Source organism: Enterobacter cloacae complex sp. P38RS (genome assembly GCF_014930775.1).
Classification (GTDB): Bacteria; Pseudomonadota; Gammaproteobacteria; order Enterobacterales; family Enterobacteriaceae; genus Enterobacter; species Enterobacter bugandensis.
In genome coordinates this window covers 1-57,671 of sequence record NZ_JADBRS010000020.1, presented here as the reverse complement: position 1 = coordinate 57,671, position 57,671 = coordinate 1, and the positions used below count along the sequence as shown (strand labels likewise).

Sequence of the window (57,671 nt, the reverse complement as noted above, 5' to 3'; positions counted from 1 at the left end):
GGCATTCAGTTTCTGCCGTTTAACACGCTCTACCAGCTGCGCGCGCTGGTGGAGCAACAGCCAGAACTGGTTGAAAAGGTGGCGCATGCGCTGCTGATCCCGGATTACTTAAGCTATCGTCTGACCGGCAACATGAACTGGGAATACACCAACGCCACCACCACGCAGCTGGTCAATATCAACACCGATAACTGGGATGAACACCTGCTGGCATGGACGGGCGCCTCGCCGTCCTGGTTCGGCGCGCCAACCCATCCAGGCAATGTCATCGGCCAGTGGATTTGCCCGCAGGGGAATGAAATTCCCGTTGTCGCCGTCGCCAGTCACGACACCGCAAGCGCGGTCATTGCCTCGCCGCTCGCCAGCAAAGACGCGGCCTATCTCTCCTCCGGTACCTGGTCGCTGATGGGTTTTGAGAGCAAAACGCCTTACACCAGCGACGCCGCGCTGGCCGCCAATATCACCAACGAAGGCGGTGCCGAAGGACGCTACCGCGTGCTGAAGAACATCATGGGCCTGTGGCTGCTCCAGCGGGTGCTGAAAGAGCAGAACGTCACCGACCTGCCCACGCTTATCGCGGAAACCGAAAAGCTGAAGGCCTGCACCTTCCTGATTAACCCGAACGACGACCGCTTTATTAACCCGGTGCACATGAGCGCTGAGATCCAGGCCGCCTGTTTTGACGCGGGGCAGCCGGTACCTTCCCGCCCCGCCGAGCTTTCGCGCTGTATTTTTGACAGCCTCGCCCTGCTCTATGCCGACATCCTGAGCGAGCTGGCGAGCCTTCGCGGTAAACCGTTCAGCCAGCTGCACATCGTGGGCGGCGGCTGCCAGAACCAGCTGCTGAACCAGCTCTGCGCCGATGCCTGCGGCATTACCGTGGTGGCAGGTCCCGTAGAGGCTTCCACGCTCGGCAACATTGGCATTCAGTTGATGACGCTGGACGAACTATCAAACGTCGACGATTTCCGTTCGGTGGTGACGGCGAATAACAGCCTGACCACCTTCACCCCCAATCCCTGCCATGACATTGCCCGCTACCGGGCGCAGTTTCAGCAAAAACGACTGACTAAGGAGCTTTGCGCATGACCACTCAACTTGAACAAGCCTGGGACCTGGCTAAACAGCGTTTCGCCGCCGTCGGCGTGGATGTCGAAGAGGCGCTGCGCCAGCTCGACCGTCTGCCCGTCTCCATGCACTGCTGGCAGGGTGATGACGTCGCCGGTTTCGAGAATCCGGGCGGTTCCCTGACGGGTGGCATTCAGGCAACGGGTAACTACCCGGGCAAAGCGCGCAACGCCACCGAACTGCGTGCGGATCTGGAGCTGGCGCTGAGCCTCATCCCAGGTCCAAAACGCCTGAACCTGCACGCGATTTATCTCGAATCGGACTCGCCGGTCGCGCGTAACGAAATCAAACCGGAACACTTTAAGAACTGGGTGGAGTGGGCAAAGGCCAACCGGCTGGGACTGGATTTTAACCCGTCCTGCTTCTCGCACCCGCTGAGCGCGGACGGGTTTACCCTTGCACACGCCAACGACGAAATCCGGCAGTTCTGGATCGACCACGTGAAGGCCAGCCGCCGCGTCTCGGCGTTTTTCGGCGAACAGCTTGGCACGCCTTCGGTGATGAATATCTGGATCCCGGACGGCATGAAGGACATCACCGTAGACCGTCTGGCGCCACGCCAGCGCCTGCTGGCCGCGCTGGATGAAGCCATCAGCGAGAAGCTGGACCCGGCGCACCACATCGACGCCGTCGAGAGCAAGCTGTTCGGCATTGGCGCAGAGAGCTACACCGTGGGCTCAAACGAGTTCTACATGGGCTACGCCACCAGCCGCCAGACCGCGCTGTGCCTGGATGCTGGCCACTTCCACCCAACGGAAGTCATCTCCGACAAAATTTCCGCCGCCATGCTCTACGTGCCGCGCCTGCTACTGCACGTCAGCCGTCCGGTGCGCTGGGACAGCGACCACGTGGTCCTGCTGGACGACGAAACCCAGGCGATTGCCAGCGAGATCGTCCGTCACGATCTGTTTGACCGCGTGCACATCGGCCTCGACTTCTTTGACGCCTCCATCAACCGCATCGCGGCGTGGGTAATCGGCACCCGCAACATGAAGAAAGCGCTGCTGCGCGCCCTGCTGGAGCCGACTGCTGCGCTGAAACAGCTTGAAGAAAACGGCGACTACACCGCGCGTCTGGCGCTGCTGGAGGAGCAAAAATCCCTGCCGTGGCAGGCGGTATGGGAGATGTACTGCCAGCGTCACGATGCGCCTGCGGGCAGCCAGTGGCTGGACAACGTGCGGGCGTATGAAAAAGACGTGCTCGCCGCTCGTCAGTAAAAAATATCGCCCGGCGGCGCGTTGCTTGCCGGGCCTACAGGTAAAAGCAGGCCGGGTAAGCGTAACGCCACCCGGCATTTTCAAAGGAAACACTGTATGCAGACCATCACCACCTCCTGGTTCGTCCAGGGCATGATCAAAGCCACCTCCGACGCCTGGCTGAAGGGCTGGGACGAGCGCAACGGCGGCAACCTCACGCTGCGCCTGGACGATGCGGACATCGAGCCGTACGCCGCCGATTTTCACCAGAAGCCACGCTATATTGCCCTGAGCCAGCCGATGCCGCTGCTCGCCAACACGCCGTTTATCGTTACCGGTTCCGGCAAGTTCTTCCGCAACGTTCAGCTGGACCCGGAAGCCAACCTCGGCGTGGTGAAGGTGGACAGCGACGGCGCGGGCTACCACATTCTGTGGGGGCTAACGGACGACGCGGTGCCGACCTCTGAGCTGCCAGCGCACTTCCTCTCCCACTGCGAACGCATCAAGGCGACTGACGGCAAAGACCGCGTGATCATGCACTGCCACGCCACTAACCTGATCGCCCTGACCTACGTGCTGGAAAATAATTCTGATTTCTTTACCCGCAAGCTGTGGGAAGGCAGTACCGAGTGCCTGGTGGTCTTCCCGGACGGTGTCGGTATTCTGCCGTGGATGGTGCCGGGTACGGACGAGATCGGCCAGGCGACCGCGACGGATATGCAAAAGCACGCCCTGGTGCTGTGGCCGTTCCACGGCGTCTTCGGCAGCGGCCCGACGCTGGATGAAACCTTCGGCCTGATCGACACCGCCGAGAAATCCGCGGAGGTGCTGGTGAAGGTCTACTCCATGGGCGGCATGAAGCAGACCATCACCCGGGAAGAGCTGATCGCGCTGGGCAAACGTTTTGGCGTTACCCCGATGCAGTCGGCCCTGGATTTATACGCGTAACGCCACAGGCGATAGTTAAGGAGAATTATCATGAGCTTTATGTTGGCACTTCCCAAAATTAGCCTGCATGGCGCGGGTGCAATCGGCGATATGGTCAACCTGGTAGCGACCAGGCAGTGGGGCAAAGCGCTGGTTGTCACCGACGGCCAACTGGTGAAACTGGGCCTGCTCGACAGCCTGTTTACCGCGCTGGACGCCCATCAAATGTCATATCAACTGTTCGATGAGGTGTTTCCGAACCCGACGGAAGCGCTGGTGCAAAAAGGATTTGCGGCTTACCGGGACGCGGAGTGTGATTACATCATCGCCTTTGGCGGCGGCAGCCCGATTGATACCGCCAAGGCGATTAAAATCCTCACCGCTAATCCAGGCCCGTCTACCGATTACTCCGGCGTCGGCAAGGTGAAAAACGCGGGCGTGCCGCTGGTGGCCATCAACACTACCGCAGGCACCGCGGCAGAGATGACCAGCAACGCGGTGATCATCGACTCCGCGCGTCAGGTGAAAGAGGTGATTATCGACCCGAACATCATCCCGGATATTGCCGTGGACGATGCCAGCGTGATGCTTGATATTCCGGCCTCCGTGACCGCCGCAACCGGTATGGATGCGTTAACGCACGCCATTGAAGCCTATGTGTCCGTTGGCGCGCACCCGCTGACCGATGCCAACGCGCTGGAAGCGATTCGCCTGATTAACCTCTGGCTGCCGAAAGCGGTCGACGACGGTCATAACCTGGAAGCGCGCGAGCAGATGGCGTTTGGTCAGTACCTGGCAGGTATGGCGTTTAACAGCGCCGGGCTGGGGCTGGTACATGCTCTGGCGCACCAGCCGGGCGCAACGCACAACCTGCCGCATGGCGTGTGCAACGCCATCCTGCTGCCGATCATCGAAAACTTTAACCGCCCGAACGCGGTCGCGCGTTTTGCCCGCGTGGCGCAGGCGATGGGCGTCGATACCCGCGGGATGAGCGATGAAGCCGCAAGCATGTCCGCCATTCAGGCGATTCGCGACCTGAGCGCCCGCGTCGGCATTCCGTCCGGCTTCAGCCAGCTCGGCGTCACCAAAGCCGATATCGAAGGCTGGCTGGATAAAGCCCTCGCCGATCCGTGCGCGCCGTGCAACCCACGCACCGCCAGCCGCGACGAGGTCCGCGAGCTGTACCTGGAGGCATTATGATCCGCAAAGCGTTTGTGATGCAGGTAAACCCGGACGCGCACGAGGAGTACGCGCGTCGCCACAATCCGATCTGGCCCGAGCTTGCAGCGGTGCTGAAAGCCCACGGCGCACACCACTACGCCATTTATCTCGACAGAGAACGCAACCTGCTGTTTGCGACGGTGGAGATTGAGTCGGAGGAGCGCTGGAACGCGGTGGCGAATACCGACGTGTGCCAGCGCTGGTGGAAATATATGGCTGACGTCATGCCGTCGAACCCAGATAACAGCCCGGTGAGTTCGGAACTGAAAGAGGTGTTTTACTTAGCGTAACGGCAAAGCAGGTGATGCAACGCACGCGTCACCTGCTTTTAGCGCAAGGTTCTCAATCCATAAACTACCGTATCATGCTCCCAGATGATGGTTTCGTTCCTCTCTTTCGCATCGTGACAGTACTGTTCAATAACGGCAATCTGCTCGGGCGATAACGCACAAAACGGTTTCGTATAACGATAGATATTGAGCTCGTCTAGTGAGCAAACGCGTCTGGCATTCTCAAACAGCCCTACCTTTTTCATCACCTTAAGCAGATTAATATCAAGAGCTTCGATGATAAGTTCAATTTTGTTTATCTTGACTCTTATCGTATCAATCGCCGTTCTTGCGTCATTCACGTTTGGCGCTTTAACCCAGATAGGTTCGTGATGGGAAATACGGTTGCGATACTCTCTCAGTTCAAAGATGAGATCGATCAGCGTTTTTCTGACTTTTTGCGGGTTCGTGTTGATTCTGGCGTAATTTTTAAAGACTTTACTCAATGATTTTGGCCATAAATACCCGTGGTTATCTCGCGGCGCGGGAGCGTTAAACTCATTATTCAAAACATAATGCCAGGTACTAAAATCCGTTGAGGCAATAATACGATCGTGACTCCATTCCGGGACCGGTTGCACCTGAGCATAAGCTCCTCGCCTGCGTCTCATCTCTTTTTTGCGCCATTCCCGGGTAAGGCACTCTTGAGCCTTTTCGATGTTTTTATAGAAATGACACTCATCCCGGTCTTTTGTGCAGTGAATCGTTTCCCACCACATATCGCCAAATCTCACCCTGGCTTCTCTGTCGACGGCGTTTCTTAAAGAGATCTCAAGGTTTTGGAGGAGAGGATAAATGGACGCTGCTGCATGCTGAGACCAGATGTATATGCCGTATAATTCGCATTCATTATTCGGACGAAACGTTGTGCGATATCCGTCCAGACGTATTGATGAGATCAATGAAATAATCGGTTTATAATTAGTAGCTTGCGGCATTTATTCGTGCTCCCAGAACGATGTGCCGAAGCATACCATAGACCTGTAGATACAGTTGACGGTGGATCCTTCAACCGTTAGAATTTGGTCCTGAAAGCCTGTACTGTCTACTTCCCCTTTTTATAGGTTCTGGTTGCGTACACCATAGGCAAAGCGATTTATGAAACCCACCTCTGGTGGGTTTCGTCGTTTTACAGCGCCTATGCCTGGTTCGCCTCCACCGTGTTACTTCGTGCAGCAATCTCCCGCCTGCTGCTCAGCGTAAACGCCGATACCACCGTAATCGCCAGCACGAAACAGCCCAGCATCAGATACGTCTCCTGAAAGCCGATCCGGTCATACATATTCCCGGCAAAGGCGGAGAGGAAAATCGCTGCCGACTGTTTGGCAAACTGAAAACCAATCAGGTAGATGGTGGCCGACAGGCGCGTATCAAACACTCCGGTAATGTATTTGAATGCCCCCACCAGCAGGAACGGGACTTCCAGGGCGTGCAACATCTTGAGGGCGATGACCTCCACGGCGGTGGTGGCAAACGACGAGCCGATAATGCGCGTCGCCATAATCACCCCGGCGATCAGCAGCGTGTTCTTCGCGCCGATGCGGTTAATGATCCACGGCGAGCAGAACATGATGATGGCGTTACAAATCTCCCCCGCCGTGGTGGCAAAACCAAAGGCGCGGGTCCCTTCCTGCGGCGTGGCGAAGAAGGTTTTAAAGAAGGTGGCAAACTGCTGGTCGAAAACGTCATACACGCAGGCCACGCCAATCACGTACAGGATGAACATCCACATTCTGCGCTGGCGGAACAGGTTGAACACGGTTTTAGCGGTGATCTGCGGCTGGTTCGCGCCCAGGGCGTTCATCACCTGCGCCGTCTGGTTGGGCTTCGGTTTCGCGACCACCAGCAACAGCATCAGCAAAAGCGCCGCCGCCGATCCCATCCAGAAAACATACGACGGATCGATGCCGAACAGGATGCCGCCCGTTGAGGCGCACAGCCCCCAGCCGAGGCAGCCAAACATGCGCGCCTTACCATATTCAAAGAGGCTGTTGCGGCTCACGCGTTCAATGTAGGCCTCAATGGCCCCGGATCCGGCTGAAAAAACAAAGCCGATATACAGCCCGCCGCTCAGCGCGCCCAGCCAGATATTGGTTTTCAACAGTGGCGCGAAGACGTACAGGAAAAACGGCGCGAACAGAAACAGCAGCACCGAGATGATCCACAGTAGGTGTTTTTTCAGCCCCAGCTTGTCCGAAATGACGCCCAGCACCGGCTGGAACGCGATGGCCGACAGCGAGATGCAGGAGAAGACAATCCCGGTATGGGTTTTATTCAGGCCAATGATGTCCGACAGCCAAATCGGCAGGAACGGAAAGCAGGTGGCCATGATGAAGAAGTAGAGAAAGAAGAACAGCCCGAAGATCCAGAAATTGGGGTTGTCTTTGTGGGTACAGGTTGTTGTGTTCATTATTTTTATCCTCAACGGAGGGCCGGTTGCCCGGCCCGTCACCTTTACACGCGTTCTACGCCAATCAGAATGGCGGTTTCCGGATCCAGAATCGGCAGCGCAATACCCGCCCGCATCAGCCATTCGCCGCTTGCCGTTTGCGGGGCTTCCATCCACGCTGGCAGCTTGCGCATGGTGTGTCCGCCCTCGCCCGTGATCTGAATGTTCGGGTGATCCTGCAGCGTGATGCGGTACTGTGCGCTGGCGTCTAGCCCCGGCATGCGCAGCGGCATCATCAGGGTGTAATCCGGCATCGCGAGCTGGCTGACCATAAACAGCCCCTGCGCTTTGTCTTCACTCACTATACCCTGCGCCAGCGTGGTGGCATCCGGCATGTCCACGCGCCATTGGGTACCGCGATGAATCACCTCACGCCACCGCTTATACAGTGCGGCATAATGGCGATAGCCCTCACGCTCCTGCGCATCGACGGTGAGCGGATCCAGCTCCAGCCCCATATGCCCAAACAGCGCCGTCAGCCCACGGAAAGCGATGCTGTGCTGGCGGAAGGTGGCGTGACATTTATGATGACCGATATGCGCCCCCATCACCTCCGGCGGGAAGAAATAGCTCATGCCGCGCTGGATCGTGTTGCGCTCCAGCGCGTCGTTGTTGTCGGAAGCCCAGAAGCGGTGGCTGCGGGTCAGCACTTCATAATCGATTCGCCCCCCGCCGGAGGAGCAGGATTCAAATTCAATGTGCGGAAAACGCTCGCCCAGCACGTCCAGCAGGCGGTAAAACTGGCGAGTCTGCGCGTCGGCGGCGGCTTTACCGTTGTGCCCGGGCTGCACCAGTTCGCGGTTCATGTCCCATTTCACGTAATCAACCGCATGCTCGCCCAGCAGCCAGCTCATGCGCTCCACCAGGTAATCAAAGGCCTGCGGGATGTTGAGATTGAGCACCAGCTGGTGCCGCCCGGTCGCCTGGGGATAGCCCGGCAGCGCCAGCACCCAGTCAGGATGCGCGCGATACAGATCGGAATCCGGGTTAATCATCTCCGGCTCGATCCAGATGCCAAACTCCATGCCGAGCCGTTTAACGTGACTGATTACCGGCGTCAGGCCGTTCGGGTATTTTTTCTCATCCAGGTACCAGTCGCCCAGCGCGGCATGGTCGTCGTTGCGGCCTTTGAACCAGCCGTCGTCAATGATAAAGCGCTCCACGCCCAGCGCGGCGGCCTCGTCGGCCATGCGCATGATGTACTCCGGATCGTGGCTGAAGTAGATCCCCTCCCAGGTATTGAGGTGTAACGGGCGCGGTTTGTTTTCCGGGAAGCGGATGATGCTGTCGCGCAGATAGCGGTGGTACTGCTGGCTCATGCCGTTCAGCCCGTGCGGGGAATAACTGGCATACAGGCGCGGCGTCCAGAGCGTTTCGCCCTCTTCAATCGCCATTTCACCCGGCAGGTAGAGCGCTTCGGCCTGTATATAACGGCGACCATCGGTTTTCGCTTCGGCGCGCAGGCGGTGGTTGCCGCTCCAGCCCAGATGCACGCCCCAGACGTCGCCCTGCATTTCGCTGAACGATGGCGTACCGGCGATCAGCGCCGGGAAATGTTCGTGGGACGTTTTACCCCGACGGTTTTCAATGATAAAGCTGTCGTGTTCAAGCGTGACGCGGTGCGGCTGAAATTCTCTGATCCAGCGTCCGTGAAAGGCCATTACCTCCCGCGCGCGCTCGGCCACCGGCAGCGTGACGGCGAATCGGTCCACCTGCCACGCCAGCGCTTTCAGGTTGGTTAACCCATGGCGCACCACCAGCACGCCGCTAGCCTCCAGCGTCAGCTCGCTGGTCAGACGCAGCCCCGCGCATTCATCTTCGGCGGTTATCGTCAGGGTGTTTACGTCCTGCTGCACCTGCGTGGTTTTAAACACCGGGGAACCGTCCAGCCCCTGGCGATGCCCCTCAATACCGGGCGAGCCAAACAGCCCGTGCCCCAGCTCGGCCATCAGCGTCACCGGGGAGTCCACATCCAGCCTGCCGTTTGCCACCGGCCGCGCCAGCGTAGCGACATTCTGCGGCGAAAAGTGCTGAAGGTGCGGCCCCCAGTAGAGAATTTCGGCGAACGGTTGGGTTTTTATCACCACGTCAACCGTGGTGCTTTCGAGTCGTAAAATGGCATCTTGCATCAGACATCTCCTGTCGTCGGGATGCCTTGAGTGTTGATCCGAAACGTTTCGGATACAAACCAAAACGTTTCGGATCTGTGATCGGGTTTGGAAATTTACGCGGTTTAGGCCGTCTGGCCCGGGAAGAATTCGGGCTGCCAGAGCACCTGGAGCCGTTCGACGTCGTCGCCGTTAATCAGCTGGCGCACCATATCGGCAATCTGTTTCCCGACGCCCTGACGAGTGGACTGGATCACTGCCGCCACGTCAGCATCAACGATGCTGTCCTGCGGAAGTCCGTCATAAACCACCAGCGCAACGGCGTTCTCGCCTGTCAGGCGGCCCAGTTCCGCCAGCGCCATCGCCGCGCCGTCGCCGTGGGTGTTGCAGTCGGTAATGATGGCCGTGGGGGGCTGCGGCAGGGAGAGAAGTTCTTTCGTGGTGGCATACCCCACGCGGCGCGAAGGGGGCATAGCGCGCAGCCATTCGCTGGAGAGCCCGGCTTCCCGCAGCGCGTCCAGGTAGCCCTGTCGCCGCTGGGTGATAAATGCCTGATTATTGCTTTCGCCCAGCAGGGCGATGCGCTGATGGCCTTTCTCAATCAGCCAGCGGGTGGCCTGGTGCGTGCCAGCATAGTTGTCGAAGTCGAACCACGCGTACGGCTGCGGCAGCTGACTGCGGCCAAGCGCCAGAAAAGGGAATCCGACGGCCTGCAGCTGTTCAAGTCGCGGATCGTGATCCAGCGTGTGGGCCACAATCAGCGCATCCACGCGGCGGCTTTGCACCATGCGCATATAGCTGTGCTTATCCGCCAGATCATCGTCGGCGATGAGCAGCAGGTCGATCTCATGTCGCGCCAGTTCGTGGCTAATTTCGCCGACCATGTCCATAAAAACGCTGTTATTGAGCGGAACAGGATGCACGGGAAAAACGAGGCCGACGGCATCAATTTTGCCCATCTTCAGGCGGCGCGCAAACGTATTAGGTCGGTAACCACGGCGCTGGGCCTCCGCCTCCACGCGGGCGCGCGTCTCAGCAGAAACATCGTCATACCCGTTGAGGGCGCGGCTGACGGTAGTGACGGACAGCCCCAGTTCTTTAGCAATGGCTTTGAGCGACATGATTTTCCGTATCTTCGTTAATTTTGTTCCGCCACCAGAAGGGCGTGGGTGTCTGGCTCCAGCGCCTTAAAGATATGCGGCTGGTCGGCAGGGTAGCAAATGTAATCGCCCGGGCCGAGTTCTTCCGCCGCGTCGATCAGGCCGACCATCGCCCGCCCCTGGGTCACGATAATATGCTCAACCGACCCCGGCGGATGCGGCTGGGAAATACGGTCTGCGCCCGGCTGCGTCAGCAGCAGATAGATATCACGACGCGCGCCCGGCGGACACGCCGCCAGCAAAATCGCCTCGTAGTTTGCCTGCCCGGCAACCACCTTGGTGCCCTCGCCGCGGCGGATCACCTGCGTGACGGGCTGCTGCGGCTCCAGTAACCGGGCAAACGGGATATCCAGCGCCACGCAAAGCGACCAGAGCGTTTCCAGGCTAGGATTGCCGTTGCCAGACTCCAGCTGAGAAAGCGTAGATTTGGCGATCCCGGCACGGCGGGCAATTTCCGCCAGTGACAGCCCGGTTCGCAGGCGTTCCCGCACCAGACTTTTGGCGATCACGCTGATTGGCTGCGTCATAAAAACGGCCTCTGTCTCTCTATAACGAACGATTCGTTCATCTTGTAAAACGATTTTGATGCGTTCATTATAATGGAAATGCGTTCGATATGGCTAAAATGATATGAAGAATCCCCTCTCTTGCCTGAAAGGCGACACGATAAAAGCGATAATTTTGGTCTGCCTCGCGGTAGGCGTGGTCGGCATGTCTTACGGCTCCCTGGCGATGGCCTACGGTTTTCCGCTGTGGGTGCCGTTTGTGCTTTCCCTCACGGTGCTGGCGGGCGCATCCGAGTTTATGTTTATCGGCATTGTGGCAAGCGGAGGTAACCCGCTGGCGGCAGCGGCCGCCGGTTTGCTGGTCAACGCGCGCCATGTGCCGTTTGGCGTGACGGTGCGTGAACTGGTGGGCAAACGGGGTTTGAGCTATCTCGGCTGTCACATCATGAACGATGAAAGCGTGGTGTTTGGCCTGTCGCAAAAAACGCCCGAGCAGCGTAAAGCGGCCTACTGGCTGTGCGGTTTAGGCGTGGCGATTATCTGGCCGGTGGGGGCGCTGCTGGGTGCCATGGTCGGTAAACTGCTGCCGGACCCGGAGACCATCGGGCTGGACGCGGTGTTTCCGGCGATCCTGCTGGCGTTAGTGGTTCCCGCGTTTAAAAACCGTACCACGCTGATCCGCGCCTGCAGCGGTGCCGCGCTATCACTGGCTGCCGTGCCGTTTGCCCCGGTGGGTTTACCGGTTCTGCTTTCGTTACTCGGTCTCGCTGCGAGGAAAAAATAATGGGAAATATGACGTTTTTTATTCTCGGCATCGCCATTCTTTCTGCCGGAACCTACCTGATGCGTCTCGGCGGGGCAAAGCTGGGCAACCGGCTGGCGCTTTCTGAACGATCGCAGGCGCTGCTTTCCGATGCGGCTACCGTTTTGCTGTTCTCCGTCGCGCTGGCGACCACGTTTTATGAAGGGGAACATTTTGCGGGCATGGCGCGCGTGCTGGGCGTGGGGTTCGCGGTGTTCCTGGCATGGCGAAAAATGCCGTTAATTGTGGTGATCGTCGCGGCGGCGGTGGTGACGGCGCTGCTGCGTCTGGCGGGTATAAACTAAAAAAGCGCCCCAGGGGCGCTCTTTCGACGGTATGGCGAAATTATTTGTTCAGTTCAGCGGTCATGTGTACGCGGTTACCGGTGAACGCCTGGGTAATTTTGTAGGATGACGCGCCCGCTTCCTGAGCCTGAGCCGCGATTTTCGCTTCTGCGCTATCAATGGTGGAAGCAGAGGCGGTCACTGTCTGTGCAGCGAAAGAACCGAAAGAAGTAGCCAGAGCGATTACAGCGACAAAAGTTTTGATGCTTTTCATGATATAAACCCTTTCATTAAGTTGTTTAGGTAAGGCACCGTGCCTTGATGAGATAAATACTAGCCCTCATCCTGAACAACTAAAAGCGGAAGGATTTGCTATTATCGTTCAAAATTACTGATCAACCATTAACCGCTGCGGATGGGTATAAATTGTCGCCCTGCCCGGCTTGCAGAACCCCACCAGCGTCAGATTGCAGCGCTCCGCCACCTCCACCGCCAGCGTGGTTGCCGCCGACACCGCAAACAGAATTTCCACGCCGCACATCGCGGACTTCTGCACCATCTCATAGCTGGCGCGGCTGGAAACAAGCGCCGCGCCCTGCTGCCAGAGATCGCTCTCCCCCGCACGACGGCCTAATAGCTTGTCGAGCGCGACGTGGCGGCCCACGTCCTCATGCCCTCCAGCAATATCTCCTGACGGCAATACCCACGCCGCCGCGTGCGTGCAGCCGCTCAGTTGGCCGATGGGCTGAACATCGTTGAGATTTTCCAGCGCACGGTCGAGATGCGCCAGATTGAAGGTCTGGGTAAACGGCAGTGGCGCAACGGGCTTGCCAATATCATTAAGCTGCTCAACACCACAGACACCGCACCCGGTACGCCCGGCCAGCGCGCGGCGGCGCTCTTTCAGCCCCATAAAGCGGCGGCTGGAGAGTTCGATTTGCACTTCAAGACCGTTACACGCCTGAACCACGTCCATGCCGTAGATCTCCTGCGGGTGCGAAATGATGCCTTCTGAGAGGGAAAAACCGATGGCGAAAAGTTCGAGATCTTTGGGTGAGGCCATCATCACCACGTGCGAAATACCGTTGTAAACGAGGGCAACGGGCACTTCTTCAGCCAGAAAATCGGGTGTGGCATGGGTAATGTGGGGCGGTCTGCGTACCGACATTTCCACAATGCCCGCAGGCAGTGGCGATAAGCGGGTAGCACGGTTTTGTTTAGACACAGCGGTATTCCTGAACAACCACGGAAGTAAGCCTGCTATTGCAGCATAAACCGCAGGCCTTACGCATAGTATGGATCAACTTTTCGACACTCATTGTCCTACTCATTAAGAAGAGGTGCAACCCGACCCCCGCTACACCCCTTTAACATGCAGAGCTTATAGTGTGATCAGTGTCACACTTTATAATCAACACAGTGATAATACGTTCACTTTGTATTAACGCCGTTGGAACAGGTATACCGACATTGTGGTATTCTGATGATATCCCTCGGAGAAATGAGGGATTAACGCAAATTTTTCTCCTTTGCGGTCAATTCTCAACCGCGAAGTTAAAACTACATATATAAGCAATGTCGAACAAGGAGTGACCCATGCAGGTCAGCAGAAGGCAGTTCTTTAAGATCTGCGCTGGCGGTATGGCAGGCACCACGGCGGCGGCACTGGGCTTTGCGCCCGGCGTAGCGCTGGCGGAAACGCGGCAGTACAAACTGCTGCGCACCCGCGAAACCCGTAACACCTGTACGTACTGCTCCGTCGGCTGTGGGCTGTTGATGTATAGCCTCGGCGACGGTGCGAAAAACGCCAAAGCGTCTATTTTCCATATCGAAGGCGACCCGGACCATCCGGTCAACCGCGGCGCGCTGTGCCCGAAAGGGGCCGGTCTGGTGGACTTTATCCACTCCGAAAGCCGTCTGAAATTCCCGGAATATCGCGCGCCTGGCTCCGATAAATGGCAGCAAATCAGCTGGGAAGAGGCGTTTGACCGCATCGCAAAACATATTAAAGAAGACCGCGATGCCAACTTTATTGAGAAGAACGCCGACGGCGTCACGGTCAACCGCTGGCTCTCCACCGGGATGCTGTGTGCTTCTGCCTCCAGCAACGAAACCGGCTATTTAACCCAGAAATTCACGCGCGCACTCGGTATGCTCGCGGTCGACAACCAGGCGCGTGTCTGACACGGACCAACGGTAGCAAGTCTTGCTCCAACATTTGGTCGCGGTGCGATGACCAACCACTGGGTCGACATCAAGAACGCCAACCTCATTGTGGTGATGGGCGGTAACGCCGCTGAAGCGCACCCGGTCGGGTTCCGCTGGGCGATGGAAGCCAAAATCCACAACGGTGCGAAACTGATTGTGATCGATCCCCGCTTCACGCGTACTGCGTCAGTGGCGGATTTCTACACCCCTATTCGTTCAGGTACTGACATTACTTTCCTGTCAGGCGTACTGCTGTACCTGATGACCCACGAAAAATACAACCGCGAATACACCGAAGCCTATACCAACGCCAGCCTGATCGTGCGTGAGGATTACCACTTCGAAGATGGCCTGTTTAGCGGTTACGACGCTGAAAAACGCAAGTACGACAAAACCAGCTGGAACTACGAGCTGGATGAGAAAGGCTTTGCGAAGCGCGACACCACTCTTCAACACCCGCGCTGCGTATGGAACCTGCTGAAAGAGCACGTTTCCCGCTACACGCCGGACGTTGTTGAGAACATCTGCGGCACGCCGAAGGCGGACTTCCTGAAGGTCTGCGAGCTGATCGCGGAGACCAGCGCGAAGGACAAAACCGCGTCGTTCCTGTATGCACTCGGCTGGACGCAGCACTCCATCGGCGCGCAGAACATCCGTACGATGGCAATGGTGCAGCTGCTGCTCGGCAACATGGGGATGGCAGGCGGCGGCGTGAATGCCCTGCGCGGTCACTCTAACATCCAGGGTTTGACCGACCTCGGCCTGCTGTCTCAGAGCCTGACGGGTTACATGAACCTGCCAAGCGAGAAACAGACTGACCTGCAGACCTACCTGACGGCCAGCACGCCAAAACCGCTGCTCGAAGGCCAGGTGAACTACTGGGGCAACTATCCGAAGTTCTTCGTCTCGCTGATGAAAGCCTTCTACGGCGACAAAGCGACGGCGGAAAACAGCTGGGGCTTTGACTGGCTGCCGAAGTGGGACAAAGGTTACGACGTTCTCCAGTACTTCGAAATGATGCACCAGGGCCAGGTCAACGGCTATATCTGCCAGGGCTTTAACCCGGTGGCGTCGTTCCCGAACAAGAATAAAGTTGTTGAATCCCTCTCGAAGCTGAAGTTCCTGGTGACGATTGACCCGCTCAACACCGAGACCTCGACCTTCTGGCAGAACCACGGCGAATCAAACGACGTCGATCCGTCGAAGATTCAGACCGAAGTGTTCCGCCTGCCGTCCACCTGCTTCGCGGAAGAGAACGGTTCTATCGTCAACTCCGGCCGCTGGCTGCAGTGGCACTGGAAAGGCGCGGACGCCCCGGGCATCGCCATGAACGACGGCGAGATCCTGGCCGGTATCTTCTTACGCCTGCGTAAGATGTATGCGGCAGAAGGCGGCGCGAACCCTGAGCCGGTGCTGAACATGACCTGGAACTACTCGACGCCGGAAAATCCTGCGCCGGAAGAAGTGGCTATGGAGAGCAACGGTAAGGCGCTGGCGGACGTTATCGACCCGGCCACCGGCGCGGTTCTGGCGAAGAAAGGCGACCAGCTCAGCACCTTCGCCCACCTGCGCGATGACGGTACCACCTCCAGCGGCTGCTGGATCTTTGCCGGTAGCTGGACGCCGAAAGGCAACCAGATGGCCAACCGCGACAACGCCGACCCGTCGGGCCTCGGCAATACGCTGGGCTGGGCATGGGCATGGCCGCTGAACCGCCGCATCCTCTATAACCGTGCCTCCGCTGACCCGCAGGGTAACCCGTGGGATCCGAAGCGTCAGCTTCTGAAGTGGGACGGCGCGAAATGGGGCGGCGTGGATATTCCGGACTACAGCACTGCCGCACCAGGCAGCGACGTTGGGCCGTTTATCATGCAGCCTGAAGGGATGGGCCGTCTGTTTGCTATCGATAAGATGGCGGAAGGGCCGTTCCCGGAACACTACGAGCCGTTTGAGACGCCGCTGGGCACCAACCCGCTGCACCCGAACGTGGTCTCTAACCCGGCAGCGCGTATCTTCAAGGGCGACTTTGAAGCGCTGGGTAAAAAAGACAAGTTCCCGTACGTGGGCACCACTTACCGTCTGACCGAACACTTCCACTACTGGACCAAGCACGCGCTGCTTAACGCCATCGCGCAGCCGGAACAGTTTGTGGAGATCGGCGAGAAGCTGGCGAACAAGCTCGGCATTGCCCATGGCGATACCGTGAAGGTCTCCTCTAACCGCGGCTACATCAAGGCCAAGGCGGTGGTGACCAAGCGTATTCGCACGCTGAACGTTCACGGTCAGCAGGTGGATACCATTGGCATCCCAATTCACTGGGGTTATGAGGGCGTGGCGAAGAAAGGGTTCATTGCGAACACCCTGACGCCGTTCGTCGGTGATGCGAACACGCAGACGCCGGAGTTTAAGGCCTTCCTCGTGAACGTGGAAAAGGTGTAACGGAGACGACTTATGGCTTATCAATCTCAAGACATTATCCGTCGTTCCGCGACTAACGGTTTCACGCCCGCGCCTCAGGCGCGGGACCACCAGCAGGAAGTGGCGAAGCTGATCGACGTGACCACCTGTATCGGCTGTAAAGCCTGTCAGGTGGCCTGCTCTGAGTGGAACGACATCCGTGACGAAGTGGGTCACAACGTCGGGGTGTACGACAACCCGGCAGACCTGACCGCCAAGTCCTGGACGGTAATGCGTTTCTCGGAAGTGGAGCAGAACGACAAACTGGAATGGCTTATCCGCAAAGACGGCTGTATGCACTGCGCGGATCCGGGCTGCCTGAAGGCGTGTCCGTCAGAAGGGGCTATCATTCAGTATGCCAACGGCATCGTCGACTTCCAGTCCGAGCAGTGCATTGGCTGCGGCTACTGCATCGCGGGCTGTCCGTTCGACGTGCCGCGCATGAACCCGGAAGACAACCGCGTCTACAAATGTACCCTGTGCGTTGACCGCGTTAACGTGGGCCAAGAGCCTGCATGCGTGAAGACCTGCCCAACCGGCGCTATCCACTTTGGCTCCAAAGAGGATATGAAAACGCTGGCGGCAGAGCGCGTGGGCGAGTTGAAAACCCGTGGTTATGACAACGCGGGCCTGTACGATCCGGCCGGGGTTGGCGGTACGCACGTGATGTACGTGCTGCACCACGCCGACAAGCCGAACCTGTATCACGGCCTGCCGGAGAACCCGGAAATCAGCGCCACCGTGAAGTTCTGGAAAGGCATCTGGAAACCGCTGGCCGCGGTGGGCTTTGCTGCCACCTTCGCAGCGAGCATCTTCCACTACGTCGGCGTCGGTCCGAACCGTGCGGAAGAGGAAGACGACAACCTGCATGAAGAGAAAGACGAGGTGCGCAAATGAGAAAACGTGACACCATCGTGCGCTACACCGCGCCGGAACGCATCAACCACTGGGTCACCGCCTTCTGCTTCATGCTGGCGGCGATAAGCGGGCTGGGGTTCTTCTTCCCCTCCTTCAACTGGCTGATGCAGATCCTGGGCACGCCGCAGCTGGCGCGCATCCTTCACCCGTTCGTGGGTGTGGTGATGTTTGCCTCGTTTATCATCATGTTTTTCCGCTACTGGCACCATAACCTAATCAATCGGGATGATATCTTTTGGGCGAAGAATATTCGTAAGATCGTCGTCAACGAGGAAGTGGGTGATACCGGGCGTTATAACTTCGGCCAGAAATGCGTATTCTGGGCGGCGATTATCTTCCTGGTCCTGTTGCTGGTGAGCGGCGTGATCATCTGGCGTCCGTACTTTGCGCCTGCTTTCTCAATCCCGGTGATCCGATTTGCGCTAATGCTGCATTCATTTGCCGCAGTGGCGTTAATTGTGGTTATCATGGTGCATATTTACGCCGCCCTCTGGGTGAAAGGCACCATTACCGCGATGGTGGAAGGATGGGTAACCAAAACGTGGGCGAAGAAACATCACCCGCGCTGGTACCGTGAAGTCCGCCAGAAACAGGAAAAGTCATCTGAATGAGTATTCGCATAATCCCGCAAGATGAGCTGGGGTCGAGCGAGAAACGTACGGCGGAGTATATTCCGCCGTTGTTATTCCCCAGACTCAAGAACCTCTACAACCGCCGCGCAGAGCGTCTGCGCGAGCTGGCAGAGAACAACCCGCTGGGCGATTTTCTGCGTTTTGCCGCGCTGGTCGCCCATGCGCAGGAGGTGGTGCTGTACGATCACCCGCTGCAAATGGACCTGACCGCGCGCATCAAAGAAGCTAACGAGCAGGGCAAGCCGCCGCTGGATATTCACGTCCTGCCGCGCGACAAGCACTGGCATAAGCTGCTGCATTCGCTGATTGCCGAGCTGAAGCCGGAGATGAGCGGCACGGCGCTGGCTGTCATTGAGAACCTGGAAAAAGCCTCTGACCTGGAGCTGGAAGAGATGGCGAGCGCGCTGTTTGCCTCCGACTTCTCGCTGGTCAGCAGCGATAAAGCGCCGTTTATCTGGGCCGCGCTGTCGCTCTACTGGGCGCAAATGGCGAGCCTGATCCCGGGCAAAGCCCGCGCCGAATACGGCGAAGCGCGCCAGTTCTGCCCGGTGTGCGGCTCAATGCCGGTCTCCAGCATGGTGCAGATTGGGACCACGCAGGGGCTGCGCTACCTGCACTGCAACCTGTGTGAAACCGAGTGGCACGTGGTGCGCGTGAAGTGCAGCAACTGCGAGCAGACTCGCGATCTCAACTACTGGTCGCTGGAAAATGAAGACGCGGCGGTGAAAGCCGAAAGCTGCGGCGACTGCGGAACCTACCTGAAGATCCTGTATCAGGAAAAAGACCCGAAAGTCGAAGCGGTGGCGGACGATCTCGCCTCGCTGATTCTGGATGCGAAGATGGAGCAAGAGGGCTTTGCCCGTAGCTCGATCAACCCGTTCCTGTTCCCGGGTGAAGGGGAGTAATCTCCTGTGAGAGTGCCGGGCGGCGCGAGCTTGCCCGGCCTACACCTGGTAAGGCGTAAGGACCTCGTCAATACCCGCAAAATCTTTCGTGTTGCGAGAAATCAACGGACATTTTCTGCTCTGCGCTGTAGCCAGGATGATAGCATCAGGCAGTTTCATTCCATGCTTCTCACGTAGTAAAACGCTTCTTTCCGCGATATCCCGAGACACATCAATAATTTCAAAAGCGCCCATCACGGCTGCCGTTTTCGCTTCATGACCATGCCTGCGAGCGCCCACCATCACTTCCATCCAGGTAATTAAGCTGATGGCACGATGCGACGCGGTATGCTCAATCGCATCCGCAGCTTCAACACGGTTGTTGAAGAGATCAATGAGAATATTGGTATCAAACACTGCCATGTGCTCCATGATTACCACTCCTCACGCAGCTTGCGTTCATACTCAAGCCCGTCCTCTTTTCTGTCTCCCCACAGACCAAGCGCATTTCGGATAACAGAAGAACTCTGCTGGTCGAGATACAGCTCAATCGCTTCGCGAAGCAGTTCAGCACGTGGTTGATTTCGCAATTGCTTGAGGTTATCCAAACGTTGAATCACGTCATCAGACAAATCGATAAGTATTCTGCCCATATCAAGTTCCGCCAAAACGCTCATATATCACCTTAGTATATCATCTTTGGTTAATTTTCAGGCAAAATACTCTTTATCAATTTAGGGTGAAAGGACGTTTTTTAGGGAATGATCGATTTTGCGAGCCGCTTTCCACAATATGCACCTCTCAACATTTCTCTGTTTTCATCTGCTGTAAACCAGGCTATAAACTGTATAAACACACAGTAAAAGGACGTAACCATGGCTCTGGAGAAGGGTATTGATAAGCTGGTACAGGAGTTTATTGCCGCAGGACGACCTTCCTCGCGAAAGCAGAGTATTGATGACCGGAGAAGCGGATATGTCGCCAGCACAGCGCTGGCCGGGGAAAAAGAAACTCGTGTCCAGGTTGAAACGCTTGTTCTTGAGGATTTGACCTTTCGGGTATTTTCGCCTGTCAATGCCCCTGAAACGTTACCTTGTGCCCTCTACTATCATGGCGGTTGTTTTGTCAGCGGTGGGTTTGAAACCCATGATAATCAGCTTCGCCAACTGGCGTTTTACGGTAACTGTCGGGTCATTGCGGTTCAGTACAGACTCGCACCCGAGCATACCTTCCCCGCTGCGCATGACGATGCAGAGAGAGCGGCAGATCTTGTCTGGCAAAATGCAGAACAATTAGGTGTGGATAAAAACCGGATTACACTTTGTGGAGACAGCGCGGGAGGCCATCTTGCGCTGGTAACATCATTGCGGCTTAAGGCCAAAGGTCTCTGGGATCCCGCACAACTCATTCTTATCTACCCCATGCTCGACGCTACGGCCAGTTTTGAAAGCTATACCCTCAATGGCATGGATTACGTGATTACTCGCGATACCCTTTTGAGCGGCTATGAAATGTATCTGGCTGGAGCCGACCGTCAGCATCCTGAAGTCAGCCCGCTGTGGCGCAACGACTTTAGCGGTCTGCCAAAGGTCCACATTGTTACCGCTGAGTATGATCCGTTACGCGACGAAGGCGAGGCGCTTTGTCAGCGCCTCACGGAGCAAGGCGTGAAGTGTACCGCTCAACGATGGCGGGGTGTAATACACGGCTTCTTTCAGTTGAGTGGAATTAGCCAGTCAGCGCGAGACGTTATGCGAGATATTGCCTGGCGCATTAACCATGCCGGACGAGAGTGAGAAGGAGACTACTCCTCCTCGTTCCCGCCCTCTTCATAAGCGCCATACGGCTTCGCAGGAAGAACGATATAGGTGCCTTCAAACACCGCGCCCGGCGTTTCATCGCCGAACAGCTCAACCTGCATCTGCACGCGCGCTTTGCGGCCACGTGCCAGACGATCAAGATCGCCGCCCAGCGCGCCAAGGTCCGCCACCGCGCTCGGCTTGCCGCTGATCGGCGCACTGTAGCGAATGTGGGCATCGGCCAGAATAATGGTGCCGCCAAGATGCCGCTCGCGCAGCATTAGCCAGATCAGCCCCCAGCCGGTGAGCGTCGCCAGGGAAAACAGGCTGCCGGCAAACAGGGTGTGGTGAGGGTTCTGATTGCCGGTTTCCGGCATGGTGGTAATGAATTTTTGCCCGGTGTACTGCTGAATGCGCACGCCCATCTTTTCACTCAGAGGGATGTGTTCATACCAGGCCTGCTGCAGCTGCCCGCACCAGTCCGCGCGATGAAGAATATCGTCCAGCGTGGCGATGGGTTTGATCATCAAAAAGTGGCGAATCGGCGTGGTTTGCGGGGCGGTGATTTCACCCTGGTTAACAAAACCGAGTTTGGCAAAAAACTCCACGGCATCTTCCCGGGCGCTACAGGTGACGCGCTTAACGCCTTCCTGACGGGCGACGGACTCCAGCGTCATCGCCATTAGCGTCCCCAGCCCTTTATCCTGCACGGAAGGGTGAACCGCCATAAAACGAATCGACGCTTCGTTATCAGCGTTGATATACAGTCGCCCGACGGCGACGAGGTTGCCCTCTTCGTCCATCACCATCTGATGATGGGCCATCGCATCCCAGGCGTCGCGTTCAGATCCTTTTGGCTGATGCAGTGGCTTGCGCAGCATTTCCCAGCGGAACTGGTAATACGCTTCTAACTCTTCTTCCGTTTGCGGTACTCGAAGGTGATACATAGCTGTACTCTCTCTTGTTACCCGCGGCCACGCCGCCAGTTGGCTCATACCTGGAGCCAGAATGTGACGGGGCCATCGTTCACCAGCGAGACCTGCATATCTGCAGCGAATCGTCCGGTTTGCGTATTCATTTCCTGTTGGCGACAACGCTCAACAAAGTATTCGTAAAGTGCTTCTGCACGATCCGGCGCGGCGCCTTTAGAGAAACTTGGGCGCATGCCGCGCTCGGTATCCGCTGCCAGCGTAAACTGGGAAACCACCAGCACGCTGCCGCCCGCCTGCTGGACGTTCAGATTCATCTTGCCTTCCGCATCGCTGAATATGCGGTAGCCCAGCACGCGCTCGCATAAGCGGTTCGCTTTTTGTTCGTCATCATCCTTTTCGACACCTAACAACACCAAAAGTCCTGGGCCAATTTCACCCGTCACCTCTCCCTCCACGGTGACGCTGGCACGGGTTACGCGCTGTATCAATGCAATCATGGTTGGTCTGCTTCTAATTGTTTTTCAGCTTCTGCTGCTTTTTTAAGTTCGCGGTATACGCCGAGAGTGACAGTTATTTCGGCACCAAGCAAGACGATACACCAGGTCCAGTAAACCCAGACAAATAAAATGGGGATCACCGCCAGCACGCCGTAAATCAGCTGATAAGACGGGAACATGGTGATGTAAAGGGCAAACCCTTTTTTACCCAGTTCAAAAAGCACTGCCGCCACCAGCGCCCCAACTACCGCATCGCGGTTAGGCACGCGCGTGGTCGGTACAACGCTATAGAGCAGCCAGAACGAGAGCCAGGACAGGATCAGCGGAAAAATACGCAGCACGTTATCAATCACGCTGTTTAAATCACTCGCCCAGCGCAAGGAGAGAAGATACGAACTGATTGCCAGACTCGCCCCAGCCAGCAACGGCCCCAGCGTTAAAATCATCCAGTAGACGGCAAAGGAATAGACCTTAGGACGGATTTTTTTGCTTCGCCAGATGGTGTTAAGCGCGCTGTCGATAGAGTACATCAGCAGCAGCGCGGTAACGATAAGGCCGCACGCCCCCACCGCCGTCATTTTGCTGGAGTTGGCAACAAACTGCTCGATGTAGTTCTGGATAACATCCCCGGTGGCCGGGATGAAGTTCGCGAAGACGAAATGGCGAAGCTGCAGGCTAACGTCCGCGAACATCGGGAATGCGGAAAAGAGCGCAAAGATCACCGCCACCAGCGGCACTAATGAGAGCAACGACACGTAGGCGAGGTTACCCGCCAGCGTGGTCATGTTGTCCTCATCAATGCGGTGCCAGAGCAACTTCAGCCAGGCCCTCAGCGGGCGAGTATGATGCGTGGCTTTTTGATGAACGGTTTTTAGCATAACTGCTTCGCAAAGTAGTTCGGTATCGTCTCTTTTCCGGTCACCAGAATTGACGTGATACCCAACTGGTTAGCTCCCTCTATATTATCGGCGTTGTCATCGAAAAAGACCGCATCGGCCGCGGTGAATCCCTCTGCCTGCAAAACAGCCTGATAAATTCGCGCTTCAGGCTTACGCATACCCATCTCTTGCGAAAGATAGATCTTATCTGCCGCCGCCTTAACTTCGGGGTATTCCTCTGGCCAGAAGGTCGTGTGCAGACGGTTGGTGTTAGACAGCACGACCACCCGGTGCCCCTGCTCGCGCAATTTGTGCATAATGTCGATCACTTCCGGACGGATCGCGACGAATACCGCCTGCCAGCCGTGAGAAAATTGTTCATAGCTTAACGAAAGCCCCATCTCCTGGCAGAAGCGTTCAGCAAACTCTTCATCGCTAATCTCGCCGCGTTCATGCTGATGGAAGGTCTCACCCATCGCGAAATCCTGCTTTAACGTCGCCAGCGGCACACGGCTAAAGTCGCTCCAGGCACCCAGCACCCGGTTAAAATCGATATCGACGATTACGTTTCCTAAGTCAAAGATATAAAGCATGTTTATCTCCTTTCGCCGTGGAGAGATAACTGTAGCGGGAATCACGAGATTTGACTATGCGTGCCGTCTAAGGTGTGCGATTGATTTTTACGGTGCGTTTTTACGGCAGTACAGCGAAGGGACGTTTGACGCGGCAAAAAGCCACGCTCCACGGTACTCATCAATCATCAGGCTCAGATCTCTTCCCGGCGTGCGATAAAAACCCGGTAGCGTTGCATTGATATCAGCCTCATCCGCACTATCGGCGAAGGTTTTAATAATACGATCGTTATTCAATACGCGCGCGTTCTGGTGATCGCTGTAGTGGAAATAGATGGTGCGGTTGACTTCAGAAACCACGTGACCAAACAGTTTACCGTTAATGACAGCGGTCCCTTCCCGATGCTGCATTCGCCATGAAACCGTTCCTACAAATCGGTTTTTACCAATCGTCCATTCCACATCACCTGTACAGCGTATCGGCGCACTCGAAAAATGCGAATACGCTAACCAGCCGCTGGTAATAGCAGCCCCCAGCAACGCCGCCAGCAAAATAATACGATTCCCGAGTGTCATCATTGCTCATGCGCCCAAAAATAATGCGTGGTACATAACGCTGCCGCGTCATGTCGCGCATCGTTATTACAGACAAACGCCGCGATTCGCTCCGTTTTACTATAGCCGATGAGAAAAACGTATCGGTTTCCGGCACACAGGCTGGGATAATTTTTTAACAAGCGAAGGTAATGGTCCTGCATATGTTCATTAGGTGCATAAAAGAGTTGGCAGGCGTTGGTCGTGCTGCCCATTGAAAGTGGAATGTAGTGACTAAACGGCATGTTCTGGTGATGTTTATATAATATGACCCCGTTAATAAGCGCGATCAGAAAAAGCGTAGCGGTGGCTATTATTAACCACGCCGGCTTCTTCATCGCGGTGCCTTCGGCTATTGCCACGTCTTCACTGGCAATTATCGGCTCGGCGGTTGGGGTAAATACTTCAACCTGGGTGGCTTCGGAAAGCGTCAGCCCGCGACGCGAAATCGTTTTTACCGTATCGCGCGGCAACCCCACTTCAGCCAGCGCATTGCGCAATGTCAAAATGGCCTGGTAAAAGGTATTCGGTGTGGTGACATCGTTACGCTCACCCCATCCCACCACCATTAACTGATTTTGCGAAATTATTTCGCCAGGATGGGTAACGAGATAAAGAAAGCAGAGATTGGCAGGAAGCTGCAAATGTATCGTGCGCCCGGTAATATGATTCGCCAGGGTTTTGTTTTCCGGGTCATACTCGACCAGCTTGTTAATAAGATACAATTTTACTTTCCTCTGCAATAACAATATTTAACCCCACAAACCCAAAAAACACACGTATAATTAACAACAGTATAGGTCAGAAGGATCAGAGCGCGACACACCCGTACCTAAGATTAGAAACATCGCATTATTTTTCAATTGATTACAAATCGGTTTTCTTAGGTGAGCCTCAGCTAAAAGGACATAATGAGATTTCATTACACTTCACCAGGTCAAATAATTATATTGAGCCACACGTTGAGAAAAGACTGACGTTCAGGAAGATCGAGGTGACGAATCTTTAGCTATTAGTGCTGTTTCGTCAATTTCCTTCCGGGGTTGTTTTTGCCGAATAATCTTAATGGGTTGATGAATATTCCTGGGTAAGGTCTGACAATCAATGTTCTGTCGCTATGTCTGCGGCCTGCAAGAATTGAGACAGCCAGGAATTTATTTTCTCTGGCATTATTTCTCATAAATACGACAGCAACGCTGGATATGTTTCAAGATTGACACATTTGAAAGGCAGTGAAATATTGATAATGAAAATAAGACAGGAGTGGACTGGATGATAACATCGTCGCAAAAGGTTGTCCGCTGTATAAGCTGCGAATTGTCCTGTCAGTTATTTCCGGATAACACGGTGCGCTCACAATACTGTGGCAGCGCCTCCTTCGCAGTTTGGCCGGTGGGAAATCATTTCCTGCAACTTGCAGTAGAAAATAAAATATTGTCTGGGAACAAGAATCATTTATTACGCGGATTTATTTTTGTAGATTTTTCGATGTATAACCTGCGCCTGCTTGTCGATCCGCAATGGATTGAACATCTGGCGATGACTAACATGCACATCGTGCTTATCGCGGACCGTAAACTGGAGGCGTTGGCTCACTATTTTTTCGCTCACCACAGTGAAATAAAGGGAATTATTTATTCAGATGACGATGACGCTATATTGCAGGAAAAAATTAACCATCTTTTTTCCGGCAGGCGAGTGAGCAGCAGGCGTGGTAATACCCTGAACACTGTTGAATTCACTTTACTTAACAGACTTATTTCAGGGGTGTGCCTCCGGGAGATAATAAAAACAACCAGCATTGATGTGAAAAAAATTTACGTTCATAAAATACGATTAGAGAGGAAGTTAGGTACCAGCATTCATAAAATACTCGTTTCTATTTTGTAATTTCAACTTCTTAACATGCCCACATTTAATGGTGTGGAGGATGTTTTACGCCTGAAAGAAAGGGGGGCAGTTATGCCATATTTATTGAAACACTCACCTGTCGCCGTTGCGATTTCGCTGGCACTATCGTCAGCGCTATTTACCGCGAATGCTGCAGTTATCGATTTTGCTAATTTACCAGCCACCGGAGCAGTAACGGATTTGCCTGCGGAAATACAGGCGCTGATTCCTGCAACGGCAAACGCGAACTTTAGCAAAAATACTAGCGATCCTAACTATGTCTACCAGTACAGCCCTGGCAATATTCCAGTCTACGGGGATGGGATCACTCTCGAAGGGCCGGGGGCGGAAGCCTTTGAGCACTCCGTGACCGTTATTCAGAACTCCACGTCCGGCAGCCCGGGGGTGATATTTGGTGACGACCTGACTATTCGTACCCAGTCAAAAGTGGCTGCCAATAACGGTAAAGATGTCGACGGTATTCGTACCCACGGTATGAACACGCCGAATAACCCGGTATTTATCATTACCGGCGACCGCACCCACATTTACGTTAATGGCCAAAGCGGCGATGGCATCAATGCCGGGTACAGCTCCTTCAGCCAGGGTTCTCTCGGCTCCGCCAATATTTATGTGGGTGACGATCTCTATATCGAAACCACCGGCAGTACCGGTCGCGGTATTAGCGCCTATGCACTGAATGATGCCTCGAAGGCCAAAAATAACATTGTCGTCGGCGATCGTGCGCATATTGTGACGCGGGGTACCTACGCCGAGGGGATTCGTACCAACCAGAGCGGCTCATCCGTCCGTCTGGGGGATGAGACCACCATCGAAACGTTTGGCACCTCGGCCTACGGCCTGTATGCGGGTTCTGCCTCCAGAATCGAGCTGGGAAAAAAAGCGACCATTACCACCGACGCAGCCAGTGCCTCCGGCGTGTACTCTACCGGCTCGTCAACCATCACCCTTGATGAAGGCGCGACCATCACCACCAACGGTGCCAGCGCGCATGGCATCTACGCTTACACAGCAGCGGTAAATGTGGGAGATAACGTCACCATTGCGGTCAACAGCAGCGAGAAAACCAGCAGCTCCGCCCAGGCACCGCACGGGATGTATGCCTGGTCACGCGGCGTGATAACGCTCGACGGTGGGGCAACCATTACCACCGCAGGCCAGCGCGACCAGGGTAGCTATGCCCTGAACGCCAGCAATGGCGGAATTATTGATGCCTCTGCAGGCGGAAAATTCCTCCTTAACGGCGATATCCTCGCCGCAGGTGGCGTCGCGGCCAACAGTACCCTTCCGGCACAAAACAGTACCATTATGCTGACAATGGGTAACAGCTCGCTGTGGAACGGAGCATCGTACATAGAAAGCAACGCTGCCGGGACCGGTACTCTCGCGCTTACGATGAATGATGCCGTCTGGAATATGCGCGACAGCTCAACGCTGACCAGCCTGACCCTGAACGCGGGCGGCACGATAAATTTCCAGCATAATGAGGACGCGGCCTGGCAAACCCTGACCATCAACGAGGATTACACAGGCAACGGCGGCAAGCTGGTTTTCAATACCGTGCTGTCTGACGATACCTCTGAAACTGACAGGCTGATTGTTGAAGGAAACACATCCGGTCGCACCGCGGTTGACGTAAACAACATTGGTGGTGCAGGCGCACAAACCGTTGAAGGGATTGAAATAGTCAGCGTTGGCGGCAACTCGGAGGGAACGTTTGAGAAGGCCAGCCGTATCGTAGCGGGGGGTTATGACTATAACGTTGTGCAGAAAGGTAAGAACTGGTTTCTGACCAGCCTGGCTGAACCCGTTGACCCTCCTGTTGACCCGGTAGACCCTCCTGTTGACCCGGTAGACCCTCCGGTCGACCCCGTCGACCCGCCTGTTGACCCGGTGGATCCACCTGTTGACCCTGTCGACCCGCCTGTCGTCCCGGTAGATCCGCCCGTCGACCCGGTGATTCCGCCGCAAGAACCGGTACCGCCACCTGCGCCGCCGAAAAGCGAGCATCAGTATCGCCCAGAATTTGGCAGCTATCAGGCAAACAGCTATGCGGCAAATACGCTGTTTATGACCCGCCTGCACGATCGTCTGGGTGAAACGCAGTACACCGACATGCTCACCGGCGAGCAAAAAGTGACGAGCCTTTGGATGCGTAACGTCGGCGGGCATGCGCGTTTCAACGACGGCAGCGGCCAGCTAAAAACGACAGCCAACCGTTACGTGCTGCAGTTGGGTGGCGATATCGCCCAATGGAGCACAGATGGCCTGGACCGCTGGCATCTTGGCCTGATGGCGGGCTACGGTAACAGCCAGAGCCGGAGCGCTTCCAGCCTGACCGGATACCACTCACGTGGCGAAGTGAATGGCTATAGCGTAGGTCTGTACGGTACCTGGTACGCAAACGAAGCCGATAAAAGCGGCACCTACGTTGATAGCTGGGTGCTGTATAACTGGTTTGACAATAAGGTGATGGGGCAGGACCAGGCGACCGAGCGTTATCGCTCCAGCGGCGTAACCGCCTCTGTCGAAGCGGGCTATAGCGTTAAGGTGGGTGAAAGCGGCCGCAACAGCTACTGGATCCAGCCGAAGGCGCAGGCCGTTTGGATGGACGTGCAGGCTGACGACCATCGCGAGCGTAACGGCACGCGGGTGAAAGACGAAACCCAGGGCAACCTGATGACGCGTCTCGGCGTGAAGGCCTATATCAGCGGACATAACGCGATGGATGACGCTAAATCACGCACCTTCCAGCCGTTTATTGAAGCGAACTGGATCCACAATACCCAGACCACGCGCATCCGCATGGATGACGTCAGCAATGAGATGCGCGGTACGCGCAATATTGGTGAGTTAAAGACGGGCGTAGAGGGGCAGATTACCCCGCAGCTTAGCGTCTGGGGCAATGTGGCACAGCAGATTGGCGATAAAGGCTACAGCGATACGCAGGGAATGCTGGGAATAAAATACAGCTTCAAATAACAAAAAAGCCGCTGAGAAATCAGCGGCTTTTTGCTTCAGGCGATATCATCGCTGGTACAGGCCAGCACCGTTTCAACCTTACTGGATTTCAGATGATTTTGCAGCGCCGAGCCGGGCATCTCATCGGTGAAAAGAGCCGTTGTCTGCGCCACGTTGCCAATTTCCACCGCGGCGGATGCGTTAAATTTCGTATGATCGGCCGCCAGCAAAATGTGGCGAGAGTGGGCCATCATGGTTTTCACCACGCTGGCTTCATTCACGTCAAACTCCATCATCGCGCCGTCGTGCTCAATCGCCCCGACGCTGGTCACGAGATAGTCCGCCCGAAAACCAGACACAAACGCCGTCGCCGCAGGCCCGATAATGCCGCCGTTGTGCGGGCGCAGCGTGCCGCCGGGCACCATCACTTCAAAGCGCGGGTTCTTATACAAAATATGCGCCACCCGCAGGCTGTTGGTGATGATGCGCAGATGATTATGGTTAAGCAGCGCCCGGGCAACGTGCTCTACGGTCGTGCCGATCGTAATGAAAATAGTTGAGCCGTCGGGAATATAGTCCGCAATCGCCTCCGCAATCGCCCGCTTCTCTTCGGTAAGCGACACTTCGCGCTGCTCGAACGCCGTGTTTACCACGCTGGATGCCCTGCCCGCGCCGCCGTGATGACGCGTGATCAGCCCCTGCTCGCTGAGCTTACGGATATCCCGGCGCACCGTTTGCGTCGACACGTCCAGCAGCTGCGCCAGTTCATCAATGTTCATATAGCCGCGATCGGCAATCAGCGTCAGCAGCTGATCGTGACGCGGGTTGCCGGTCAGTTCGGTAAGGCTCATGGGCTGTCCTCTGAAAACCATCACGCTCCGCATTTTATACAAAAAGTGACAAAAAAGAGCGGGTTTGATCACAGTCGGGTATACCCGCGCGCCCGCCGGGCTTTGTGCATTTCAGGGCTGCGACGGCGCTGGCAAAACGCACGGCGTCTGCGGCGGTGGATTGCTGCCCCAGGCTGAACGCCAGCGCGCCGTGAAAAACGTCGCCCGCGCCAGTGGTATCCACCACGTTCACCTCAAAGCCGGATTGATGACACAAGGCGCCGTTTTCCAGCCAGTAGCAGCCGTCTCGCCCCTGAGTGACATACACATGTCCATTTGTGAGCGTTTGTGCTTTTTTAAGGGCATCTTCTGCTTTATCCAACTGAGTTAGTCGCCGCAGGCCCGGCGCGGAGAAGGCCGCGTGGTCGCTTAAGGCTATCAGCTCCGCGATGTCCTGCGGGGTAACGTCGGCATCAAGCAAAGTAGGAACGCCCTGCTGACGGGCCAGGGTAAACGCCTGTTTTGCCCCGTCATGCCAGCGCACGTCTGCTAAGACAATATCCCACTGGGAAAAGTCGATTTCATGCAGCCAGTCTGCCCCGGCGGGCAGATCGGGGCTGGGGTAGTTGGCAATCACTCGTTCTCCGCCTGCGTCCACCAGCACCGCGGATTGTGACGATCGGGCACCTTTAAACACGCGTGTATAGCGGGTGTTCACCCCCAGGGATTCCAGCTCCGCCAGCAGCCGTCTGCCGGTATCGTCGTCCCCCACCCGGCCAATAAAATCCACTTCCGCACCCAGTTTTGCCGCCGCCACAGCCGCAGTTGCCGCCGGGCCGCCCCCCACTTCCGTATAGTCCTTTGCGACATATTTCCCACCTTCCTTCGGTAAATCATCGAGATACCAGATGCGATCCAGCACGGTAATGCCGACACAAACGATGCGAGTCATGGTGATTCCTTCTGCGATTTCTGATGCCTTCATTTTAATTTCACCAAATGTTTAAAAAGTGACCCGTGTCAATTTTTTGACTATAAATTACAAATACGATCAAAAACAGACAACACAAACGCGCAGAAATTGACACGATGTGACAGGAGAGAGGCATGTCAGCAATCGCATTTATCGGTTTAGGGCAGATGGGCGCGCCAATGGCGAAGAATCTGTTAAAGCAAGGCCACCAGCTTAACGTGTTTGACGTGAACCCGCAGGCGGTTCAGGCGCTGGTGGAGAGCGGCGCACGGGCTGCGGCTACGCCCGCTCAGGCCGCAACGGATGCCGAATTCGTCATCACCATGCTGCCAAACGGCGACCTGGTGCGCAGCGTGCTGTTCGGCGAGCACGGCGTGTGCGAAGGGTTATCCCGCGACGCGCAGGTGATTGATATGTCCACCATCCACCCGCTGCAAACCGACGCGCTGATCCGCGACATGGCTGAGCGCGGCTTCAGCCTGATGGACGTGCCCGTGGGACGCACGTCTGACCATGCCATCGCCGGCACGCTGCTTCTGCTGGCGGGCGGCACCGCGCAGCAGGTGGAACGCGCCACCCCCGTCTTAATGGCAATGGGCAGTGAGCTGATTAACGCCGGCGGGCCAGGCATGGGCATCCGCGTGAAGCTCATCAACAACTACATGAGCATCGCCCTGAACGCGCTTTCCGCCGAGGCGGCGGTGCTGTGTGAAGCGCTTGGCCTCTCCTTTGACGTGGCGCTGAAGGTGATGAACGGCACGCCGGCGGGTAAAGGCCACTTCACCACCTCATGGCCGAACAAGGTACTGAAAGGCGATCTTTCCCCAGCCTTCATGATCGACCTTGCGCATAAAGATCTGGGGATCGCCCTGGACGTGGCTAACCAGCTCCACGTTCCGATGCCGCTGGGCGCGGCGTCCCGCGAAGTTTACAACCAGGCACGCGCCGCCGGGCGCGGGCGCGAAGACTGGACAGCCATTCTAGAACAGGTTCGCGCATCTGCCGGGCTGAAAAAATCACACTGATACGAAAGGACTGAGGAATGACGATGTACACCCTGAAAGATATCACCCGACCTTCCGGCGGTTTTGCAATGCTGGCCGTGGATCAGCGCGAAGCGATGCGCCTGATGTTTGCCGCCGCAGGCGCACCGGTGCCGGTAACCGACCAGCACCTGACGGATTTTAAGGTCAACGCGGCGAAGATTCTGTCGCCGTACGCCTCTGCCATTCTCGTCGACCAGCAGTTCTGCTATCGCCAGATTGTGGAGCAGCAGGCCGTAGCCAACAGCTGCGCGATGATTGTGGCGGCCGACGAGTTTATTCCGGGGAACGGTATTCCGGTCGACAGCGTGGTGATCGACAAAAGCATCGACGCCCAGGCGGTCAAACGCGACGGCGGCAAGGCGCTCAAGCTGCTGGTGCTGTGGCGCAGCGATGAAGATCCGCAGCAGCGCCTGGAGATGGTGAAAGCGTTCAATACGCTGTGCCACGACAACGGGCTGCTGAGCATTATCGAGCCGGTGGTGCGTCCGCCGCGTCGCGGAGCCGAATTTAACCGCGAACAGGCGATTATCGATGCGGCTAAAGAGCTGGGCGACAGCGGGGCCGACCTCTACAAGGTGGAGATGCCGCTGTTTGGTAAGGGCACGCAGCAGGAACTGCTGGCGGCCTCGCAGAAGCTGAACGAGAACATCGCCATGCCGTGGGTGATCCTCTCCTCCGGCGTGGACGATAAGCTGTTCCCGCGCGCCGTGAGCGTGGCGATGCAGGCAGGGGCATCGGGCTTTTTAGCCGGTCGCGCCGTCTGGTCCTCGGTGATTGGCCTGCCGGATACCGAGCTGATGCTGCGTGATATTTCCGTACCAAAACTTCAGCGTCTGGGTGAGATCGTCGACGAAATGATGGCTCGCCGTTAAGAAAGGACCCGAACATGAAATGGTTTAACACCCTGAGCCACAACCGCTGGCTCGAACAAGAGACCGACCGCATTCTCGATTTCGGCAAAAACGCCGCCGTACCGACCGGCTTTGGCTGGCTGGGCAATAACGGGCAAGTTCGCAGCGATATGGGCACCCATCTTTGGATCACCGCCCGCATGCTGCACGTGTACGCGGTGGCGGCGAACATGGGCCGTCCCGGCGCGTATGCCCTGGTTGAGCACGGCATTAACGCCCTCAACGGTCCGCTGCGCGACAAGCAGCACGGCGGCTGGTACGCCTGCGTAAACGATGAAGGCGTCGTTGACGCCTCCAAGCAGGGCTATCAGCACTTTTTCGTCCTGCTGGGCGCGGCGAGCGCCGTCACCACCGGCCACCCGCAGGCACGCAAGCTGCTGGACGATGCCATCGAGGTGATTGAGCGCTACTTCTGGAGCGAACAGGAGCAAATGTGCCTCGAGTCCTGGGATGAAGCCTTCAGCAAAACGGAAGATTACCGCGGCGGTAACGCCAACATGCACGCCGTGGAAGCCTTCCTGATTGTCTATGACGTAACCCACGACCGGAAATGGCTCGACCGCGCCCTGCGCATCGCCTCGGTGATTATTCACGACGTGGCGCGCAAAGGTGAGTATCGCGTTAACGAGCATTTCGACACCGACTGGAACCCGATCCGCGATTACAACATCGATAACCCTGCTCACCGCTTCCGCGCCTACGGCGGCACGCCGGGACACTGGATTGAGTGGGGCCGCCTGATGCTGCACCTGCGCGCCGCGCTGGAAGCGCGCTTTGAAACCCCGCCGGAGTGGCTGCTGGAAGATGCGAAAGGCCTGTTCCACGCCACCATCCGCGACGCCTGGGCACCCGACGGCGCCGACGGGTTTGTCTATTCCGTGGGCTGGGACGGCAAGCCTATCGTCCGCGAACGCGTGCGCTGGCCAATCGTCGAGGCGATGGGCACGGCCTATGCCCTCTATACCGTGACCGGCGAAGCGCAGTACGAAGCCTGGTATCAGAAGTGGTGGGATTACTGCATCAAGTACCTGATGGATTACGAAAACGGTTCCTGGTGGCAGGAGCTGGACACCAATAACGAAGTGACCACCAAAGTCTGGGACGGCAAGCAGGATATTTACCATCTGCTGCACTGCCTGGTGATCCCCCGCCTGCCGCTGGCGCCGGGCTTAGCGCCTGCCGTCGCCGCCGGATTGCTGGACAGCCAGGCCAAATAATAAAGACGGAGTTTTTATGCGTACCCTACACAATATTGACCTGAAAAATAACGAACGTGGCTTCACCCTGCGCTGGCAGGATCGCCTGATTTTGTCCCACTCCGAAGAAGCGCCTTGCCTGTGGATCGGCGCAGGCGAAGCCGATATCGAGATGTTTCGCGGCAATTTCAGCATTAAAGACAAGCTCAACGAAAAGATTGCCCTGACGGACGCGACCGTCTCGCAGCAAAGCGCGGGCTGGGCCATCCGCTTTACACGCGGCGATGCGGTGAGCGCGACGCTGCTGGTGGGCGTGGATGCGGAAGGCCGTCTGGAGCTGAAGCTGAAAAATGATGCCGCCAGCCATAACCGCATCTGGCTGCGGCTGGCGGCGCAGCCGGAAGATCATATCTACGGCTGCGGCGAGCAGTTCTCGTATTTCGATCTGCGCGGCAAGCCGTTCCCGCTTTGGACCAGCGAGCAGGGCGTGGGGCGCAACAAGCAGACCTACGTCACCTGGCAGGCCGACTGCAAAGAGAACGCGGGTGGTGACTACTACTGGACCTTCTTCCCGCAGCCTACCTTCGTGAGCACCCAGAAGTACTACTGCCACGTGGATAACAGCTGCTACATGAACTTTGACTTCAGCGCACCGGACTTCCACGAGCTGGCGTTCTGGGAAGATAACGCCACGCTGCGCTTCGAATGTGCGGAAACCTACGTCGATCTGCTGGAAAAACTGACCGGCCTGCTGGGACGTCAGCCGGAGCTGCCGGACTGGGTGTACGACGGCGTGACGCTGGGCATTCAGGGCGGCACCGAGGTGTGCCAGCAGAAGCTCGACGCTATGCGCGAGGGCGGCGTGAAGGTGAACGGCATCTGGGCGCAGGACTGGTCCGGCATCCGCATGACCTCCTTCGGCAAACGCGTGATGTGGAACTGGAAGTGGAACAGCGAGCTCTATCCGCAACTTGACGAGCAGATCGGGCAGTGGAAGCAGGAGGGCGTACAATTCCTCTCCTATATCAACCCGTACGTCGCCAGCGATAAAGATCTCTGCGAAGAGGCGGCGAAACGCGGCTATCTGACCAAAAACGCCAACGGCGAGGACTACCACGTTGAATTCGGCGAGTTCTACGCGGGCGTTATCGACCTGACCAACCCGGAAGCCTACGGCTGGTACAAAGAGGTCATTAAAAAGAACCTGATCGAACTGGGCTGCGGCGGCTGGATGGCCGATTTCGGGGAATATCTGCCGACCGATACCTTCCTGCACAACGGCGTGAGCGCGGAGATCATGCATAACGCCTGGCCTGCCCTTTGGGCGAAATGTAACTACGAGGCGCTCCAGGAGACCGGCAAGCTCGGGGAGATCCTGTTCTTCATGCGCGCGGGCTACACCGGCAGCCAGAAGCACTCGGTGATGATGTGGGCGGGGGATCAGAACGTTGACTGGAGCCTGGACGACGGTCTGGCGTCCGTCATCCCTGCGGCGCTGTCGCTGGCGATGACCGGGCACGGCCTGCACCACAGCGACATCGGCGGCTACACCACCCTGTTCGAGATGAAGCGCAGCAAGGAGCTGCTGCTGCGCTGGTGCGACTTCAGCGCCTTTACGCCGATGATGCGTACCCACGAGGGCAACCGCCCTGGCGACAACTGGCAGTTCGACGGCGATGCGGAAACCATCGCGCACTTCGCGCGCATGACCACCGTGTTCACCACCCTGAAGCCGTACATCAAAGCTGCGGTTGCGCAGAACGCGAAAAGCGGCCTGCCGGTGATGCGTCCGCTGTTCCTGCACTATGAGGACGACGCGCGCGCCTACACGCTGAAATACCAGTACCTGTTTGGCCGCGATCTGCTGGTGGCACCGGTTCATGAAGAGGGCCGCCGGGACTGGTCGCTCTATCTGCCGCAGGACAGCTGGGTCAATGCGTGGACAGGGGACATCTGCCAGGGCGGTGACGTGACCGTTGATGCCCCGATTGGCAAACCGCCGGTCTTCTATCGCCAGCACAGCGAATGGGCAGATCTGTTTAGCACCTTACGTGATATCTGATAAGGCTCGCCCGCAGGGAAACCTGCGGGCAGACGGAGAACAATAATGAGTCAACATACTTCCGATCCGGCAACCCTACGCCTGCCGTTTAAAGAAAAACTCGCCTACGGGATGGGCGATCTCGGCTCAAACATCCTGCTGGATATCGGCACGCTCTATTTGCTGAAGTTTTACACCGACGTGCTGGGGCTGCCCGGCACCTACGGCGGGATCATCTTCCTGATTGCGAAGTTTTTTACCGCCTTCACCGATATGGGCACCGGTATCATGCTCGACTCCCGGCGCAAGATTGGCCCGAAAGGGAAATTCCGCCCGTTCGTGCTGTATGCCGCCTTCCCGGTGACCTTACTGGCAATTGCCAACTTCGTCGGTACGCCATTTGAGATGACCGGCAAAACGGTGATAGCAACGGTGCTGTTCATGCTGTACGGCCTGTTCTTCAGCATGATGAACTGCTCTTACGGCGCGATGGTGCCCGCCATCACCAAAAACCCGGACGAGCGCGCCTCGCTGGCGGCCTGGCGTCAGGGCGGCGCCACGCTCGGCCTGCTGCTCTGTACGGTGGGCTTTGTCCCGGTGATGAACCTGATTGAGGGTAACGACCAGCTTGGCTACATATTTGCCGCCACTCTCTTCTCGCTGTTCGGGCTGTTCTTTATGTGGTGGTGCTATAAGGGCGTCACCGAGCGTTACGTCGAGACGCAGCCCGCTAACCCGGCGCAAAAGCCGGGGCTGCTGCAGTCGTTTCGCGCCATTGCCGGGAACCGTCCGTTGTTTATCCTGTGCATCGCGAACCTGTGCACGCTGGGCGCGTTTAACGTCAAACTCGCTATTCAGGTCTACTACACGCAGTACGTGCTGAACGACCCGATCCTGCTGTCGTACATGGGCTTCTTCAGCATGGGCTGTATTTTTATCGGCGTCTTTATGATGCCGGGCGCGGTGCGGCGCTTCGGCAAGAAAAAGGTCTACATCAGCGGGCTGATGATCTGGGTGGCGGGCGATCTGCTCAACTACTTCTTCGGCGGCGGCTCGGTGAGCTTTGTGGCGTTCTCCTGCCTGGCGTTCTTCGGCTCCGCGTTCGTGAACAGTCTGAACTGGGCGCTGGTGTCCGATACCGTGGAATACGGCGAGTGGCGCACCGGCGTGCGCTCCGAAGGGACGGTCTACACCGGCTTTACCTTCTTCAGGAAGGTATCCCAGGCGCTGGCCGGCTTCTTCCCGGGGATCATGCTCACCCAGATCGGCTACGTGCCGAACGTGGTGCAGTCCGCCGGGACGGTTGAAGGGCTGCGGCAGCTGATATTTATCTACCCGAGCCTGCTGGCGGTCATCACCATCGTGGCGATGGGCTGCTTCTACAACCTCAACGAGAAGATGTATGTGCGCATCGTGGAAGAGATCGAACTGCGCAAACGTACGGCCTAAATGACGTGATAGAGCGCCCTGCGGGGCGCTCTGAGGATCGACCATGACACACAATACTGATCCGTTAACCCTGAAATTGAGCCTGCGAGAGAAGTGCGCCTACGGGATGGGCGATTTTGGCTCGAACCTGATGCTGTGTATTGGCACGCTATACCTGCTGAAGTTTTACACCGATGAACTGGGGATGCCCGCGTTTTACGGCGGCATTATTTTCCTGGTGGCGAAGTTTTTTACCGCGTTTACCGACATGCTGACCGGGGTGCTGCTCGACTCCCGGCGTAATATCGGCGCGCGGGGGAAATTCCGGCCGTTTATTCTTTACGCCTCCGTCCCGGTGGCGCTGGTCGCGACGGCGCAGTTTATGGCCAACGACTTTAGCCTGACGGTGAAAACGGCGCTCGCCACCGTGCTCTTCATGATGTTTGGGCTCTGCTACAGCCTGATGAACTGCGCCTACGGTGCGATGGTGCCGGCCATCACCAAAAACCCGAACGAGCGCGCGCAGCTGGCGGCGTGGCGACAGGGCGGCGCTACGGTGGGGCTGTTGCTCTGCACCGTCGGCTTTATGCCCATTCAGGCGCTGTTCGTCCACCAGCCCTCCCTAGGCTATCTGGTGGCTGCGCTGGTGTTCGTCACCGGCGGCCTGTTCTGCATGTGGTGGTGCTACAGCGGGGTGAAAGAGCGCTATGTCGAGATAACGCCCGATCACCATAAGCCCGGAATTCTGAAATCGTTCTGCGCGATTTTTCGCAATCCGCCGCTGCTGGTGCTGTGCATTGCCAACCTGTGTACTCTCGCCGCGTTCAACATCAAGCTGGCGATTCAGGTCTATTACACCCAGTACGTGCTGAACGATCTGCATCTGCTGTCGTGGATGGGCTTTTTCAGCATGGGCTGCATTCTGATTGGCGTGTTTCTGGTGCCCGGCGCGGTGAAGCGCTTTGGCAAGAAGCCCGTCTATCTGGGCGGGCTGGCGCTGTGGGCGGTGGGCGACGTGCTGAACTTCTTCTGGGGAACCAGCTCCCTGCTGTTCGTGCTCTTTTCCTGCATGGCCTTTTTCGGCACCGCGTTTGTGAACAGCCTGAACTGGGCGCTGGTGTCGGATACCGTTGATTACGGCGAGTGGAAAACCGGCATTCGCGCCGAGGGATCGGTTTACACCGGTTACACCTTCTCGCGCAAAATCTCCGCCGCTCTCGCCGGCTTCCTGCCCGGCATCATGCTGACCCAGATCGGCTACGTTCCTCACGCCGTGCAGAGCACGGGCACGCTGCTGGGTTTGCGTCAGCTTATTTTCCTCTGGCCGTGCGGCCTGGCAATCGTCGCCGCCGTGACCATGGGGCTGTTTTATAAACTCAACGAAGCGCGCTTCGCCTTTATTATCGAGGAGATTGGAAAACGGAAAAAACAGTCAGCGAATACCCCCGAGATAACACCCAACAATAAAGCGTCAGCAGTCACTTTATAACAATAAATTCGGCCCGTATTTCCTTCCTGTTCATCAGGAGGGAGGCCTTTCTGTACCTGATACATGGACAAATTATGAAAAGAATCATCACTGTACTGATCGTGTCGTCTGTGTCCTGCCCGGTATTCGCCGGGGCCTATGTCGAAACCCGTGAAGCCTACAACACGGCCTCTGAGCTGCACGAAGTGATCCTGCGTGCCGGTTATAACTTCGATATGGGCGCGGGGTTGATGTTCACCAACGCCTACAACGTGGGGAGGTGGGATGAGCTCAAGCACAGCTATAACGAAATAGAGGGGTGGTATCCGCTCTTTAAACCGACGGACAAACTCACCTTCCAGCCGGGCGGGTTGATCAACGACAGCAGCGCCGGTTCGGGTGGCGCGGTTTATTTAGATACCAACTATAAATTCACGGACGGGTTTAATCTGACGTTCCGCTATCGCTATAACCATAACAATTACGATACGCCGGACTATAACGGACAGATGGATAAGAACGACACGCACGAATTCGCCAACTACTGGAATTTCAAGGTGACGGATGCGTTTTTCTATACCTTTGAGCCGCACTTTTTCCAGCGGATAAATGATTACCACAGCAAAAATGGCAAAGACCATCACTGGGAAATTACCAACAAGTTCAGCTACAGGATCGACAGAAACTGGCTGCCGTACCTCGAGCTTCAGTGGCTGGACCGATGGAATGATTACAACCGCGAGCAGTACAGGATCCGCCTGGGGTTACGTTATTCGTTCTAATAAAAAAGCCGCTGATTTCTCAGCGGCTTTTTTTACTACGGATTGACCGTATTAGTCTTCTTTCGCACCGCGCATAGCACGTTTACGATCGTTCTCGGTCAGGTGACGTTTACGGATACGAATTGACTGTGGAGTCACTTCTACCAGTTCGTCATCATCAATGAACTCCAGAGCCTGCTCCAGGGTCATCTTGATCGGTGGAACCAGAACCGTTGCTTCGTCAGTACCGGACGCACGCATGTTGGTCAGCTTCTTACCGGTCAGGCAGTTTACCGTCAGGTCGTTAGAACGGCTGTGAATACCGATGATCTGGCCTTCGTAAACTTCAGCACCGTGACCCAGGAACAGCTTACCGCGATCCTGCAGACCGAACAGCGCAAACGCAACCGCTTTACCCTGACCGTTGGAGATCAGTACGCCGTTGTTACGCTGGCCCACTTCGCCCGGACGAACGTCGTCGTAGTGGCTGAAGGTGGAGTACAGCAGGCCGGTACCGGAGGTCATGGTCATGAACTCAGAACGGAAGCCGATCAGGCCACGGCTTGGGATCACGTAGTCGAGACGTACGCGGCCTTTGCCATCTGGATTCATGTTTTTCAGGTCGCCTTTACGCTCGCCCAGTGCCTGCATCACAGAACCCTGGTGCTGCTCTTCTACGTCCAGCGTTACGTTTTCGAACGGCTCTTGTTTACGGCCATCGATTTCACGGAAGATTACTTTCGGACGGGAAACCGCCATCTCGAAACCTTCACGACGCATGTTTTCGATCAGAACAGACAGGTGCAGTTCACCACGACCAGAAACGCGGAATGCATCAGCGTCTTCGGTTTCTTCAACGCGCAGCGCAACGTTGTGCACCAGCTCTTTGTTCAGACGGTCAAGGATCTGACGAGAGGTAACGAACTTACCTTCTTTACCACAGAACGGAGAGGTGTTGACGTTGAAGAACATGGATACGGTTGGTTCATCAACGGACAGGGCTGGCAGCGCTTCGACTTTCTGCGGATCGCAGATGGTGTCGGAGATGTTCAGTTCACCCAGACCGGTGATCGCGATGATGTCGCCCGCTTCAGCGATGTCGCTCTCGATACGCTCAAGACCCAGGTGAGTCAGGACTTTACCGACTTTACCGTTACGGGTTTTGCCTTCGCTATCGATGATAGTGACCTGCTGGTTAGGCTTCACTTTACCGCGCTTGATACGGCCAATGCCGATTACGCCAACGTAGTTGTTGTAGTCGAGCTGGGAGATCTGCATCTGCAGGGTGCCTTCCAGGTCAACGTTTGGCGCAGGAACACGGTCAACAATCGCCTGATACAGCGGGGTCATGTCTTCAGCCATGTCTTCGTGGTCCAGACCTGCGATACCGTTCAGCGCAGAGGCGTAAACGATAGGGAAGTCCAGCTGCTCGTCGGTCGCGTCGAGGTTAACGAACAGGTCGAAGACCTGGTCAACAACCCAGTCAGGACGCGCGCCAGGGCGGTCAACTTTGTTGATAACAACGATTGGCTTCAGACCATGGGCAAAAGCTTTTTTGGTCACGAAGCGCGTCTGTGGCATTGGGCCATCCATTGCGTCAACGACCAGCAGAACGGAGTCTACCATGGACATTACACGTTCAACTTCACCACCGAAGTCGGCGTGCCCTGGGGTATCAACGATGTTGATACGGTAGTCATTCCATTTAATCGCGGTGTTTTTCGCGAGGATGGTAATCCCACGCTCTTTCTCCAAATCGTTGGAGTCCATCACGCGTTCTTGGGTTTCGGCACGCGCATCAAACGTACCGGATTGCTGCAGCAGCTTATCAACCAGGGTAGTTTTACCATGGTCAACGTGCGCGATGATGGCGATGTTACGCAAATTTTCGATCACAACTTTGCCTCAGGCATTTAGAAATAGCGCGTTATTGTACACGGATTAATCGCACTACAAAACAGGATCACAAACATCCCCCGCAAACAAGTATTGCAGAGATGCTTTGTGATCGCTTTCACGGAGCGGTAAAAGGGCACTTTAACGTAAATTGCACCAATATGGTGCTTAATGTTCACATTGAAGCACTATACTGGTGCAACAAATCCATCATGGTGCAGCCCTTTTGCACTATGGTGCGCATGATAACGCCTTTTTGGGGTGTTTTAAAAGTTGGCACAGATTTCGCTTTATAAAAAATACATGGCAACAGCCAGTACCAACAGAAATTGAAGACCTCGTTACCACGACGACAATGACCAATCTGGAGAGTTAAGTATGTCCGCTGAACACGTTTTGACGATGCTGAACGAACATGAAGTGAAGTTTGTTGATCTGCGCTTCACCGATACCAAAGGTAAAGAACAGCACGTCACAATCCCTGCTCATCAGGTGAACGCCGAATTCTTTGAAGAAGGCAAAATGTTTGACGGCTCCTCCATTGGTGGCTGGAAAGGCATTAACGAATCCGACATGGTTCTGATGCCAGACGCAACCACAGCGGTCATTGATCCGTTCTTTGAAGAACCAACTCTGATCATTCGCTGCGACATCCTCGAGCCAGGCACGCTGCAGGGCTACGACCGCGACCCACGTTCTATCGCTAAACGCGCTGAAGAGTACCTGCGTTCCACCGGCATCGCGGACACCGTTCTGTTCGGGCCAGAGCCAGAGTTCTTCCTGTTCGACGACATCCGCTTCGGTGCCTCTATTTCTGGCTCCCACGTGGCTATCGACGACATCGAAGGCGCATGGAACTCTTCCACCAAATACGAAGGTGGTAACAAAGGTCACCGTCCTGGTGTGAAAGGCGGTTACTTCCCGGTTCCTCCGGTCGACTCTGCGCAGGACATTCGTTCCACCATGTGTCTGGTGATGGAAGAGATGGGCCTGGTTGTTGAAGCGCACCACCACGAAGTGGCGACTGCGGGTCAGAACGAAGTGGCAACCCGCTTCAACACCATGACCAAAAAAGCGGACGAAATTCAGATCTACAAATACGTTGTGCACAACGTTGCGCACCGTTTCGGTAAAACCGCGACCTTCATGCCAAAACCAATGTTTGGCGACAACGGTTCCGGTATGCACTGCCACATGTCTCTGTCCAAGAACGGTACCAACCTGTTCTCTGGCGACAAATATGCCGGTCTGTCTGAGCAGGCGCTGTATTACATCGGTGGTGTTATCAAACACGCTAAAGCGATCAACGCCCTGGCGAACCCAACCACTAACTCCTACAAGCGTCTGGTCCCGGGCTACGAAGCGCCAGTCATGCTGGCCTACTCTGCGCGTAACCGTTCTGCTTCCATCCGTATCCCGGTGGTGGCGTCTCCGAAAGCGCGTCGTATCGAAGTGCGCTTCCCGGACCCAGCGGCTAACCCATACCTGTGCTTCGCTGCGCTGCTGATGGCCGGTCTGGACGGTATCAAGAACAAGATCCACCCAGGCGAAGCGATGGACAAAAACCTGTACGACCTGCCGCCAGAAGAAGCGAAAGAGATCCCACAGGTTGCTGGCTCTCTGGAAGAAGCCCTGCAGGCGCTGGATGCAGACCGCGAGTTCCTGACTGCGGGTGGCGTATTCACTGACGACGCTATCGATGCTTACATCGCCCTGCGTACTGAAGAGAACGACCGCGTGCGTATGACTCCGCATCCGGTTGAGTTCGAACTGTACTACAGCGTTTAATTTAGTTGTTTTACCCGGCGTCAAAAGCGCCGGGGGTAGTTGCCGTGGAAACTTTTAGCCCATCTCCGGATGGGCTTTTTTCTCCACCAACAACCTGATCTCACGCGCTTTTTACGCTGAAACCGCTATACTGCACTAAAACAGTGCAACGACTCCAGGAGACTGCTGAATGGCAACTGGCACGCTGCCCGATGCTGGGCAGATCCTCAATTCTTTGATTAACAGCATCCTGCTGGTCGACGACGAACTGGCCGTCCATTACGCCAACCCGGCGGCTCAACAGCTGCTCGCCCAGAGTTCACGCAAACTGTTTGGCACCCCGCTTCCTGAGTTGTTGAGCTATTTCTCGCTGAATATTGGCCTGATGCAGGAAAGTTTGCAGGCCGGTCAGGGGTTCACCGATAACGAAGTCACGCTGGTGATCGACGGGCGCTCACATATTCTTTCCCTTACCGCGCAACGTTTGCCGGAAGGACTGATCCTGCTGGAAATGGCGCCGATGGATAATCAGCGTCGCCTGAGCCAGGAGCAGCTTCAGCATGCGCAGCAAATTGCCGCCCGTGACCTGGTGCGCGGTCTGGCGCATGAAATCAAAAACCCGCTGGGTGGGTTACGCGGCGCGGCGCAGCTTCTGACCAAGGCGCTGCCCGATCCCGCGCTGGCGGAGTACACCAACGTCATCATTGAGCAGGCGGACCGCCTGCGTAACCTGGTCGATCGCCTGCTCGGGCCGCAGCAGCCGGGTATGCACGTTTCAGAAAGCATTCATAAAGTCGCTGAAAGGGTGGTGAAGCTCGTCTCCATGGAGCTGCCGGAGAACGTCACGCTGGTGCGTGATTACGACCCAAGCCTGCCGGAACTGGCGCATGACCCGGACCAGATTGAGCAGGTTCTGCTGAATATTGTGCGCAATGCCCTGCAGGCGCTGGGGCCGGAAGGCGGCGAGATTATTTTACGCACCCGCACCGCCTTCCAGCTTACGCTGCACGGCGTGCGCTATCGTCTGGCGGCACGCATCGACGTTGAGGATAACGGGCCTGGCATTCCTTCTCATCTGCAGGACACCCTGTTCTACCCAATGGTAAGCGGGCGCGAAGGCGGTACGGGACTGGGCTTATCTATCGCCCGCAGCTTGATCGATCAGCACTCCGGAAAAATTGAATTTACCAGTTGGCCGGGACATACCGAGTTTTCGGTTTTCCTGCCGATTAAAAAATAAAGGTGACGTTTATGCAACGAGGGATAGTCTGGGTAGTCGATGACGATAGCTCCATCCGTTGGGTGCTTGAACGCGCGCTCACAGGGGCAGGTTTAAGCTGCACGACGTTTGAGAGCGGCAGCGAGGTGCTCGACGCACTCACCACCAAAACGCCGGACGTTCTGCTGTCGGATATTCGCATGCCGGGCATGGACGGGCTGGCGCTGTTAAAGCAGATCAAACAGCGCCATCCTATGCTTCCGGTCATCATAATGACGGCTCATTCCGACCTGGATGCCGCGGTGAGCGCCTATCAGCAAGGGGCGTTCGATTACCTGCCCAAACCGTTTGATATCGACGAAGCGGTGGCGCTGGTTGAGCGCGCGATTAGCCACTACCAGGAGCAACAACAGCCGCGCCACGCACCCGATTTTGGGCCAACCACCGACATCATCGGCGAAGCGCCGGCGATGCAGGACGTGTTTCGCATTATTGGCCGTCTGTCCCGCTCGTCCATCAGCGTGTTGATTAACGGGGAATCGGGTACAGGTAAAGAGCTGGTGGCGCATGCGTTACATCGCCACAGCCCGCGGGCAAAAGCGCCGTTTATCGCCCTCAATATGGCGGCGATCCCGAAGGATTTGATTGAGTCCGAGCTGTTCGGCCACGAAAAAGGGGCGTTTACCGGCGCGAATACCATTCGCCAGGGGCGCTTTGAGCAGGCTGACGGCGGCACGCTGTTCCTGGACGAGATCGGCGATATGCCGCTGGACGTTCAAACTCGCCTGCTGCGCGTGCTAGCCGACGGGCAGTTTTACCGCGTGGGCGGCTATGCGCCGGTGAAGGTGGACGTGCGCATTATCGCCGCAACGCACCAGAACCTGGAGCTGCGCGTGCAGGAGGGCAAATTCCGTGAGGATTTATTCCATCGCCTGAACGTGATCCGCGTCCACCTGCCGCCGCTGCGCGAGCGTCGGGAAGATATCCCGCGCCTGGCGCGTCATTTCCTGCAGGTGGCGGCCCGCGAGCTGGGCGTGGAAGCCAAGCAGCTTCATCCGGAAACCGATGCCGCGCTCACCCGTCTGGCGTGGCCGGGCAACGTACGCCAGCTGGAAAACACCTGCCGCTGGCTGACCGTGATGGCCGCCGGCCAGGAAGTGTTGATTCAGGATCTCCCTGCCGAACTGTTTGAGGCCACCGCGCCCGAAAGCAGCACCGGGCACGCGCTGCCGGACAGCTGGGCAACGCTGCTGGCGCAGTGGGCCGACCGCGCGCTGCGTTCCGGTCATCAAAACCTGCTGTCTGAGGCTCAGCCAGAGATGGAGCGTACGCTATTGACCACCGCGCTTCGTCATACGCAGGGCCATAAGCAAGAAGCCGCGCGCCTGCTGGGATGGGGACGTAATACCCTGACGCGCAAGCTGAAAGAGCTGGGAATGGAGTGATCGTACGCCGCTGTGTAAAGGTTATTAATTGAGCGCAAATTGCCGTTATTTTGCGCTTTACTGTTCCGATGAGTTTTGTATGATCGTGCCCGGAAATTGGGGGAACCATCATGCTGGAATCATTAGTGACTTTACTGTCGAGCGGAGCAGCTGAAAGCCACACGCCGCAAACCGCTGTTGCTGCGGTATTATGTGCGGCGCTGGTTGGGCTGTTTAGCTAGCAGGTTGAAATGTAAAAGCCGGGTAGCGGCTTCGCCTTACCCGGCTTTGCGCCTTAAATCACCCGTGAAAACTGCTGCATACGCGCCTTCTGGCGCAGATACGCGTCAAAGCACATGCAGATATTACGGATCAACAGACGCCCTTTCGGCGTGACCTCAATCGCGTTTTCCGACACATCCACCAGCCCGTCTTTCGCCAGCGGCGCAATCAACTTCAGGTCTTCCGCAAAATATTCGCTGAATGTCAGAACCCACTGTGCTTCCATGTCGCTAAAGTCGAGACGGAAGTTGCAGATAAGCGCCTTAATCACATCACGACGAATGCAGTCGTCACGGGTCAGCGCGATGCCGCGCCATAGCGCGTTGCCGGTTGCATCAACCTGCTGGTAGTAGAGCTTCAGCTCTTTCTGGTTCTGCGCGTAGCAGTCACCGATCATGCTGATGGCGGAGACACCCATGCCGAGCAGATCGGTATCGCCCTGAGTGGTGTAACCCTGGAAGTTGCGGTGCAGAACGCCTTCGCGCTGGGCAATCGCCAGCTCGTCATCCGGACGGGCAAAGTGATCCATGCCGATAAATTGATAGCCGCTCTCGGTCAGAGAGGTGATAGTTTCCTGCAGGATATCCAGCTTCTGCTGGGCAGAAGGCAGATCGGCATCTTTGATTTTGCGCTGGGCGGCAAATAGCGTCGGCAGGTGCGCATAGTTAAAGACGCTCAGGCGGTCTGGGCTAAGTTCAGCCACGCGCTTCAGCGTGAAGGCGAAGCTCTCCGGCGTCTGCTTTGGCAGGCCGTAAATCAGGTCGATGTTGGTCGAGGTAAAGCCGATATCACGCGCGTGGTTGAGTAAGGCGAAGATAAATTCCTCGTCCTGCTCGCGGTTGACCAGACGCTGCACCTCTTTATTGAAATCCTGCACGCCCATGCTCAGACGATTAAAGCCTTCGGCGCGTAAGTGATCCAGTACATCCAGCTCAATTTCACGCGGATCGACTTCGATCGAGATTTCAGCGTCGTCGTTAAAATTGAAATTTCCGCGCAGCAGCGTCATCAGGCGGCTTATTTGCGCCTTATTGAGATACGTTGGCGTGCCGCCCCCCCAGTGAAGCTGGCTGACGTAACGACCTTTAAAAAGCGGCGCGCGGTGCACAATTTCCTGTTCGAGCGCATCGAGGTATTGGTCGGCTTTATGCTGCTGACGGGTCACGATTTTATTGCAGCCGCAGAAGTAGCAGAGCTTGTGGCAGAACGGAATATGGACGTAGAGCGACAGCGGACGCTCTGGATAGCGCGCGACGGCCTGCTGAAAATCCTCCTCGCCGAAGGCATCGGAGAACTCCAGCGCGGTGGGGTATGAGGTATAACGCGGCCCGGAATAGTTATACTTCTGGATTAGGGCCAAATCCCAGTCGATAGTTGGTGCTGACATGCTCACTCCTTCCGTTGGTGTCGCGTTCGTATACGGCGGCCCGTTCTGGCCCCATCGCGGGCCATCATTCGGGTGCGCAGCCACTTCTGTCGCCGCGACAACCGCCGTAGTTTAACGAATAACCACACCAGATAACATATAACCGGAAGGGTTATAAGCAGGACTATCGTGCCTGCCGGGTGCAAATGTTAGTTTCCACCTTTCAGAAGACGCATCATATCTTCCTGCTTTTCTTCTTCCTCTTCGTCGTCTTCGTCATCGTAAGACAGACCCAGCTTCTGCATTAGCTCATCAATGCGGTCCAGTTTGGCATCTACCCATGACTGCTCTTCGGCGGTCAGGGTTTCACCCTCTTCAAGACGTTCCAGCAGCGCGTCCAGGCGCTCATCGTTCTCCAGCATATCCAGCTCAGCCTGCGGTGAAAGCATAGGTTTCTCGCTCTTTGGTTTGTGCTGCTTAGTGACCGGGGTGTCTGTCACGCCCAGTGGAATGGGAGTTTTACTGCCGATACGAGGGTCTTTCTGCTGTTTGCCTTTTGCAGAGGCGCCCGCTGCACCAACGCCGTTGGCACGGCTACCCGCAGCATGACCGCGATGTTTTTTGTCGCGTTTGCGATCGCGCGCTTCCTGGTTCAGTTCTTCGCGCGTTTTGCGGCGTGCTTTTGCAGGGCGTTTCGCGCCCGCAGCGGAGGTTGGTTTTTTCATGATGTTTTATCTTAAAGTCGTTTTCTTCAGTATAGAATTGCGGCGAAATCTAGCAGAAAGCAAGCAAAGAAAAAAGGCGACAGAGCAATCTGTCGCCTTTTTTCCTGACTCACAACCCTTAACGGGTCAGACATTCCATGTTTACCAACAACACACCCTGTTTATCCTTTGGCTGATACCGTCCGTGTATGGTTCCATTTCCTGTTAAAACGCCTCCAGGCGCTGGTCGTCCTGACTATCCTGCGTCTTCGCCTCCTGGCGCTCCTGACCCTAATCCTTAAGTCGATTTCCTGTTGGCTTCCTCGCCTTGCCGCATACTTTACCTTGTTCCGTTAAACTAACAAGCAACGAAACGGTACAAATACGGATTTTCAGATAATTACCTGGAAATAAGATTATGATTTAAAACAGTTTGCATTTTTTGACGCCTGCGAATTCTCTGAAATCTCCCTTAGCAACATTAGCCGATCTCTTACAGCCGTTTGGGCATTCGCCTGCAAGCCTCGTGCAATGAGAAAAGCCTTTTGCCCGCATTCGGGTATAATCCCTCCAGATTACGATTTTTGGAGACGACCACGTGACTACCTGGAACTACCAACAGACGCATTTTGTCACCAGTGCGCCCGATATTCGCCACCTGCCTTCTGATACCGGTATTGAAGTGGCATTTGCTGGCCGCTCCAATGCGGGGAAATCCAGCGCCCTGAATACGCTGACCAATCAGAAGAACCTGGCGCGTACCTCAAAAACACCTGGCCGTACCCAGCTGATTAACCTCTTTGAAGTGGCTGAAGGCAAACGCCTCGTAGACTTGCCGGGATACGGTTATGCGCAGGTGCCTGAAGAGATGAAGATCAAGTGGCAGCGTGCGCTGGGCGAATACCTGGAAAAACGCCTGTGCCTGAAAGGTCTGGTGGTGCTGATGGATATTCGCCATCCCCTGAAAGATCTGGATCAGCAGATGATCGACTGGGCGGTGGCAAGCGATATTGCCGTGCTGGTGCTGCTGACGAAAGCCGACAAGCTGGCAAGCGGCGCGCGTAAAGCGCAGGTGAATATGGTTCGCGAAGCGGTACTGGCCTTCAATGGCGATGTACAGGTTGAGCCTTTCTCTTCGCTGAAAAAACAGGGCGTGGACAAGCTGCGTCAGAAGCTCGACAGCTGGTTTAACGAGCTGGAACCCGCGACGGAAGCGGAAGAAGAGTAATACCGAGCGCGGCGATGTCCGCGCTTTTTTTTGCCCGAACTTTTCTTTGCCGCAATAAAAAACGCCCCAGTCATTACTGACTGGGGCGGCTAAAATATTCAGCCAAATCCGATTACGTGAAGTAAAAGGTCTGAAAGATAGAACATCTTACCTCTGTACCCTACGTCGATAACTCTACCCCTTTTTTTGCTGTAGAAAAAGCACTTTTTGTAATTTTTTTTCATTCTTTACATAGGGAATTCTAATGATCGTCACAAAACGCGCGTTGTTATGTTGCTAACTTACATAAAAAGCGCGTTATTCACAGAACCTTTAGTGAGCCTGATCCCAGTTTTCACCACTTCCTACTTCCACCAGCAACGGCACGTCCAGCGTCATGCTGCTTTCCATCAGTTCGTGGATCTTCTTCGACACGGCGTCGAGGTCGTCCTTGTGCACTTCAAATACCAGTTCATCGTGTACCTGCATGATCATTTTCACGCGCGGCTTCTCTTTCTCCAGCCAGGCATCAACGGCGATCATTGCGCGCTTGATGATGTCCGCTGCGGTACCCTGCATCGGGGCGTTGATCGCCGCACGCTCTGCGCCAGCGCGGCGCGCCGCGTTGCTGGATTTGATGTCCGGAAGATAGAGACGACGGCCATCCAGGGTTTCAACGTAACCTTTCTCTTTCGCCTGCGCGCGGGTGCGTTCCATATATTCCAGAACGCCCGGATAACGCTCGAAGTAAAGATCCATATACTTCTGCGACTCTTTGCGCGGAATGTTTAGCTGGCGTGAAAGGCCAAACGCGCTCATGCCGTAGATTAGACCGAAGTTGATCGCTTTTGCACTGCGGCGCTGTTCGTTGGTCACGTTGTCCAGCGGTAAACCAAAGACCTCCGCCGCGGTCGCCCGGTGGATGTCTTTTCCTTCCGCAAATGCCGTCAGCAGACCTTTATCGCGGGACAGGTGCGCCATAATGCGCAGTTCAATTTGCGAGTAGTCAGCCGAGACAATCAGGTAGTCATCAGGGGCTATAAAGGCCTGACGAATGCGGCGCCCTTCCTCATTACGCACCGGAATGTTCTGCAGGTTAGGATCGGTTGACGAGAGACGCCCGGTTGCCGCTACCGCCTGATGATACGACGTGTGCACACGGCCCGTTTTCGGGTTGATCATCAGCGGAAGTTTGTCCGTGTAGGTAGACTTCAGCTTCGCGAGACCACGGTACTGCAGAATCACTTTTGGCAGCGGGTAGTCCAGCGCCAGCTCTTCCAGCACCTCTTCAGAGGTTGACGGCGCGCCGCCAGGGGTTTTCTTCAGCGGCTTGATGCCCTGCTTTTCAAACAGAATGGTTTGCAGCTGCTTCGGTGAAGAGAGGTTAAACGGCTCGCCTGCAAGCTCATGCGCTTTCTGCTCGAGCTCGGTCAAACGCTGCGCGAGCTCGCCAGAGTGGTTATGCAGCACCGTTGGATCGATCTTAACGCCATTGCGTTCGATACGGGACAGCACGGGTACCAGCGGCATTTCAATATGCTGGAATACGTTCAGCGGACCTTCGTGCTTCTGCAGTTTCGGCCACATCTTCAGATGCAGTTGCAGCGTGACGTCGGCATCTTCCGCCGCGTAGCGCCCTGCTTCTTCAAGAGCAATCTGGTTAAAGGTGAGCTGATTTTTCCCTTTACCGGCAATCTCTTCAAAGGTAATGGTTTTGTGCTTGAGCCAGCGGTCAGATAAGGAATCCATATCATGGCGGCCCGCCACGCTGTCCAGAATGTAGGATTCGAGCATAGTGTCAAAGGCAATCCCGCGCAGCTCAATGCCGTAGTTCTGCAGAATGCCGCGGTCGTACTTGAGGTTTTGCCCAACCTTCAGCGCCTTTTCGTCTTCCAGAATCGGCTTCAGTAGCTCGAGCGCGCGCTCGCGGGAGATCTGCTCCGGCGCATCCAGGTAGTCGTGCGCCACGGGAACGTAGGCGGCAATACCCGGCTCTGTCGCAAAGGACAATCCCACCATATTGGCTGAGATGTTGTCGAGGCTGTCTGTTTCGGTGTCAAAGGCAAAGACCGGCGCTTTTTTCAGTTTCTCGATCCAGGCGATCAGCTGTGACTCTTCCAGAATGGTTTCGTAGTTGTCGAAGGAGAGCGCTGCGGCTTCTTCTTCCGCCTGATCTTCGGCATCAACGACAATCGTCTCTTTCGGCTTAGCAGCAGGTTTGGCCCCTTTAGCCTGCAGCCATTTACCGGCTTCCACGTCAGTGGTCCAGCGCTTGAATTCGTATTTCTTAAACAGGCTCAGCAGGTCGTCAGCGGAAGGCTGTTGCACTTCCAGCTGCTCACAGCCCAGCTCCAGCTCCACATCGGTTTTGATTGTTGCCAGCTTATAGGAGAGATAAGCCACCTCTTTGTTCTCTTCCAGCTTCCCGGCCATGGTTTTTGCGCCACGGAAGGAAAGTCCGGCGATTTTGTCGGATTCCGCGTAGAGCGTGTCCAGACCACCCAGCCCCTGAAGCAGTGCCTGCGCGGTTTTTTCACCGACGCCAGGAACGCCAGGAATGTTATCCGAGGAGTCGCCCATCAACGCGAGGAAGTCGATAATCAGCTCTGGCGGCACGCCATACTTAGTGACTACTTCTTCTGGCCCCAGAATGGTGTTGGTCATGGTGTTGATCAGGGTAATACCTGGCGTCACCAGCTGCGCCATATCTTTATCACCGGTGCTGATCAGCACCGGACGGCCCATTTTTTCAGCTTCACGCGCCAGCGTACCGATGACGTCGTCAGCCTCCACGCCAGAGACGGCCAGCAGCGGCAGGCCCATTGCTTTCACCATGGCGTGCAGTGGCTCAATCTGCGCACGCAGATCGTCAGGCATTGGCGGACGATGGGATTTGTAATGTTCGAACAGCTCATCGCGGAAGGTTTTGCCTTTCGCATCAAAAACGACAGCCGCATGGGTGGGCTGATACTGAAGAATCAGGCTGCGCAGCATGTTCAGCACGCCGTACATCGCGCCGGTAGGTTCCCCTGCGCTATTGGTCAGAGGAGGAAACGCATGGTACGCCCGATACAGGTAAGAAGAGCCGTCGACGAGAATAAGTGGGTTTTCTGGGATCTGAACCATAATGTCCGTGCCTTTAATCAATTTATGCGTAAAGGATGCCACAGAAGGATGAAAACATCAGTTATTCAGGTTCGATACAGGAAAAGATTTTGCGATCGTGAGGATCGCTCGCAAAATTCAAACTGTGGATAAGTTTGTGAATATTTTCACTTCAAATGAAAAACAGATACTAAAAGCAGGCGCGCGTTGATAATAAATTATTACATATCATAATGTTAACAACTAACACTGCATGAAAATAGCCTGCTGATGGCAATTTAGTCTATGTGGATATAAGTCCTGATTAGCGCACAATATTAGAGAAATCTTCTGCTTCAGGGGAAAAGCCGTCTATTGACGATATGAAAGCGCCATAATTTTGTCACTTTTCTGATAAAATCAGCCCCCAGCGCCGTATCATCGGCCGGTCCATTAAAGCTAACCACCTGAAAAAGCTCATCATGTCGAGATTGCTCGCTGCAATAACATTACCGCTAAGCATCGTTTTAACTATTCTGGTGACGATTGCGTGTTCTGTGCCAATCATTATCGCCGGGATCGTTAAACTGCTGCTGCCTGTGCCTGCGGTGTGGCGATCCGTCTCTGCGTTTTGTAATTTCATGATGTATTGCTGGTGTGAAGGGTTAGCGATCCTGCTGTGCCTGAATCCGCATCTTAAGTGGGATGTCGAAGGGCTGGAGAGCCTCAACAAAAAGAACTGGTACCTGCTGATCTGCAATCATCACAGCTGGGCGGACATCGTGGTGTTATGCGTGCTTTTTCGCAAACATATCCCGATGAACAAGTACTTCCTGAAGCAGCAGCTCGCCTGGGTGCCCTTTATCGGGCTGGCCTGCTGGGCGCTTGATATGCCGTTTATGAAACGCTATTCGCGCAGCTATCTGATTCGTCATCCGGAGCGTCGCGGTAAGGATGTCGAGACCACGCGCCGCTCCTGTGAAAAGTTTCGCGCACATCCAACGACCATCGTGAACTTTGTTGAAGGCTCACGGTTTACGGAAGATAAACGTCAACAAACACGCTCCCCTTATCAGAACCTGCTTCCGCCAAAGGCGGCGGGTATTGCGATGGCGCTTAACGTGCTGGGTGCACAGTTCGATAAACTTCTGAACGTTACGCTCTGCTATCCGGAAAATGACAGGACGCCATTCTTCGATATGCTCAGCGGCAAGCTGACGCGCATTGTTGTTCGGGTGAATTTAGTGCCGATCGATACCGGGCTGCACGGTGACTACGTTAACGATAAGAATTTCAAACGTGGTTTCCAGCAGTGGCTTAATACGCTCTGGAAAGAGAAAGACGAACAGATAGACAGCATTAAATCTTCATACAAAAACGCCGGTCAGTGACCGGCGTTTTCATATCAACGAAATTACTTCTTCTCAACCAGGTATTTCACGGTGTCAGCATACTGCTGCACGAAAATATCCATGCTGCTGGTGTCCATGCCCTGCATGTTCAGCTGATATTTGCCGTTAACAAACATCGCCGGAACGCCCTGAAGCTGCAGATCAGCGGCCGCTTTTTCCTGCTGAGCAACCAGAGATTTCACTACAAAGCTGTTCCACGCGGCGTCGTACTCTTCACCTTTCACACCGGCATCAACGAACACTTTGCGGATATCCGCAGTGGTCTGAACGGTCTGGGTTTTCTGTACGGCTTCGAACATTGGAGCAGTGATTTTATCTTCCACGCCCAGCGCCATCGCAACCGCCCACGCCTGAGTCAGGTCTTTACCCAACGGGCCCAGGAACTCAACGTGGTACTTGGTCATTTTGGTGCCTTCCGGCAGCTTCTTCTTCACGTTGTCAGAAACATGCAGCACCTCTTCGAATTGATAGCAGTGCGGGCAATAGAATGAGAAGAACTCCAGAACCTGTGGCTCGCCAGCAACCGGCTTTTCCAGCGTGATAAACTGTTTACCGTCGGTAAACTGCGCAGCAGAAGCGCTAAATGCCAGAATCATACCTGCCAGCGCCAGCCAAATTTTTTTCATGATTAACTCTCTCCTGGGTGTGTCCAATTAATACATCGGCGTTAATTGCAGAGGGGGTTCCTGAAGAACCTTAACCTGCTGAGTGAATGTAGATATCTGGCTGCGCCAGTAATCTTCTCCGGTAAGCCACGGGAAATTACGAGGAAATGCGGGGTCGTCCCAACGCCTGATTAACCATGCGAGATAATAAACAAAACGCATCGCACGTAAAGGCTCAATCAGGGCAATTTCGTCTGAATTAAACGGGCTAAATTCTTCATAGGCTTCAATAATCGTTTCAAGCTGCATGCGCTGCTCGGCTTTGTCGCCATTGAGCAGCATCCACAGATCCTGAACCGCTGGTCCCATGCGCGCATCGTCGAGATCGACAAACAGTGGACCATCGCGCCAGAGAATATTTCCGGCGTGACAATCGCCATGTAGGCGCAGAACGGAAATATCATCACGCCAGCAGGTTTTCACCGCAGCAATAAGCTTATCGGTGGCGTTGAGGAAATCATCCTTTAACGCAGCGGGGATCAGCGCAGACGTTTCGAATATCTGACGTGATTCGGTGAGATATTCATGAATCCCGATCGTTGGTCGGACAGTGAACTCTGTTTTACGTCCCGTCTGATGAATGCGTCCCAGATAGCGAGCAACCCACTCCATCTGATCGATATTATCCGCTTCAAACTGGCGGCCACCCAGACTGGGGAATACGGCGTAGTAAAACCCTTCATGCGTGAGCAGCGTTTGGTTATTGAACTTTATCGGCGCGGCAACGGGGACGTCATCAACCAGCAGATCGTGAGCAAACTGGTGCTCCTCCTGAATTTGCTGTGCAGACCAACGTTCAGGGCGATAGAACTTTACGACGAAGCGCTGACGATCCTCGTCCTGAAATTGATAGACGCGGTTTTCGTAGCTGTTTAACGGAGTTAGCCCGGAATCCACACGAATACCCTGTTCAAACAGGGCATCCATAATGGTATCCGGGTGTAGTGTCTGGAAAGTAAAAGCCTGGTCGTTCATCCGATCATCCGGAAATTATACGAATGATTCAGGATATCATCTTGTAGCGATTTCGGTGGCTCCGCTTACAAGCTTTTACTCTTTAATTACGCCTCGGGCGCGCAGCAATGCAGTTTTAAAATCTTCCTCATAATCCTTCTGAATACCAGGAATAACAGCATCTTTGGCTGAGTCGCGCATTTTGAGGTGGTAGATCAGGATGTCGTCAGAAAGGTCTGCCAGATCGCCGTCAAAACCTGACTCTTTTGCCAGTTTCTGTAAGAATTGCATCAGATTCAGCTCTGGCTCTTTTTGCCAGGCTGGCTGGAGGAGTTCAATGACTTCATTCAGACGTTTACATTTCATGGTGGTGCTCCTTTCATTTAGAGTGACACGTTAGCAGGGTCAATCCCACAATAAAAGAGGCGATATTCGTGAATCTTAGCCTGGAAATCACTGGGGTCGTTCTGGCAGGCGGCAGAGCTACGCGGATGGGCGGGGAAGATAAAGGACTACAGCTCCTGAAAGGCAAGCCCTTATGGCAGCATGTCGCTGATACGCTTGTCGATCAGGTGTCAGCAATGGCGCTGAGCGCAAATCGCCATATCGATATTTACCAGCGCAGCGGGTTTCCCGTTTATCAGGATAATCTCGCAGATTTTCCGGGGCCGCTGGCCGGCATGCTTTCGGTGATGCAGCAGTCGCAGGGAGAGTGGTTTCTCTTTTGTTCGTGTGATACTCCATATATACCCACCTGCCTGGTGGAACGGATGGTGCAACAGCGAGGTGATTCACCCGTGGTCTGGGTGCATGACGGCGAGCGCGACCACCCAACTATCGCGCTCATTAACCGATCCTTGATTCCTGCTATGAGCGACTATCTGGCTTCCGGAGAGCGAAGAGTGATGGTGTTTATGCGTAAGGTCGGCGGACATGCTGTTGATTTTAGCGACATGAAAACATCGTTCGTGAATGTGAACACAACAGAAGATTTACAGGCCATGCAGGAGAAGAGATGAACTCTGTTTTAGCCATTTCAGCCTGGAGTGGGACAGGAAAAACCACGTTGCTGAAAAAACTGATTCCCGCGCTGTGCGCCCGCGGTATTCGTCCTGGCTTGATTAAGCATACTCACCATAATATGGATGTCGATAAGCCGGGCAAAGATAGCTATGAACTGCGCAAAGCGGGTGCCGCGCAGACAATGGTAGCAAGCAACCAGCGTTGGGCATTGATGACAGAAACGCCGGATGAGGCACCGCTGGATCTCGCGTATCTGGTGAGCCGGATGGATCACTCCATGCTGGATCTGGTGCTGGTTGAGGGATTTAAGCATGAGGCCGTGCCTAAGATCCTGCTGTTCAGAAGTGATGCCGGGCATGACATCAGCGAGTTAACGCTGGATGAGCATGTGATTGCGGTGGCCAGTGATGTGGCATTGCCGCTTGAGGTTCCGGTGCTGGATTTAAATGATGAGGATGGGATTGCTGAGTTTATTGTGAAGTGGTGTGCGGTCTGACTTGCCGGGTGGCGGCTTCGCCTTACCCGGCCTACATTTTTCGGTATATAAACGCAAAAAGGCCATCCTTTCGGATGGCCTCTTCACTTAATTGATGCCTGGCAGTTCCCTACTCTCACATGGGGAGACCCCACACTACCATCGGCGCTACGGCGTTTCACTTCT

General features: G+C 55.7%; 53 protein-coding genes (1 of these 53 running past the window's edge). 29 read left to right on the top strand and 24 right to left on the bottom strand.

Features of this window, described 5'->3' with window-relative positions:
- From rhaB to rhaM, 5 genes are all read left to right on the top strand, one after another.
- Window positions 1–1,089: the 3' portion of a rhamnulokinase gene (gene rhaB / locus IM303_RS20005; RefSeq protein ID WP_049000053.1), read on the top strand. It extends 381 nt beyond the left edge of the window; 1,089 of the gene's 1,470 nt are visible here — the last part of the coding sequence; the start codon falls outside the window, past its left edge; the stop codon is at window positions 1,087–1,089.
- Window positions 1,086–2,345 carry an L-rhamnose isomerase gene (rhaA, locus tag IM303_RS20000; protein ID WP_193360195.1) on the top strand — a complete coding sequence of 420 codons (1,260 nt, stop codon included), beginning with the start codon at window positions 1,086–1,088 and terminating at the stop codon, window positions 2,343–2,345. Before rhaB ends, rhaA begins: the two co-directional genes overlap by 4 nt.
- A 96-nt stretch (window positions 2,346–2,441) precedes the next feature.
- Window positions 2,442–3,272, top strand: a complete 831-nt coding sequence (rhaD, locus tag IM303_RS19995) for a rhamnulose-1-phosphate aldolase (RefSeq protein WP_193360194.1) — start codon at window positions 2,442–2,444, stop codon at window positions 3,270–3,272.
- A 30-nt stretch (window positions 3,273–3,302) separates the two neighbouring features.
- Window positions 3,303–4,451, top strand: a complete 1,149-nt coding sequence (gene fucO / locus IM303_RS19990) for a lactaldehyde reductase (protein WP_069733785.1) — start codon at window positions 3,303–3,305, stop codon at window positions 4,449–4,451.
- Window positions 4,448–4,762, top strand: a complete 315-nt coding sequence (gene rhaM, locus IM303_RS19985; RefSeq protein WP_193360193.1) for an L-rhamnose mutarotase — start codon at window positions 4,448–4,450, stop codon at window positions 4,760–4,762. The genes fucO and rhaM overlap by 4 nt, the downstream gene beginning before the upstream one ends.
- A 38-nt stretch (window positions 4,763–4,800) precedes the next feature.
- On the opposite strand, the gene IM303_RS19980 is transcribed toward rhaM, so the two are convergent.
- The 5 genes from IM303_RS19980 to IM303_RS19960 all read right to left on the bottom strand — a co-directional run bounded on the left by IM303_RS19980 (window position 4,801) and on the right by IM303_RS19960 (window position 11,045).
- Window positions 4,801–5,739, bottom strand: a complete 939-nt coding sequence (locus IM303_RS19980; RefSeq protein ID WP_053087961.1) for an Abi family protein — start codon at window positions 5,737–5,739, stop codon at window positions 4,801–4,803.
- 200 nt (window positions 5,740–5,939) lie between these two features.
- A complete protein-coding gene (locus tag IM303_RS19975) occupies window positions 5,940–7,211 on the bottom strand; it encodes an MFS transporter (RefSeq protein ID WP_192972064.1) in 1,272 nt (423 codons plus the stop codon).
- 44 nt (window positions 7,212–7,255) lie between these two features.
- Window positions 7,256–9,379, bottom strand: coding sequence for an alpha-galactosidase (locus IM303_RS19970; RefSeq protein ID WP_193360192.1), 2,124 nt, complete (start codon window positions 9,377–9,379; stop codon window positions 7,256–7,258).
- A gap of 104 nt (window positions 9,380–9,483) precedes the next feature.
- Window positions 9,484–10,479, bottom strand: a complete 996-nt coding sequence (locus IM303_RS19965) for a LacI family DNA-binding transcriptional regulator (protein WP_193360191.1) — start codon at window positions 10,477–10,479, stop codon at window positions 9,484–9,486.
- A 17-nt stretch (window positions 10,480–10,496) separates the two neighbouring features.
- Window positions 10,497–11,045: a helix-turn-helix domain-containing protein gene (locus IM303_RS19960; protein WP_003861973.1), complete on the bottom strand. Its 549-nt coding sequence runs from the start codon at window positions 11,043–11,045 to the stop codon at window positions 10,497–10,499.
- Window positions 11,046–11,148: 103 nt separating this feature from the next.
- Between IM303_RS19960 and IM303_RS19955 the strand changes: the two genes are divergently transcribed.
- Both IM303_RS19955 and IM303_RS19950 read left to right on the top strand, forming a co-directional pair.
- Window positions 11,149–11,808 (top strand): AzlC family ABC transporter permease, encoded by a 660-nt coding sequence (locus IM303_RS19955; RefSeq protein ID WP_028014867.1) that lies wholly within the window; start codon window positions 11,149–11,151, stop codon window positions 11,806–11,808.
- A complete protein-coding gene (locus IM303_RS19950; RefSeq protein WP_028014868.1) occupies window positions 11,808–12,131 on the top strand; it encodes an AzlD domain-containing protein in 324 nt (107 codons plus the stop codon). The genes IM303_RS19955 and IM303_RS19950 overlap by 1 nt, the downstream gene beginning before the upstream one ends.
- A 40-nt stretch (window positions 12,132–12,171) precedes the next feature.
- Here IM303_RS19950 and IM303_RS19945 read toward each other — a convergent pair whose 3' ends face one another.
- Together IM303_RS19945 and fdhD are read right to left on the bottom strand one after the other, a co-directional pair.
- Window positions 12,172–12,384 (bottom strand): DUF1471 domain-containing protein, encoded by a 213-nt coding sequence (locus IM303_RS19945; protein WP_028014869.1) that lies wholly within the window; start codon window positions 12,382–12,384, stop codon window positions 12,172–12,174.
- A 114-nt stretch (window positions 12,385–12,498) separates the two neighbouring features.
- Window positions 12,499–13,335, bottom strand: a complete 837-nt coding sequence (fdhD, locus tag IM303_RS19940; protein WP_049000043.1) for a formate dehydrogenase accessory sulfurtransferase FdhD — start codon at window positions 13,333–13,335, stop codon at window positions 12,499–12,501.
- Window positions 13,336–13,706: 371 nt separating this feature from the next.
- On the opposite strand from fdhD, the gene fdnG reads away from it, so the two are divergent.
- From fdnG to fdhE, 4 genes are read left to right on the top strand one after another with little or no spacing between them, the layout of a single operon-like run.
- On the top strand, window positions 13,707–16,757 hold the full coding sequence (fdnG, locus tag IM303_RS19935; protein WP_193360190.1) for a formate dehydrogenase-N subunit alpha: 3,051 nt from the start codon (window positions 13,707–13,709) through the stop codon (window positions 16,755–16,757).
- Window positions 16,758–16,769: 12 nt separating this feature from the next.
- Complete coding sequence (fdxH, locus tag IM303_RS19930; protein WP_003861960.1) at window positions 16,770–17,672, top strand: formate dehydrogenase subunit beta; 903 nt, start codon at window positions 16,770–16,772, stop codon at window positions 17,670–17,672.
- Window positions 17,669–18,304 carry a formate dehydrogenase cytochrome b556 subunit gene (fdoI, locus tag IM303_RS19925; RefSeq protein WP_015569914.1) on the top strand — a complete coding sequence of 212 codons (636 nt, stop codon included), beginning with the start codon at window positions 17,669–17,671 and terminating at the stop codon, window positions 18,302–18,304. The genes fdxH and fdoI overlap by 4 nt, the downstream gene beginning before the upstream one ends.
- The gene (gene fdhE / locus IM303_RS19920) at window positions 18,301–19,230 is read left to right on the top strand and encodes a formate dehydrogenase accessory protein FdhE (protein ID WP_028014872.1); all 930 of its coding nucleotides are present in this window, start codon (window positions 18,301–18,303) and stop codon (window positions 19,228–19,230) included. Before fdoI ends, fdhE begins: the two co-directional genes overlap by 4 nt.
- 39 nt (window positions 19,231–19,269) lie before the next feature.
- On the opposite strand, the gene IM303_RS19915 is transcribed toward fdhE, so the two are convergent.
- Together IM303_RS19915 and IM303_RS19910 are read right to left on the bottom strand one after the other, a co-directional pair.
- Complete coding sequence (locus IM303_RS19915; protein WP_077266491.1) at window positions 19,270–19,641, bottom strand: type II toxin-antitoxin system VapC family toxin; 372 nt, start codon at window positions 19,639–19,641, stop codon at window positions 19,270–19,272.
- Between the two features lie 2 nt (window positions 19,642–19,643).
- Window positions 19,644–19,886 carry a ribbon-helix-helix domain-containing protein gene (locus IM303_RS19910; protein ID WP_015569912.1) on the bottom strand — a complete coding sequence of 81 codons (243 nt, stop codon included), beginning with the start codon at window positions 19,884–19,886 and terminating at the stop codon, window positions 19,644–19,646.
- Between the two features lie 198 nt (window positions 19,887–20,084).
- On the opposite strand from IM303_RS19910, the gene IM303_RS19905 reads away from it, so the two are divergent.
- Window positions 20,085–21,005: an alpha/beta hydrolase gene (locus IM303_RS19905; protein WP_028014874.1), complete on the top strand. Its 921-nt coding sequence runs from the start codon at window positions 20,085–20,087 to the stop codon at window positions 21,003–21,005.
- An 8-nt stretch (window positions 21,006–21,013) separates the two neighbouring features.
- On the opposite strand, the gene fabY is transcribed toward IM303_RS19905, so the two are convergent.
- The 6 genes from fabY to IM303_RS19875 form a co-directional block, all read right to left on the bottom strand.
- Window positions 21,014–21,955: a fatty acid biosynthesis protein FabY gene (gene fabY / locus IM303_RS19900; RefSeq protein ID WP_028014875.1), complete on the bottom strand. Its 942-nt coding sequence runs from the start codon at window positions 21,953–21,955 to the stop codon at window positions 21,014–21,016.
- 44 nt (window positions 21,956–21,999) lie between these two features.
- Window positions 22,000–22,437 (bottom strand): D-aminoacyl-tRNA deacylase, encoded by a 438-nt coding sequence (dtd, locus tag IM303_RS19895; RefSeq protein WP_008501836.1) that lies wholly within the window; start codon window positions 22,435–22,437, stop codon window positions 22,000–22,002.
- Window positions 22,434–23,315 carry a virulence factor BrkB family protein gene (locus IM303_RS19890; RefSeq protein WP_045260235.1) on the bottom strand — a complete coding sequence of 294 codons (882 nt, stop codon included), beginning with the start codon at window positions 23,313–23,315 and terminating at the stop codon, window positions 22,434–22,436. Before IM303_RS19890 ends, dtd begins: the two co-directional genes overlap by 4 nt.
- Entirely contained in the window at window positions 23,309–23,908 is a 600-nt protein-coding gene (gene yihX / locus IM303_RS19885; RefSeq protein WP_045260234.1) for a glucose-1-phosphatase, read from the bottom strand. The genes IM303_RS19890 and yihX overlap by 7 nt, the downstream gene beginning before the upstream one ends.
- Window positions 23,909–23,995: 87 nt before the next feature.
- The gene (locus tag IM303_RS19880; RefSeq protein ID WP_049001393.1) at window positions 23,996–24,466 is read right to left on the bottom strand and encodes a hypothetical protein; all 471 of its coding nucleotides are present in this window, start codon (window positions 24,464–24,466) and stop codon (window positions 23,996–23,998) included.
- Complete coding sequence (locus tag IM303_RS19875; protein WP_049001390.1) at window positions 24,463–25,206, bottom strand: winged helix-turn-helix domain-containing protein; 744 nt, start codon at window positions 25,204–25,206, stop codon at window positions 24,463–24,465. The genes IM303_RS19880 and IM303_RS19875 overlap by 4 nt, the downstream gene beginning before the upstream one ends.
- Window positions 25,207–25,753: 547 nt before the next feature.
- Between IM303_RS19875 and IM303_RS19870 the strand changes: the two genes are divergently transcribed.
- Window positions 25,754–26,371 (top strand): transcriptional regulator, encoded by a 618-nt coding sequence (locus IM303_RS19870; RefSeq protein ID WP_049001388.1) that lies wholly within the window; start codon window positions 25,754–25,756, stop codon window positions 26,369–26,371.
- 72 nt (window positions 26,372–26,443) lie between these two features.
- The gene (locus tag IM303_RS19865) at window positions 26,444–29,374 is read left to right on the top strand and encodes an autotransporter outer membrane beta-barrel domain-containing protein (RefSeq protein ID WP_049001385.1); all 2,931 of its coding nucleotides are present in this window, start codon (window positions 26,444–26,446) and stop codon (window positions 29,372–29,374) included.
- A 35-nt stretch (window positions 29,375–29,409) separates the two neighbouring features.
- Here IM303_RS19865 and IM303_RS19860 read toward each other — a convergent pair whose 3' ends face one another.
- Together IM303_RS19860 and IM303_RS19855 are read right to left on the bottom strand one after the other, a co-directional pair.
- The gene (locus IM303_RS19860; protein ID WP_032644939.1) at window positions 29,410–30,204 is read right to left on the bottom strand and encodes a DeoR/GlpR family DNA-binding transcription regulator; all 795 of its coding nucleotides are present in this window, start codon (window positions 30,202–30,204) and stop codon (window positions 29,410–29,412) included.
- A 34-nt stretch (window positions 30,205–30,238) separates the two neighbouring features.
- Window positions 30,239–31,135, bottom strand: a complete 897-nt coding sequence (locus IM303_RS19855; RefSeq protein WP_049001382.1) for a sugar kinase — start codon at window positions 31,133–31,135, stop codon at window positions 30,239–30,241.
- 155 nt (window positions 31,136–31,290) lie between these two features.
- Here IM303_RS19855 and yihU point away from each other — a divergent pair, with 155 nt between their 5' ends.
- The 7 genes from yihU (at window position 31,291) to ompL (ending at window position 40,028) form a co-directional block, all read left to right on the top strand.
- Window positions 31,291–32,181, top strand: a complete 891-nt coding sequence (gene yihU, locus IM303_RS19850) for a sulfolactaldehyde 3-reductase (RefSeq protein WP_049001380.1) — start codon at window positions 31,291–31,293, stop codon at window positions 32,179–32,181.
- Between the two features lie 17 nt (window positions 32,182–32,198).
- Window positions 32,199–33,074, top strand: coding sequence for a sulfofructosephosphate aldolase (yihT, locus tag IM303_RS19845; protein ID WP_045260226.1), 876 nt, complete (start codon window positions 32,199–32,201; stop codon window positions 33,072–33,074).
- A 14-nt stretch (window positions 33,075–33,088) separates the two neighbouring features.
- On the top strand, window positions 33,089–34,330 hold the full coding sequence (gene yihS / locus IM303_RS19840; protein ID WP_049001376.1) for a sulfoquinovose isomerase: 1,242 nt from the start codon (window positions 33,089–33,091) through the stop codon (window positions 34,328–34,330).
- A 16-nt stretch (window positions 34,331–34,346) separates the two neighbouring features.
- Window positions 34,347–36,371, top strand: a complete 2,025-nt coding sequence (locus tag IM303_RS19835) for an alpha-glucosidase (protein WP_049001374.1) — start codon at window positions 34,347–34,349, stop codon at window positions 36,369–36,371.
- Window positions 36,372–36,416: 45 nt separating this feature from the next.
- A complete protein-coding gene (locus tag IM303_RS19830) occupies window positions 36,417–37,799 on the top strand; it encodes an MFS transporter (protein ID WP_049001371.1) in 1,383 nt (460 codons plus the stop codon).
- A gap of 43 nt (window positions 37,800–37,842) precedes the next feature.
- A complete protein-coding gene (locus IM303_RS19825; protein ID WP_193360189.1) occupies window positions 37,843–39,267 on the top strand; it encodes an MFS transporter in 1,425 nt (474 codons plus the stop codon).
- Window positions 39,268–39,341: 74 nt separating this feature from the next.
- Complete coding sequence (gene ompL / locus IM303_RS19820) at window positions 39,342–40,028, top strand: porin OmpL (protein WP_049001364.1); 687 nt, start codon at window positions 39,342–39,344, stop codon at window positions 40,026–40,028.
- A gap of 51 nt (window positions 40,029–40,079) precedes the next feature.
- Here ompL and typA read toward each other — a convergent pair whose 3' ends face one another.
- Entirely contained in the window at window positions 40,080–41,903 is a 1,824-nt protein-coding gene (typA, locus tag IM303_RS19815; RefSeq protein WP_049001363.1) for a ribosome-dependent GTPase TypA, read from the bottom strand.
- Window positions 41,904–42,281: 378 nt separating this feature from the next.
- On the opposite strand from typA, the gene glnA reads away from it, so the two are divergent.
- From glnA to IM303_RS19795, 4 genes are all read left to right on the top strand, one after another.
- A complete protein-coding gene (glnA, locus tag IM303_RS19810) occupies window positions 42,282–43,691 on the top strand; it encodes a glutamate--ammonia ligase (RefSeq protein WP_008501856.1) in 1,410 nt (469 codons plus the stop codon).
- Between the two features lie 169 nt (window positions 43,692–43,860).
- Window positions 43,861–44,910: a nitrogen regulation protein NR(II) gene (glnL, locus tag IM303_RS19805; RefSeq protein ID WP_014172250.1), complete on the top strand. Its 1,050-nt coding sequence runs from the start codon at window positions 43,861–43,863 to the stop codon at window positions 44,908–44,910.
- An 11-nt stretch (window positions 44,911–44,921) separates the two neighbouring features.
- Window positions 44,922–46,334, top strand: coding sequence for a nitrogen regulation protein NR(I) (gene glnG, locus IM303_RS19800; RefSeq protein ID WP_028014893.1), 1,413 nt, complete (start codon window positions 44,922–44,924; stop codon window positions 46,332–46,334).
- A gap of 110 nt (window positions 46,335–46,444) precedes the next feature.
- Complete coding sequence (locus IM303_RS19795) at window positions 46,445–46,555, top strand: YshB family small membrane protein (RefSeq protein WP_017382667.1); 111 nt, start codon at window positions 46,445–46,447, stop codon at window positions 46,553–46,555.
- Between the two features lie 53 nt (window positions 46,556–46,608).
- Here IM303_RS19795 and hemN read toward each other — a convergent pair whose 3' ends face one another.
- Entirely contained in the window at window positions 46,609–47,982 is a 1,374-nt protein-coding gene (gene hemN, locus IM303_RS19790; RefSeq protein ID WP_193360188.1) for an oxygen-independent coproporphyrinogen III oxidase, read from the bottom strand.
- Window positions 47,983–48,170: 188 nt separating this feature from the next.
- On the bottom strand, window positions 48,171–48,686 hold the full coding sequence (gene yihI / locus IM303_RS19785; protein WP_049001354.1) for a Der GTPase-activating protein YihI: 516 nt from the start codon (window positions 48,684–48,686) through the stop codon (window positions 48,171–48,173).
- 577 nt (window positions 48,687–49,263) lie between these two features.
- On the opposite strand from yihI, the gene yihA reads away from it, so the two are divergent.
- A complete protein-coding gene (gene yihA / locus IM303_RS19780; RefSeq protein WP_045630625.1) occupies window positions 49,264–49,893 on the top strand; it encodes a ribosome biogenesis GTP-binding protein YihA/YsxC in 630 nt (209 codons plus the stop codon).
- 312 nt (window positions 49,894–50,205) lie between these two features.
- Here yihA and polA read toward each other — a convergent pair whose 3' ends face one another.
- Complete coding sequence (polA, locus tag IM303_RS19775) at window positions 50,206–52,998, bottom strand: DNA polymerase I (protein ID WP_049001350.1); 2,793 nt, start codon at window positions 52,996–52,998, stop codon at window positions 50,206–50,208.
- 440 nt (window positions 52,999–53,438) lie between these two features.
- On the opposite strand from polA, the gene IM303_RS19770 reads away from it, so the two are divergent.
- Entirely contained in the window at window positions 53,439–54,347 is a 909-nt protein-coding gene (locus IM303_RS19770; protein WP_049001347.1) for an acyltransferase, read from the top strand.
- A gap of 23 nt (window positions 54,348–54,370) precedes the next feature.
- Here the strand turns inward: IM303_RS19770 and dsbA are convergent, their stop codons facing one another.
- The 3 genes from dsbA to IM303_RS19755 form a co-directional block, all read right to left on the bottom strand.
- Window positions 54,371–54,994, bottom strand: a complete 624-nt coding sequence (dsbA, locus tag IM303_RS19765) for a thiol:disulfide interchange protein DsbA (RefSeq protein ID WP_028014899.1) — start codon at window positions 54,992–54,994, stop codon at window positions 54,371–54,373.
- A gap of 27 nt (window positions 54,995–55,021) precedes the next feature.
- Entirely contained in the window at window positions 55,022–56,008 is a 987-nt protein-coding gene (locus IM303_RS19760; RefSeq protein ID WP_193360187.1) for a serine/threonine protein kinase, read from the bottom strand.
- A gap of 75 nt (window positions 56,009–56,083) precedes the next feature.
- Window positions 56,084–56,353 carry a YihD family protein gene (locus IM303_RS19755; protein ID WP_008501866.1) on the bottom strand — a complete coding sequence of 90 codons (270 nt, stop codon included), beginning with the start codon at window positions 56,351–56,353 and terminating at the stop codon, window positions 56,084–56,086.
- 68 nt (window positions 56,354–56,421) lie between these two features.
- On the opposite strand from IM303_RS19755, the gene mobA reads away from it, so the two are divergent.
- Entirely contained in the window at window positions 56,422–57,006 is a 585-nt protein-coding gene (gene mobA, locus IM303_RS19750; protein WP_049001341.1) for a molybdenum cofactor guanylyltransferase MobA, read from the top strand.
- Window positions 57,003–57,506 (top strand): molybdopterin-guanine dinucleotide biosynthesis protein MobB, encoded by a 504-nt coding sequence (mobB, locus tag IM303_RS19745; RefSeq protein ID WP_193360186.1) that lies wholly within the window; start codon window positions 57,003–57,005, stop codon window positions 57,504–57,506. Before mobA ends, mobB begins: the two co-directional genes overlap by 4 nt.
- Window positions 57,507–57,671: the final 165 nt, after the last annotated feature.

What these genes read in the sequence shown, in the direction of transcription:
- rhaA (WP_193360195.1), top strand. Translation starts at nt 1,086, where the DNA reads ATGACCACTCAACTTGAACAAGCCTGGGACCTGGCTAAACAGCGTTTC.
- rhaD (WP_193360194.1), top strand. Translation starts at nt 2,442, where the DNA reads ATGCAGACCATCACCACCTCCTGGTTCGTCCAGGGCATGATCAAAGCC.
- fucO (WP_069733785.1), top strand. Translation starts at nt 3,303, where the DNA reads ATGAGCTTTATGTTGGCACTTCCCAAAATTAGCCTGCATGGCGCGGGT.
- rhaM (WP_193360193.1), top strand. Translation starts at nt 4,448, where the DNA reads ATGATCCGCAAAGCGTTTGTGATGCAGGTAAACCCGGACGCGCACGAG.
- IM303_RS19980 (WP_053087961.1), bottom strand. Translation starts at nt 5,739, where the DNA reads ATGCCGCAAGCTACTAATTATAAACCGATTATTTCATTGATCTCATCA.
- IM303_RS19975 (WP_192972064.1), bottom strand. Translation starts at nt 7,211, where the DNA reads ATGAACACAACAACCTGTACCCACAAAGACAACCCCAATTTCTGGATC.
- IM303_RS19970 (WP_193360192.1), bottom strand. Translation starts at nt 9,379, where the DNA reads ATGCAAGATGCCATTTTACGACTCGAAAGCACCACGGTTGACGTGGTG.
- IM303_RS19965 (WP_193360191.1), bottom strand. Translation starts at nt 10,479, where the DNA reads ATGTCGCTCAAAGCCATTGCTAAAGAACTGGGGCTGTCCGTCACTACC.
- IM303_RS19960 (WP_003861973.1), bottom strand. Translation starts at nt 11,045, where the DNA reads ATGACGCAGCCAATCAGCGTGATCGCCAAAAGTCTGGTGCGGGAACGC.
- IM303_RS19955 (WP_028014867.1), top strand. Translation starts at nt 11,149, where the DNA reads ATGAAGAATCCCCTCTCTTGCCTGAAAGGCGACACGATAAAAGCGATA.
- IM303_RS19950 (WP_028014868.1), top strand. Translation starts at nt 11,808, where the DNA reads ATGGGAAATATGACGTTTTTTATTCTCGGCATCGCCATTCTTTCTGCC.
- IM303_RS19945 (WP_028014869.1), bottom strand. Translation starts at nt 12,384, where the DNA reads ATGAAAAGCATCAAAACTTTTGTCGCTGTAATCGCTCTGGCTACTTCT.
- fdxH (WP_003861960.1), top strand. Translation starts at nt 16,770, where the DNA reads ATGGCTTATCAATCTCAAGACATTATCCGTCGTTCCGCGACTAACGGT.
- fdoI (WP_015569914.1), top strand. Translation starts at nt 17,669, where the DNA reads ATGAGAAAACGTGACACCATCGTGCGCTACACCGCGCCGGAACGCATC.
- fdhE (WP_028014872.1), top strand. Translation starts at nt 18,301, where the DNA reads ATGAGTATTCGCATAATCCCGCAAGATGAGCTGGGGTCGAGCGAGAAA.
- IM303_RS19915 (WP_077266491.1), bottom strand. Translation starts at nt 19,641, where the DNA reads ATGGAGCACATGGCAGTGTTTGATACCAATATTCTCATTGATCTCTTC.
- IM303_RS19910 (WP_015569912.1), bottom strand. Translation starts at nt 19,886, where the DNA reads ATGAGCGTTTTGGCGGAACTTGATATGGGCAGAATACTTATCGATTTG.
- IM303_RS19905 (WP_028014874.1), top strand. Translation starts at nt 20,085, where the DNA reads ATGGCTCTGGAGAAGGGTATTGATAAGCTGGTACAGGAGTTTATTGCC.
- fabY (WP_028014875.1), bottom strand. Translation starts at nt 21,955, where the DNA reads ATGTATCACCTTCGAGTACCGCAAACGGAAGAAGAGTTAGAAGCGTAT.
- dtd (WP_008501836.1), bottom strand. Translation starts at nt 22,437, where the DNA reads ATGATTGCATTGATACAGCGCGTAACCCGTGCCAGCGTCACCGTGGAG.
- IM303_RS19890 (WP_045260235.1), bottom strand. Translation starts at nt 23,315, where the DNA reads ATGCTAAAAACCGTTCATCAAAAAGCCACGCATCATACTCGCCCGCTG.
- yihX (WP_045260234.1), bottom strand. Translation starts at nt 23,908, where the DNA reads ATGCTTTATATCTTTGACTTAGGAAACGTAATCGTCGATATCGATTTT.
- IM303_RS19880 (WP_049001393.1), bottom strand. Translation starts at nt 24,466, where the DNA reads ATGATGACACTCGGGAATCGTATTATTTTGCTGGCGGCGTTGCTGGGG.
- IM303_RS19870 (WP_049001388.1), top strand. Translation starts at nt 25,754, where the DNA reads ATGATAACATCGTCGCAAAAGGTTGTCCGCTGTATAAGCTGCGAATTG.
- IM303_RS19865 (WP_049001385.1), top strand. Translation starts at nt 26,444, where the DNA reads ATGCCATATTTATTGAAACACTCACCTGTCGCCGTTGCGATTTCGCTG.
- IM303_RS19860 (WP_032644939.1), bottom strand. Translation starts at nt 30,204, where the DNA reads ATGAGCCTTACCGAACTGACCGGCAACCCGCGTCACGATCAGCTGCTG.
- IM303_RS19855 (WP_049001382.1), bottom strand. Translation starts at nt 31,135, where the DNA reads ATGACTCGCATCGTTTGTGTCGGCATTACCGTGCTGGATCGCATCTGG.
- yihU (WP_049001380.1), top strand. Translation starts at nt 31,291, where the DNA reads ATGTCAGCAATCGCATTTATCGGTTTAGGGCAGATGGGCGCGCCAATG.
- yihT (WP_045260226.1), top strand. Translation starts at nt 32,199, where the DNA reads ATGACGATGTACACCCTGAAAGATATCACCCGACCTTCCGGCGGTTTT.
- yihS (WP_049001376.1), top strand. Translation starts at nt 33,089, where the DNA reads ATGAAATGGTTTAACACCCTGAGCCACAACCGCTGGCTCGAACAAGAG.
- IM303_RS19835 (WP_049001374.1), top strand. Translation starts at nt 34,347, where the DNA reads ATGCGTACCCTACACAATATTGACCTGAAAAATAACGAACGTGGCTTC.
- IM303_RS19830 (WP_049001371.1), top strand. Translation starts at nt 36,417, where the DNA reads ATGAGTCAACATACTTCCGATCCGGCAACCCTACGCCTGCCGTTTAAA.
- IM303_RS19825 (WP_193360189.1), top strand. Translation starts at nt 37,843, where the DNA reads ATGACACACAATACTGATCCGTTAACCCTGAAATTGAGCCTGCGAGAG.
- ompL (WP_049001364.1), top strand. Translation starts at nt 39,342, where the DNA reads ATGAAAAGAATCATCACTGTACTGATCGTGTCGTCTGTGTCCTGCCCG.
- glnA (WP_008501856.1), top strand. Translation starts at nt 42,282, where the DNA reads ATGTCCGCTGAACACGTTTTGACGATGCTGAACGAACATGAAGTGAAG.
- glnL (WP_014172250.1), top strand. Translation starts at nt 43,861, where the DNA reads ATGGCAACTGGCACGCTGCCCGATGCTGGGCAGATCCTCAATTCTTTG.
- glnG (WP_028014893.1), top strand. Translation starts at nt 44,922, where the DNA reads ATGCAACGAGGGATAGTCTGGGTAGTCGATGACGATAGCTCCATCCGT.
- IM303_RS19795 (WP_017382667.1), top strand. Translation starts at nt 46,445, where the DNA reads ATGCTGGAATCATTAGTGACTTTACTGTCGAGCGGAGCAGCTGAAAGC.
- hemN (WP_193360188.1), bottom strand. Translation starts at nt 47,982, where the DNA reads ATGTCAGCACCAACTATCGACTGGGATTTGGCCCTAATCCAGAAGTAT.
- yihI (WP_049001354.1), bottom strand. Translation starts at nt 48,686, where the DNA reads ATGAAAAAACCAACCTCCGCTGCGGGCGCGAAACGCCCTGCAAAAGCA.
- polA (WP_049001350.1), bottom strand. Translation starts at nt 52,998, where the DNA reads ATGGTTCAGATCCCAGAAAACCCACTTATTCTCGTCGACGGCTCTTCT.
- IM303_RS19770 (WP_049001347.1), top strand. Translation starts at nt 53,439, where the DNA reads ATGTCGAGATTGCTCGCTGCAATAACATTACCGCTAAGCATCGTTTTA.
- dsbA (WP_028014899.1), bottom strand. Translation starts at nt 54,994, where the DNA reads ATGAAAAAAATTTGGCTGGCGCTGGCAGGTATGATTCTGGCATTTAGC.
- IM303_RS19760 (WP_193360187.1), bottom strand. Translation starts at nt 56,008, where the DNA reads ATGAACGACCAGGCTTTTACTTTCCAGACACTACACCCGGATACCATT.
- IM303_RS19755 (WP_008501866.1), bottom strand. Translation starts at nt 56,353, where the DNA reads ATGAAATGTAAACGTCTGAATGAAGTCATTGAACTCCTCCAGCCAGCC.
- mobB (WP_193360186.1), top strand. Translation starts at nt 57,003, where the DNA reads ATGAACTCTGTTTTAGCCATTTCAGCCTGGAGTGGGACAGGAAAAACC.